The 55,259-nt window shown below is 66.1% G+C and carries 49 protein-coding genes and 3 pseudogenes; 32 read left to right on the top strand and 20 right to left on the bottom strand.

Annotated features, from left to right (window positions below):
- The 6 genes and pseudogenes from ACWEKS_RS39570 to ACWEKS_RS39545 all read left to right on the top strand — a co-directional run.
- Positions 1-318 (top strand): annotated as a pseudogene (locus ACWEKS_RS39570) (ABC transporter ATP-binding protein); the annotation flags it as partial.
- Positions 319-388: 70 nt separating this feature from the next.
- Complete coding sequence (locus ACWEKS_RS39565) at positions 389-664, top strand: hypothetical protein (protein ID WP_452344852.1); 276 nt, start codon at positions 389-391, stop codon at positions 662-664.
- 85 nt (positions 665-749) lie between these two features.
- A complete protein-coding gene (locus ACWEKS_RS39560; RefSeq protein ID WP_452344851.1) occupies positions 750-1,985 on the top strand; it encodes an enoyl-CoA hydratase-related protein in 1,236 nt (411 codons plus the stop codon).
- A 1-nt stretch (position 1,986) separates the two neighbouring features.
- On the top strand, positions 1,987-3,036 hold the full coding sequence (locus ACWEKS_RS39555; protein WP_452344850.1) for a phosphotransferase family protein: 1,050 nt from the start codon (positions 1,987-1,989) through the stop codon (positions 3,034-3,036).
- A complete protein-coding gene (locus tag ACWEKS_RS39550; RefSeq protein WP_452344849.1) occupies positions 3,033-4,004 on the top strand; it encodes a DUF7065 domain-containing protein in 972 nt (323 codons plus the stop codon). The genes ACWEKS_RS39555 and ACWEKS_RS39550 overlap by 4 nt, the downstream gene beginning before the upstream one ends.
- Before the next feature lie 10 nt (positions 4,005-4,014).
- Complete coding sequence (locus ACWEKS_RS39545; protein ID WP_452344848.1) at positions 4,015-4,995, top strand: NADPH:quinone oxidoreductase family protein; 981 nt, start codon at positions 4,015-4,017, stop codon at positions 4,993-4,995.
- Between the two features lie 134 nt (positions 4,996-5,129).
- On the opposite strand, the gene ACWEKS_RS39540 is transcribed toward ACWEKS_RS39545, so the two are convergent.
- The 4 genes from ACWEKS_RS39540 to ACWEKS_RS39525 all read right to left on the bottom strand — a co-directional run bounded on the left by ACWEKS_RS39540 (position 5,130) and on the right by ACWEKS_RS39525 (position 9,320).
- Positions 5,130-5,405: a cytochrome C oxidase subunit IV family protein gene (locus ACWEKS_RS39540; RefSeq protein ID WP_452344847.1), complete on the bottom strand. Its 276-nt coding sequence runs from the start codon at positions 5,403-5,405 to the stop codon at positions 5,130-5,132.
- On the bottom strand, positions 5,402-6,061 hold the full coding sequence (locus ACWEKS_RS39535) for a cytochrome c oxidase subunit 3 (protein WP_452344846.1): 660 nt from the start codon (positions 6,059-6,061) through the stop codon (positions 5,402-5,404). The genes ACWEKS_RS39540 and ACWEKS_RS39535 overlap by 4 nt, the downstream gene beginning before the upstream one ends.
- The gene (locus ACWEKS_RS39530; RefSeq protein ID WP_452344845.1) at positions 6,058-6,768 is read right to left on the bottom strand and encodes a hypothetical protein; all 711 of its coding nucleotides are present in this window, start codon (positions 6,766-6,768) and stop codon (positions 6,058-6,060) included. Before ACWEKS_RS39530 ends, ACWEKS_RS39535 begins: the two co-directional genes overlap by 4 nt.
- Positions 6,769-6,968: 200 nt before the next feature.
- A complete protein-coding gene (locus ACWEKS_RS39525) occupies positions 6,969-9,320 on the bottom strand; it encodes an MMPL family transporter (RefSeq protein WP_452344844.1) in 2,352 nt (783 codons plus the stop codon).
- A 164-nt stretch (positions 9,321-9,484) separates the two neighbouring features.
- Here ACWEKS_RS39525 and ACWEKS_RS39520 point away from each other — a divergent pair, with 164 nt between their 5' ends.
- On the top strand, positions 9,485-10,063 hold the full coding sequence (locus ACWEKS_RS39520; RefSeq protein WP_452344843.1) for a TetR/AcrR family transcriptional regulator: 579 nt from the start codon (positions 9,485-9,487) through the stop codon (positions 10,061-10,063).
- A gap of 55 nt (positions 10,064-10,118) precedes the next feature.
- Here ACWEKS_RS39520 and ACWEKS_RS39515 read toward each other — a convergent pair whose 3' ends face one another.
- The 12 genes from ACWEKS_RS39515 to ACWEKS_RS39460 form a co-directional block, all read right to left on the bottom strand.
- Positions 10,119-10,733, bottom strand: a complete 615-nt coding sequence (locus ACWEKS_RS39515) for a GTP-binding protein (protein WP_452344842.1) — start codon at positions 10,731-10,733, stop codon at positions 10,119-10,121.
- The gene (locus tag ACWEKS_RS39510; protein WP_452344841.1) at positions 10,714-11,094 is read right to left on the bottom strand and encodes a DUF742 domain-containing protein; all 381 of its coding nucleotides are present in this window, start codon (positions 11,092-11,094) and stop codon (positions 10,714-10,716) included. Before ACWEKS_RS39510 ends, ACWEKS_RS39515 begins: the two co-directional genes overlap by 20 nt.
- Positions 11,091-11,543 (bottom strand): roadblock/LC7 domain-containing protein, encoded by a 453-nt coding sequence (locus ACWEKS_RS39505; protein ID WP_452344840.1) that lies wholly within the window; start codon positions 11,541-11,543, stop codon positions 11,091-11,093. Before ACWEKS_RS39505 ends, ACWEKS_RS39510 begins: the two co-directional genes overlap by 4 nt.
- Entirely contained in the window at positions 11,540-13,894 is a 2,355-nt protein-coding gene (locus tag ACWEKS_RS39500; protein ID WP_452344839.1) for a sensor histidine kinase, read from the bottom strand. Before ACWEKS_RS39500 ends, ACWEKS_RS39505 begins: the two co-directional genes overlap by 4 nt.
- Positions 13,891-15,516 carry a PEP-utilizing enzyme gene (locus ACWEKS_RS39495; protein WP_452344838.1) on the bottom strand — a complete coding sequence of 542 codons (1,626 nt, stop codon included), beginning with the start codon at positions 15,514-15,516 and terminating at the stop codon, positions 13,891-13,893. The genes ACWEKS_RS39500 and ACWEKS_RS39495 overlap by 4 nt, the downstream gene beginning before the upstream one ends.
- Positions 15,513-17,018, bottom strand: a complete 1,506-nt coding sequence (locus ACWEKS_RS39490) for a pyruvate, phosphate dikinase (protein WP_452344837.1) — start codon at positions 17,016-17,018, stop codon at positions 15,513-15,515. The genes ACWEKS_RS39495 and ACWEKS_RS39490 overlap by 4 nt, the downstream gene beginning before the upstream one ends.
- Positions 17,015-17,629: a hypothetical protein gene (locus ACWEKS_RS39485; RefSeq protein ID WP_452344836.1), complete on the bottom strand. Its 615-nt coding sequence runs from the start codon at positions 17,627-17,629 to the stop codon at positions 17,015-17,017. Before ACWEKS_RS39485 ends, ACWEKS_RS39490 begins: the two co-directional genes overlap by 4 nt.
- Positions 17,630-17,658: 29 nt before the next feature.
- Entirely contained in the window at positions 17,659-18,555 is an 897-nt protein-coding gene (locus tag ACWEKS_RS39480; protein WP_452344835.1) for a hypothetical protein, read from the bottom strand.
- Complete coding sequence (locus tag ACWEKS_RS39475; RefSeq protein ID WP_452344853.1) at positions 18,552-20,066, bottom strand: PEP-utilizing enzyme; 1,515 nt, start codon at positions 20,064-20,066, stop codon at positions 18,552-18,554. The genes ACWEKS_RS39480 and ACWEKS_RS39475 overlap by 4 nt, the downstream gene beginning before the upstream one ends.
- Before the next feature lie 514 nt (positions 20,067-20,580).
- Positions 20,581-20,844: a cytochrome C oxidase subunit IV family protein gene (locus ACWEKS_RS39470; protein WP_452344834.1), complete on the bottom strand. Its 264-nt coding sequence runs from the start codon at positions 20,842-20,844 to the stop codon at positions 20,581-20,583.
- Entirely contained in the window at positions 20,841-21,446 is a 606-nt protein-coding gene (locus tag ACWEKS_RS39465) for a cytochrome c oxidase subunit 3 (protein WP_452344833.1), read from the bottom strand. Before ACWEKS_RS39465 ends, ACWEKS_RS39470 begins: the two co-directional genes overlap by 4 nt.
- Complete coding sequence (locus ACWEKS_RS39460) at positions 21,443-22,159, bottom strand: hypothetical protein (protein ID WP_452344832.1); 717 nt, start codon at positions 22,157-22,159, stop codon at positions 21,443-21,445. The genes ACWEKS_RS39465 and ACWEKS_RS39460 overlap by 4 nt, the downstream gene beginning before the upstream one ends.
- Positions 22,160-22,406: 247 nt before the next feature.
- Here ACWEKS_RS39460 and ACWEKS_RS39455 point away from each other — a divergent pair, with 247 nt between their 5' ends.
- The 11 genes from ACWEKS_RS39455 to ACWEKS_RS39405 all read left to right on the top strand — a co-directional run bounded on the left by ACWEKS_RS39455 (position 22,407) and on the right by ACWEKS_RS39405 (position 34,033).
- Positions 22,407-24,098 (top strand): phytoene desaturase family protein, encoded by a 1,692-nt coding sequence (locus ACWEKS_RS39455; protein WP_452344831.1) that lies wholly within the window; start codon positions 22,407-22,409, stop codon positions 24,096-24,098.
- Positions 24,099-24,436: 338 nt separating this feature from the next.
- The gene (locus tag ACWEKS_RS39450; protein ID WP_452344830.1) at positions 24,437-25,330 is read left to right on the top strand and encodes an ABC transporter permease; all 894 of its coding nucleotides are present in this window, start codon (positions 24,437-24,439) and stop codon (positions 25,328-25,330) included.
- Positions 25,331-25,334: 4 nt separating this feature from the next.
- Positions 25,335-26,135 (top strand): MlaE family ABC transporter permease, encoded by an 801-nt coding sequence (locus ACWEKS_RS39445; RefSeq protein WP_452344829.1) that lies wholly within the window; start codon positions 25,335-25,337, stop codon positions 26,133-26,135.
- Between the two features lie 3 nt (positions 26,136-26,138).
- On the top strand, positions 26,139-27,245 hold the full coding sequence (locus tag ACWEKS_RS39440; protein ID WP_452344828.1) for an Mce family protein: 1,107 nt from the start codon (positions 26,139-26,141) through the stop codon (positions 27,243-27,245).
- Positions 27,242-28,255: an MlaD family protein gene (locus ACWEKS_RS39435; protein WP_452344827.1), complete on the top strand. Its 1,014-nt coding sequence runs from the start codon at positions 27,242-27,244 to the stop codon at positions 28,253-28,255. Before ACWEKS_RS39440 ends, ACWEKS_RS39435 begins: the two co-directional genes overlap by 4 nt.
- Complete coding sequence (locus ACWEKS_RS39430; protein ID WP_452344826.1) at positions 28,240-29,262, top strand: MlaD family protein; 1,023 nt, start codon at positions 28,240-28,242, stop codon at positions 29,260-29,262. The genes ACWEKS_RS39435 and ACWEKS_RS39430 overlap by 16 nt, the downstream gene beginning before the upstream one ends.
- 7 nt (positions 29,263-29,269) lie before the next feature.
- Positions 29,270-30,289: an MlaD family protein gene (locus ACWEKS_RS39425; protein WP_452344825.1), complete on the top strand. Its 1,020-nt coding sequence runs from the start codon at positions 29,270-29,272 to the stop codon at positions 30,287-30,289.
- Positions 30,290-31,309, top strand: a complete 1,020-nt coding sequence (locus ACWEKS_RS39420) for an MlaD family protein (protein WP_452344824.1) — start codon at positions 30,290-30,292, stop codon at positions 31,307-31,309.
- On the top strand, positions 31,306-32,265 hold the full coding sequence (locus ACWEKS_RS39415; RefSeq protein ID WP_452344823.1) for an MlaD family protein: 960 nt from the start codon (positions 31,306-31,308) through the stop codon (positions 32,263-32,265). Before ACWEKS_RS39420 ends, ACWEKS_RS39415 begins: the two co-directional genes overlap by 4 nt.
- A gap of 62 nt (positions 32,266-32,327) precedes the next feature.
- The gene (locus ACWEKS_RS39410) at positions 32,328-33,020 is read left to right on the top strand and encodes a hypothetical protein (RefSeq protein ID WP_452344822.1); all 693 of its coding nucleotides are present in this window, start codon (positions 32,328-32,330) and stop codon (positions 33,018-33,020) included.
- A 32-nt stretch (positions 33,021-33,052) separates the two neighbouring features.
- Positions 33,053-34,033 carry a spirocyclase AveC family protein gene (locus ACWEKS_RS39405; protein ID WP_452344821.1) on the top strand — a complete coding sequence of 327 codons (981 nt, stop codon included), beginning with the start codon at positions 33,053-33,055 and terminating at the stop codon, positions 34,031-34,033.
- A gap of 28 nt (positions 34,034-34,061) precedes the next feature.
- Here the strand turns inward: ACWEKS_RS39405 and ACWEKS_RS39400 are convergent, their stop codons facing one another.
- Positions 34,062-34,292, bottom strand: coding sequence for a hypothetical protein (locus ACWEKS_RS39400; RefSeq protein WP_452344820.1), 231 nt, complete (start codon positions 34,290-34,292; stop codon positions 34,062-34,064).
- A gap of 218 nt (positions 34,293-34,510) precedes the next feature.
- Between ACWEKS_RS39400 and ACWEKS_RS39395 the strand changes: the two genes are divergently transcribed.
- Positions 34,511-35,155, top strand: coding sequence for a TetR/AcrR family transcriptional regulator (locus ACWEKS_RS39395; RefSeq protein ID WP_452344819.1), 645 nt, complete (start codon positions 34,511-34,513; stop codon positions 35,153-35,155).
- Positions 35,156-35,330: 175 nt separating this feature from the next.
- Here ACWEKS_RS39395 and ACWEKS_RS39390 read toward each other — a convergent pair whose 3' ends face one another.
- On the bottom strand, positions 35,331-36,338 hold the full coding sequence (locus ACWEKS_RS39390; protein WP_452344818.1) for a hypothetical protein: 1,008 nt from the start codon (positions 36,336-36,338) through the stop codon (positions 35,331-35,333).
- A gap of 342 nt (positions 36,339-36,680) precedes the next feature.
- Here ACWEKS_RS39390 and ACWEKS_RS39385 point away from each other — a divergent pair, with 342 nt between their 5' ends.
- From ACWEKS_RS39385 to ACWEKS_RS39355, 7 genes and pseudogenes are all read left to right on the top strand, one after another.
- On the top strand, positions 36,681-38,198 hold the full coding sequence (locus ACWEKS_RS39385; RefSeq protein ID WP_452344817.1) for a flavin-containing monooxygenase: 1,518 nt from the start codon (positions 36,681-36,683) through the stop codon (positions 38,196-38,198).
- A 133-nt stretch (positions 38,199-38,331) separates the two neighbouring features.
- Positions 38,332-38,505, top strand: a complete 174-nt coding sequence (locus ACWEKS_RS39380; RefSeq protein ID WP_452344816.1) for a hypothetical protein — start codon at positions 38,332-38,334, stop codon at positions 38,503-38,505.
- A 174-nt stretch (positions 38,506-38,679) separates the two neighbouring features.
- Entirely contained in the window at positions 38,680-39,543 is an 864-nt protein-coding gene (locus ACWEKS_RS39375; RefSeq protein WP_452344815.1) for an alpha/beta fold hydrolase, read from the top strand.
- Positions 39,544-39,545: 2 nt separating this feature from the next.
- Positions 39,546-40,574, top strand: coding sequence for a VOC family protein (locus tag ACWEKS_RS39370; protein WP_452344814.1), 1,029 nt, complete (start codon positions 39,546-39,548; stop codon positions 40,572-40,574).
- A complete protein-coding gene (gene mhpA, locus ACWEKS_RS39365) occupies positions 40,571-42,325 on the top strand; it encodes a bifunctional 3-(3-hydroxy-phenyl)propionate/3-hydroxycinnamic acid hydroxylase MhpA (protein ID WP_452344813.1) in 1,755 nt (584 codons plus the stop codon). Before ACWEKS_RS39370 ends, mhpA begins: the two co-directional genes overlap by 4 nt.
- Positions 42,326-42,331: 6 nt before the next feature.
- Positions 42,332-42,529, top strand: a pseudogene (locus tag ACWEKS_RS39360) (2-keto-4-pentenoate hydratase); the annotation flags it as partial.
- A gap of 20 nt (positions 42,530-42,549) precedes the next feature.
- Positions 42,550-42,852 (top strand): annotated as a pseudogene (locus ACWEKS_RS39355) (4-hydroxy-2-oxovalerate aldolase); the annotation flags it as partial.
- Here ACWEKS_RS39355 and ACWEKS_RS39350 read toward each other — a convergent pair.
- Positions 42,806-43,453: a TetR/AcrR family transcriptional regulator gene (locus ACWEKS_RS39350; protein WP_452344812.1), complete on the bottom strand. Its 648-nt coding sequence runs from the start codon at positions 43,451-43,453 to the stop codon at positions 42,806-42,808. The pseudogene ACWEKS_RS39355 and the gene ACWEKS_RS39350 overlap by 47 nt on opposite strands.
- Before the next feature lie 99 nt (positions 43,454-43,552).
- Here ACWEKS_RS39350 and ACWEKS_RS39345 point away from each other — a divergent pair, with 99 nt between their 5' ends.
- The 3 genes from ACWEKS_RS39345 (at position 43,553) to ACWEKS_RS39335 (ending at position 48,168) form a co-directional block, all read left to right on the top strand.
- Complete coding sequence (locus ACWEKS_RS39345; RefSeq protein WP_452344811.1) at positions 43,553-44,701, top strand: amidohydrolase family protein; 1,149 nt, start codon at positions 43,553-43,555, stop codon at positions 44,699-44,701.
- A 76-nt stretch (positions 44,702-44,777) separates the two neighbouring features.
- Positions 44,778-45,737 (top strand): amidohydrolase family protein, encoded by a 960-nt coding sequence (locus ACWEKS_RS39340; protein WP_452344810.1) that lies wholly within the window; start codon positions 44,778-44,780, stop codon positions 45,735-45,737.
- Positions 45,738-45,891: 154 nt separating this feature from the next.
- Complete coding sequence (locus tag ACWEKS_RS39335; RefSeq protein ID WP_452344809.1) at positions 45,892-48,168, top strand: serine/threonine-protein kinase; 2,277 nt, start codon at positions 45,892-45,894, stop codon at positions 48,166-48,168.
- A 19-nt stretch (positions 48,169-48,187) separates the two neighbouring features.
- Here ACWEKS_RS39335 and ACWEKS_RS39330 read toward each other — a convergent pair whose 3' ends face one another.
- The gene (locus ACWEKS_RS39330; protein WP_452344808.1) at positions 48,188-53,656 is read right to left on the bottom strand and encodes an ATP-binding protein; all 5,469 of its coding nucleotides are present in this window, start codon (positions 53,654-53,656) and stop codon (positions 48,188-48,190) included.
- A 276-nt stretch (positions 53,657-53,932) separates the two neighbouring features.
- On the opposite strand from ACWEKS_RS39330, the gene ACWEKS_RS39325 reads away from it, so the two are divergent.
- The 3 genes from ACWEKS_RS39325 to ACWEKS_RS39315 are packed head-to-tail and all read left to right on the top strand — an operon-like array spanning position 53,933 to position 55,062.
- A complete protein-coding gene (locus ACWEKS_RS39325; RefSeq protein ID WP_452344807.1) occupies positions 53,933-54,337 on the top strand; it encodes a TcmI family type II polyketide cyclase in 405 nt (134 codons plus the stop codon).
- The gene (locus ACWEKS_RS39320) at positions 54,338-54,595 is read left to right on the top strand and encodes an acyl carrier protein (protein WP_354844502.1); all 258 of its coding nucleotides are present in this window, start codon (positions 54,338-54,340) and stop codon (positions 54,593-54,595) included.
- Positions 54,595-55,062, top strand: a complete 468-nt coding sequence (locus ACWEKS_RS39315; RefSeq protein ID WP_452344806.1) for an SRPBCC family protein — start codon at positions 54,595-54,597, stop codon at positions 55,060-55,062. The genes ACWEKS_RS39320 and ACWEKS_RS39315 overlap by 1 nt, the downstream gene beginning before the upstream one ends.
- Positions 55,063-55,259 lie beyond the last annotated feature (197 nt).

Genomic DNA, 55,259 nt, shown 5'->3' with positions numbered 1-55,259 from the left:
AAGCAGTTCCTCAACGGCCGTATGCAGGGCCCGATCGGTATGTCGGAGGAGAAGGACGAAGCCCAGATGGCCCGCGAGCAGGCCATGTTCGACTCGGGTCACCACGCCGGTGGCGCGGAGGAGATCGAGGGCATCATCCCGCAGATGCGGGCGCAGCCGGGCATGCCGGTGCGTGGCGCGGTGGGCCGTCGTCGCGAGCGGGTCCGCCAGATTCTGCACACACTCCCGCCAAGCGCACAGGAAGCGATCCTGGTGGACATCGGCCAGGTCTCGGATCCGGAGACCGTCGTGCTGGAAGGAGTCGGCTATGCCCGGTGAGCCCTTGGGTCGCCACCTCGCCACCGCTTCGTCGGGTCGCGACTACAAGGGCGAAACGAGGTGACCGGCAATGTCTTTGCATCGTGTTGCCCTCACCGCGCTGAGCATCGTCGGCGTGTTCAAATCGGTGGACCTGCTCTTGCCGCGCATCCTCACCGTCACCATCGTGACCGTCGCACTGTTGTTGACGATCGGCCTCGCTGAGGTCGAGGCGCCGACCCGCCGCGAAGCGTCAACGTTGAAAACGGGCTCCGTGGTGCCCTGGCCTGTGCGCGAATCAGCTGGCGCTTGGGACACTGCGCAGCATCCCCGAGCTGAGTCGGAACGCGGTGTTCCAGCCCGGTAGGAGTCGGCGGCTTGACCCCATGTACCAGCCTCAACTACGGTTTTAAATCTATATTAGAAGAAAATTTCTGAGAGCTGGTTCGACGATGAACGCTGAAAGCGATGGCTCGACGTCTCCGTTGCCGGAGCACGAACGGGATGCGGCCCGGCAGCTTGCGGTCGGCCTGTACGACGCGCTGGCCGCAGGGGATCGGGAACGGCTGGAGGTCCTTCTCCATCCCCGGTTCGAGGGGCGGACCGCCGACGGGATGCCCTTCGAGCTCGGTGGCGTCTACTACGGGCCCGACGCGATGCGGCGTGACTTCTGGGGTCGCATCGCCAAGCACTACACGGCGCGTGCTGTTCCGGCGCAGTTCACTTGGCTCGATGACGGGCGGCTCGCGGTCATCGGCCGGTACACCGGTTACGCCCGGATCGGGAACGGCGAGCTGGACGCGGAATTCATTCACATTCTGACCTTCACGCAGGGCCGGATCAGCGGGCTCGTCCAACTCACCGACACCGAACGATGGAGCCGCGCCCTGACCCCGGACAGCGGCCTTCGTGCAGTCGAGTTCTCGGTGACGGACGGGATCGCCGTGCTGCGGCTCAACCGGCCCCACCAGCGCAATGCGATCGACCAGACGATGGCCGACGATCTGTACGAGGTCGCGCAACGCTGTGCTGCGCGACCGGACCTGCGGGCCCTGGTGATACTGGGCAACGGCCCGGCCTTCACCGTCGGGGGAGACATCACGGTCTTCGCCGACACCGAGCCGCAGGAACTGTCGACAACCCTACGGCGGATGGTGACGCCGTACCACGATGCCCTGCGAGTCTTCGCCGAACTGCCGGTTCCGATTGTCACCGCCGTGCACGGCTCGGTCGGCGGCGGCGGGCTGGGCATGGTCTATTGCGCCGATGTCGCGCTTGCGGCAGACGGCACCAAGTTCGCGACGGGATTCTCGACGCTGGGACTGTCCGGCGATGGGGGCACCTCGTGGTACCTGCCACGGCTGGTCGGACTGCGCCGGGCGCAGGCGCTGTATCAGGGCCGCGTCCTGGATGCTCGCGAAGCCCGCGAGTGGGGCTTGATCTCGGAGGTCGTCGACGCGGAAAAGCTCGAGGAGATCGCGATGAACCGGGCCGAGACACTGGCGGCGGGACCGACGCGTGCCTACGCGGAAGTCCGTGCCCTGCTCCGGAATTCCGAGTCCTCGACGCTGCCCGAACAGCTGGCGGCCGAGATCGACGCGCTGGCTCGCACCGGCGCGACGGTGGACGCTGCCCGGGCGGTGCGTAGCTTCATCACGAAATCCAAGCCCACCTTCGAGGGCCGGTGACATGACCGGGACGGAGGTGACACGGGCCGAACAGCTTCGGTGCTGGTTGTCGGAACGCACCGAGGTGAACGGTTCGCTGCGGATCGAGCGAATCGGCTTCGGGCAATCGAACATCACGAGCCTGATCAGCGATGAGGCGGGTGCCGCCTGGGTGCTGCGCGAGCCGCCGCCGGGCAACCACGACCCCAGTGCGCACAATGTGCTGCGCGAGGCCCGAATCCTGAACGCACTGGCCGACACCGGAATTCCGCTCCCGACCGTGATCGGGACGGATGAGGCGGGTCCGTTCTATGTCATGACCCGGATGGCGGGTGCGCCGCTGGAGAAGGAATCGGATGCGGCGGAGCTGAGTCCGGCACAGCGGTTTCAGCTCGGACGACAGGTGATCGAGGTGTTCGCGCGCCTGCACTCCCTCGAACCGGTGTCCGTGGGGCTGGAGGGCCTCGGGCCAGACACCGAATTTCTGCCGCGGCAGATCCGGCGGGCGGTCAGGAACTGGTCGCAGTGGGGTGAGCGGAGCTCGCACGACCGGATCTGGCAGTACGTGCGGTCATTGCTCGAGTCCGAGGCGCCGCGGCAGCAGCGGTCGGTGATCACCCACGGCGACTACCGATTGTCGAACCTGCTCGTCGAGTCCGGCAGGATCACCGCCGTCCTCGACTGGGAACTGGCGACGCTGGGCGATCCGCTGGCGGACCTGGCCTGGCTGCTCGACGACTGGCGCGGTCCCGGCGAACCGCGGATCATCATGCCCAGCCCGACCCGGGCCGGCGGCTTCCCGAGCCGCGATGAGCTCATCGACATGTATTGCGCGGCAACCGGTCTCAATGCCGACTCGATCGGCTACTACCGTGCCTTCTCACACTGGCGGGCGGCGACGCTGCTGCAGGGCGTGCTGTTGCGCCGTCGATCGGGAGCCATGGGCGACCACGGTGCACTCGACCTCGCCGAACTGGACACCACCATCGGCTACCTGCTCGAGGAGGCGGCCGTGTTCATTCACGGAGCCCATCACGGCAGCCGACGCGCGACCCGAGGAGACCAGCAGTGAAGCCGGAGGACGACTACACGCACCCGGTCGGCGGCGAGTCCAACTTCAACGAATCCATGTACTTCCATTTCCACTCCCCGGGAAATCGGATCAGCGGATTCGTCAGATTGGCCAACCGCCCCAACGAGGGACGTGGCGAGCGGACGGTGTGCATCTATCTTCCGGATGGGAGACTCGCCTTCGGATTCGCGCGGCCCGAGGCGACGACGAACGAGACGATGTCGGGAGCAGGTCTCGAATTCCGAGTGGTCGAACCGTTCGCCATGCTCGGCGTCACCTTCGATGGGGAGGTGAATCTTCTCGACACTCCCGAAATTCTTTCCGACCCACGCAAACTCGCGGGTACGCCGGTGGTCGATTGCGTCGTGGAGCTGACCTTCAGCCGGCTCTGCGATCCCTACGCGGAGAACTTCGACGGCGATGGTCCGGCGTTCGCGCCCAACCATTACGAGCAGATCATGGCCGTTGCGGGCACGATCGCCGTGGACGGCACCCCGTTCGAGATCGCGGGTGCCGGATTGCGCGATCACTCGTGGGGCCCGCGATCGTGGCAAGCGCCGTGGTTCTATCGGTGGCTACACGGCTCGAGCCCCGTGTTCGGGTTCATGGGCGCCTACTTCGGAGCCGAAAACGGGGAGCCGCTGACGGGCGGATTCGTCTGGAATGGCTTCGAAGTGCACCGCTGCATCGATGTCCGGGTCAGCACCGAACGGGATGAGAAGGACACGCCGCGCCGCATTCTTGTGGAACTTGTTGCCGTCGACGGCCGAAGCTGGCGCATGATCGGCGACGTCGGAGCCACCGTGCCGCTGCGACACCGCAAAATCGACGACTCGGGGGCCGAGCAGATCACGCGAATCCTCGAGAACCAGATTCGGTGGATCGCCGACGACGGCTCGGAATTGTTCGGTATGGCCGAGTATCTGGACCAGATCGTGAACGATGCCCCGGTGGGACTCGGTGTCTGAGGTTCCGTTCATGACCACCGTGCAGGCGACGGACCTGACCGGTCCGTCGGCCCTGCGCGTTTCATCGCTGCCGGTGCCCGTCGCTCACGACAAGGTCGTCGTGGCCGTCCGCGCGGTGGGCGTCAACTTCCCCGATCTGCTGATGACATACGGGCAATACCAGCTGCGTGTCTCGCCGCCGTTCGTGCCCGGCGTGGAGGTGTCCGGCATCGTGGTCTCCGCGCCGGTCGGCACCGCGCTGTCCCCGGGCGACGAAGTCGTGGCCTTCTGCCCGGAACTGGGTGGCTACGCGGAGTTCGTTGCTGTCGCGCCCGAGATGGTGGCTGCCAAACCCCGGGAGCTCGATTTCGGTGAGGCCGCCGCGCTGCCGGCGAACTTCCAGACGGTGCACTTCGCGATGACCCGGCGTGCGGTCGTCCGTCCCGGCCAGAGCGTTCTGGTTCTCGGAGCGGCCGGTGGAATCGGAACCGCCGCCATCCAGATCGCGAAGGCACTGGGCGCCACCGTGATCGCGGTGGCGCGCCGGGAAGGCGTCGCACAGCGACTCACAGCGCTGGGCGCGGACCACGTGGTTCGGCTCGTGCCCGGATGGGCCCAGCAGGTTCGCGATCTCACCGATGGGGTGGGTGTGGATCACGTGCTGGATCCGGTCGGGGGAGCGGCATTCGATGACGCGGTTCGCGTGCTGGCCGGCGAAGGGACACTGTTGGTCGTGGGCTTCGCCTCGGGCGAAGGGATTCCGGCGATCAAGGTCAATCGGCTACTGCTGCGCAATATCTCGGTCACGGGCGTGGCGTGGGGGGAGTACCTGCATTCTCGCCCTGCGGCTTTCGTGGAGACCATGGCCGCCCTGAGCGACTTGGCCGGATCCGGATTCCGGCCCTATGTGAGCGCGCGTTACGAGCTGGCCGACGCGGGCGCGGCGCTCACCGCTCTCGAACAGGGATCGATCGTCGGCAAAGCAGTCATCGAATTGCCTACGTCCACATGATGATCCTGATCGCCCTCTATGCCGCGTACTTCCTTGTGATGGCCGGTACGGCAACGGCGGTGGGCGCGTTGTCGCGCCGGCAGGAGCGGCACAACAAGAAACCTTAGCCGCCCCTGCCGCTTCCGCCTTCGCGGTCAGATGGCTGACAGGACTATGGCAGCCACACCGAAGATAGCCACCCAGCCTTGGAACACGCGCCGCAGGACGAGCGGTGCCGATCGCAACTCCATGAATTCCGATCCGATGAAATATGCCTTCACGAAGGCGATGGCCACCGCGGCGGCGGACGCGAACTTGACGCTGATCGAGGCGAGCGGATGGTCCGCGCCGAACCACCAGGTCACGCATGTTGCGGCAACAAGGCCGATCCAGACCCATGTAGCCCTGGGCGGGATATCGACTGCATTCATGAATAACACCCCACGTAGAGAAGCGTGAAGATGACGACCCACAGCAGATCGACCATGTGCCAGTACACGGCGGCGATCTCCGGGAACCGGGTGGCGGTGGTTCCGGCCCTGTCGTCGGTGCATTTCCGGCGCCAGAGCGTCACGAGGATCGCGCCGATCAACACATGCAGGAGATGGATCCCGGTCAGGATGAAGTAGAACGTCCAGAACATATTGCTGGTGACCACGTGCCCGGAGGTGATCGCCGCGCTGTACTCGACGGCTTTCAATGCGGCGAACACCATGGCGCACCCGAGAACTCCGATCAGCACGACACGTGCGTGTGCCATCGCGTCTCGCCGGTACGCGTGCAGTGCGACGACCACCAGGTAGGAACTCAGCAGCAATACCAGCGTATTGACGGCGCCGATCGATCGGTGCAGATGCGCCGCCGATTCGGCGAAGGCGATCCGGTCGCGCCGGTTCTCCCACAGGAAGACAGCGAAGAAGAGACCGAACAGGGTCATGTCGCCGAGGATGAATACCCACAAACCCAGCTCGCCCGGCGCGTCGCCGGGGTCGGGCTTCGCCTGGCCGACGGCCCCCGGACCCGAGTCGATTTCGTCCCAGACGAACCTCGGCAGCTCTACGGCGTCGAAAGATCCCGACGCTGTCATGCCGTTGCCGGTGCCGGCGCGCCGAGAGCTTCGTCGAGCGTGGAATTCGCCTGTCGAACAGCGAAGAACATACCGACGAGGAACGCGCCGTACGCGCCGAGGGCAAGCCAGAACACGAAGACGCCGTTCCAGGCGAAGGGGCCGGACAGGAAGAAGTACGCGAGCACGTCGGGAACGAAGGCGAAGGCGACCCACAGGTTGAGATACCCGCTCCAGCGCGGGAAGATGCCGTGCTTGTCGTTCAGAACAGCGGTGCCGATCACGAGGTTCTGAATGATGAACGGCATGATGGGGGTGAACAGGATCATCCAGGTCACATCGTTCATCAGCTGCAAGGTGTGCGGATCCCGGTCGGTTCGAAATGCCATGAGCGCGAACAGCATCTGCGGAACCAGGTTGATGATGACGGTCACCGCGGCGGCGATCAGTTGAACGAAGGTCAGCAGGGGCGTGCGGCCCTCCATGCGCAGCATGTGCATGGAGATGAGTCCGAACATCGGCAGCATCAGCACCACGCCCACCGAGGCCGTGACAAAGCCGATCATCACCCGGGTCGGGTCCTCGGTGTAGAAGCGCACGACGTCGTCGGTGGAAGCCGACGGGCTCAGCGGAAGCGGAAGCATGCCTGCGATCGTCCAGCCGATGAGCGTGACTATGAGCGCCGCTGGGCCACCCAGTGCGCAGAGATTCCTGACTCGAGCGTTCATCGGGGCATCCTTCGATCCGGGCCGGCTGTGGGCCGACTGGGCAGTGCAGAAGTTAATTTATATTAAAATAATCACCGCTTCCAGTGGTGGGTGGCTGCGACCGCTCCGTACCTTCCGGCGGGGTCGGGGTTCGGCATGCGATCGCCCCGGGTGTCCCCGCCGAATCGCGTTCGTGAGAGACACCCCGGGGCGTCGAGGGGTTATGACCCGGACGCAACCAGATCCTGCTGAGCGGGAAGCTCATCCGCTGGTTCGAGGTCGAGTCCCTGTCCTTCGATGTCGATATTCGGCAGTGCACGCTGAAGTGCGCGCGGCATCCACCAGACGGCATCGCCGAAGATCGACATCACGGCGGGCACCAGCAGCATGCGCACCACGAAGGCGTCGACGACGACGCCGACCGCCAATGCGAAGCCGAACTGCCGGATCATCGGGTCGTCATTGAAGATGAAGCCCGCGAAGACGGCCGACATGATGGCCGCGGCCGCGACCACGACTCGCGCGGCTTGTTCGAAACCGTGGGCGATGGCCTCGTCCCCGTGCTGTCCGTGCGCGTGGGCTTCCTTCATAGCGGAGACCAGGAAGACTTCGTAGTCCATGGCGAGCCCGTACAGCAGGCCGGTCGCGACGATGGGCAGTACCGCCAGGATCGGTGAGGTGGCGTGGAATCCGAGGAGCGTCTGACCCCAGCCCTGCTGGAAAACGGCGGTGGTGGCGCCGAACGCGGCGAGAATGCTCAGCACGAAGCCGAGGGTGGCCTTGATCGGGATGAGGATGGAGCGGAACACCAAGGCCAGCAAGAAGATCGACAACACCGCCACCACTGCCAGGTAGACGGGGAGTGCGTGGGCGAGGCGTGCCGACACATCGATACCCAGTGCGGTGAATCCGGTAACGCCGATGTCCGCATGCCGTTCGATCGCGAAAGTTGGTGCCTCGCCGCGGATCTCGTGAACCAGTTGCTCGGTGGCCGAGTCCGTGGGCCCGGTGCTCGGCACAACCGAGAAGACGACGGTCCGGCCATTGCCACTCACAGCGCCGAGTGTCACCGACGTGACGCCGGGCAGCTGCGTCAGATCGCGGTAGAGGGCAGCGATATCGGTGGTGGCGATCGGACCTTCCCGGTTTCCGGCGTCGGCGACGACGACGAGTGGCCCGTTGTATCCCGGACCGAAGCGGTTCTTCACAACCTCGTAGCTCTCACGCTGTGCGGTTCCCTGGTTGTAGCTCGCACCCGAGGGCAGTCCGAGGCTCATCTGTGTGGCCGGGAACGCGAGCAGCCCGGCAATGATCAGCGCGGCCGCCGCCGCGAGGAACCGGTGCCTGGTCACCATGCCTACCCAGGTGGTCGCGACCTTGCGTGCCCGCCGCGAGGGTGCATCGGTGGCCCGCCTGAAGGCAGCCCGCTGGCGTGCTCTGGTCGAGCAGATTCGCTCGCCGGTCAGGCCGAGCAGCGCGGGCAGTAGCGTCACCGCGGCCAGGACGGCGATCACCACCGTCACTGTCGCGGCGATACCCATGGTCGTGATCAGGTGGATCCGGACGATGGCGAGCGCGGTCAGTGCGATGGCGACCGTGCTGCCCGCGAAAACCACTGCGGTGCCCGAGGTTCCGAGCGCGCGGCCCACGGCTTCCTCGGCGCTCGCGTCATTGTCGAGGATGTAGCGGCGCTGCCTGTTGACGATGAACAGTGCGTAATCGATGCCGACGGCAAGGCCGATCATGAGCCCGAGGACCGCACTGAGCGAATGCAGCGAGACCAGATGCGACACCACCAGAGCGCCACCGACGCCCACGCCGACACCGGTCAACGCGGTCACCAGCGGTAGCCCGGCCGCAACCACCGATCCCAGGGTCACCAGCAGCACGAGTGCGGCGATCGCGACGCCCGCCACCTCACCTGCGCCCACGATGGCGGGCACCTGGACCATCGATGCCGACGGCAGCACGGCGATGTCGTGACCGGCGGTGACGTGTTTCGCTGCCTCCACTGTGTTATCGATGGTGTCGGTGGGGAGTTCGAAAGTCTGCTTGTCGAACTGGAATTGGAGAATGGCGCTGGTCTTGTCCGGGGAGATGATTACGCCCGGTACCGCCTGTCCGTTGATGGTCAACGGGGTAGCGGCGGCGGCGTGACCCGATGACGCTCCGGAGAGCGTGGTAGCTCCAGCGGCGCGAATGGTGGGACTGTTCATCCCCTTCGCGGCTTCCTGCTTCAGTACCGCGCGGGCGTCGATGACGTGGTCGCTGGTGTACACCTTGTCGACTGCCGCGAGCAGCGTGCCGAGGTTGTCTCCGGAGTCGATCCGTGAGCCGTTCTCGGTCTCGAAGGCGATGATGCCCTGTCCACCTGCCATCAGCGGCATTTTCCCGGCCAGGTCGTGGATGAGGTTCTGGGCGGGCGTGCCGTCGATCCGCACCTCGCTGCTCAGCTGGGGTGGGTAGACGGCGAGCAGGCCGATGATCGTCGTCAGAACGACGGCCCAGGGCGCGATGAAGTGCCAAGGTCGCCGATAGGCGGTTCTTCCGATGCGATACAGCAGGGTCGACATTGCGTGATTCCTCTCGGCACACCCCGGCGGCGGCCACAACGGTCCTGCCACGGAGAAAACTGATAGTCAGCTATCAAAACGGTAGTGAACTATCGTTTTGGCTCGCAAGGTACGCTCGGTCACAACCCCGGTATCGGTGAATCGACTGAAGGAGCGATGTCTGCGTGGCGACGAAACCGCTTCGGACGGACGCCTTCGCAAGCATCTCCCGGATCATCGATGCGGCCCGGCGGCTGTTTGCCACCGAGGGCGGCTCGGCGACCCTCGCTCACATCGCGCGCGAAGCGGGCGTCGGCGTCGCGACGTTGTACCGGCACTTCCCCAACCGCGAGGCGCTGGCCCGTGCCGTCTACGAACGGATCCTCACCACCGAAGTCCTACCGATGCTGGCCGAGCTGGACAAGGGTGGCCTGCCTCGATCCGTTCTGCTCGACGTCGCCGAACGGGTGGCCGACATCATTCAGAGCGAACGGGCGCTCGCCACCTCGGTCGGAAACCTGACCGAGGTCACCGCGGATTTCCTTGCGCAGAGTGACGAGATCTTCGGTCCTGCGGTGGAACGCGCTCAAGCCGCAGGAAACCTGCGCCCCGATCTCGAACCGCGCGACGTGCCATACGTTTTCGCCATGGTGATCACCGCGCTCGGCGCCGTCGAACTCGAGAAGGCCGCGCGGCGGCGCTACCTGAGTTTCCTGCTCGACGCGCTGAATCCCGCTCAGGCGACGCTGCTTCCGCCGATGTAGCGACCGGTCTCCAGTAGGGGTCGAGATGCGAAGGCCGGTACCCGAATATCGGGTGTTATCCGACAGCCGGTCGACGGCTCGGCGCGGTGCTGCCTTGGATGTGCTCGAGCAGGCGAATCAGTATGGCCTTTCCTGATTCTCGATGTCGGACATCGCAGAGATGGACGGGGACTTCCAGCGGCAGATCCAGAGCGATCCGGATTTCCTGCTCGTCGTAGATGTCGGCGCCGTCGAAGCAGTTCACTCCGACGACGAACGGGATGCGACGTGATTCGAAGTAGTCCACCGCGGGGAAACAGTCCTCGAGGCGACGGGTGTCGGCCAGCACGATCGCGCCGAGTGCGCCGACCGACAGTTCCTTCCACATGAACCAGAATCGGTCCTGCCCGGGAGTGCCGAAGAGATAGAGGACAAGGTTCGGGCCCAGTGTGATGCGGCCGAAATCCAGCGCCACAGTCGTGGTCGTCTTGTTCTCCACGCCCGTCAAATCATCGAAGGCCGCACCGATTTCGGACAATCGTTCCTCGGTCCGCAGCGGAGTGATCTCGCTGACCGTGCCGACCAGGGTCGTCTTGCCGACTCCGAAACCTCCGGCGATCAGCAGCTTGACGACGTGGGTATTGCCGAAGTGGGAAGGGCCGCCGGCGTTTTCATAGCCTGCGTATGCCATCGATCACCGCCTGCAGGAGTAGAGGGTCGGGTCCGCTCGCCGGGGGCGGTGGAGAGCGGAAGATGAGGTAGCCGGAGTCGATCAGGTCGCCGACAAGAACTTTGACCGCGGCCAGCAGCAGGTGTAGATGGGCTGCCAGCTCGACGATCGACTGTGGTCTGCCCTGGCAGAGCCGCACGATATCGCCGTACTCCCGGTCGAGGGTCGACACTTCGGTTTCCGAACGCACCGCGATGACCAGGGTGAGCATGTCCAGGTTGTGACGGTCTTTGCCGGCCCGGCCTCGGGTCACGGCAAAGGGCCTGACCAGTGGACCCGGGTCGTCCTCGAACGCCCAGGCGTCGTCCTCGTGGCGGTTCACGGCACCCACGGTGTTCGCAGCGCACCCGGCGTGCTGCGGGGCGTCGCCGACAGCTGTTCGCCGACTTGTCCGACGATGACATTGATTTCGTAGGCCACCAGACCGAGGTCGGCCTCGATGTCCGCCAGCAGAGCCAGGCAGGCGCCCTGTCCGGCTTCGGTCACCACCAGATAGCCCGCACTGAGTTCGACGACCGTTTGTTGCAGCGCGCCCTTGCCGAAACGAGTTCCGGCACCGCGCGCCAGGCTGTGCAGCGCCGATCCGATGGCGGCGAGGTGTTCGGCGTCCTCGGAATCGAGGCCGACCGAGCGTGCCAGCGACAGGCCGTCGGCGGACAGGACCAGCGCGTGCTCGGCACCGGGCAGCCGGTTCACCAGACCGTCGAGAAGCCAATCCAGTGCACTGCGGTTATGGACCTGCGCGTCGTTGTTCATGTTGTGACCGTTCATGTTTCGGGGTCCTGGTAGATGTCGGCCCGCGCCTGCCGGGTGCCGCGCTGGAAGGAGGCCATGGCATGGCGCACCTGTGCGGCCGGCCGGGGCCGATCGGCGTTCGCGAGTGGCGGGGTATCGGATGCGTCGTCATCCGCCCGTAGCTGCGGCGCCAGATGCGTCTGCCGCTGTCGCCGCGGCAGTGGGCTCCGGGAACCCGCCCCGTGAGCCGTTGCATGGCGGCTCTCGAACTGGATCGTGGGGTGGTGTTCTCCGGCCGGGGCCGATCCGTTCGCATCGACCACATCCGCGATGATCTCGGCCGGCCATGGGGGGAGCTGCTCGAAATCGCGAGCCGGCAATCGTGGAACCGGGTCGTGTGCGGGCCGTACGGGTGTGCCGATCGCAGTCGGGGGCCCCGCGCTCCACCCGATCGCCGCTAGCGCGGGCTCGGCGTCGAGCACGTGGGAGTCCAGCAGCTTCGCGGGGACCAGGACGATCGCCTTGATCCCGCCGTAGGCGGACTCCTGCAGGCTGACCGTGATCCCGTGGCGGTGCGCCAGCCGGCTCACCACGAACAGTCCGAGATGCCGTTGTCCGGCAAGGGCCATCTCCTGGAAGTCCGGCGGATCACGAAGCAACTCGTTCAGCCGTTCGCGCTCGTCGAATCGGATGCCGAGGCCCTGGTCCTCGACCTCGACGACCGCTCCGCGACCGACGATATTGCCGTGCACGGTGACCGGGGCCTGCGGCGGTGAGAACGCCGTGGCATTGTCGATCAACTCCGCCAGCAGGTGAATGAGGTCCGCCACCGCGCTGCCCAGGACATGGGCTTCCGGCAGTCGAATCGCGCTGACGCGCGACAGATCCTGCGTTTCCGAGGCCGCGCTGCGGACGATCTGCTCGAGCGCGACCGGCTGCCGCCAGCGGCGACCGGGCTGCGCACCGCCGAGGATCAGCAGGTTCTCCGCGTTCCGCCGGGCGCGGGTCGCCAGGTGGTCCAGCTGGAACAGCAGCTCGAGGTGTTCGGGATCGTCCTGCTTGTTCTCGGCGAGGTCGAGGACCTCGAGCTGACGGCGGACGATGACCTGACTGCGGTAGGCGATGTCCAGGAAGACCTTGTTGAATCCTTCCCGGGTACGCGTCTCGGCGGCGGCAGCGGTCATGGCCGTGCGTTGTGCGGTCCCGAATGCCGCTGCGACCTGACCGATTTCGTCGATCCCGGCATCGATCACGGTCATTTCGGCGTCGAGGTCGACGTGCTCGCCTTCGCGTAATCGGCCGACGATCGACGGCAGCGTCTCGTTGGCGAGCTCCAGGGTCCGCGAACGCAACCAGCGCAGCCGTCGGATGAGGCGGTTCGCCAGCACCACGGCGAGCGCGAATGTCGACAGTGCGATGAGCGCGACGCCCGACCCCGCCAGGATCGAACGCACGAGCGACTGATGCGCGGCGTCGGAGGCCAAGCCGTTCGCGTAGTGTGCATGATCTTGGAACAGGGCCATCAGCTCGGCGTCGACCGATTGTTCGGCGGCCCGCCACGCACTGAGAGAGCCGGGAAGATCGCCCTCTTCGGCCAGCTGGTCCTCCGCGGCGACGGCTGTCTGCCATTGGGGAGATTCTTTCAGCTTGCGCAGCCGTGCCTGATCGGCGCCGGTGAGGCGCGAGGTCAGCCCGTCGAGCTGATGCCGGTACGCGCCCGTCAGTTCGGTTACCCGGCGCCGATCGTCGACCAGCAGCGGGCCGTGCACCACCGCAGCGGCGGCCAAACCGATTGCCCGCGAATGCAGATCGGTCATCCGCATCAGGTCCGAGGCGCTCATCTCCTCGGCGGCGGTCAGCGAGTCGGGGGTGTAGCGCGCCAGCCCCTCGAGACCCATTGCGATGACATCCGCCAGCCGGGTGTAGAACTCGTCCACCTCGGTCGAGCTCGCCTGGCGGGCATCGACATTCTTCCGGACGGTGGGCGCCTGAGCAGCGAGCGCGGCGAACGCCGGTGTCGACTGTGCCACAGCCTTCTCGTTGAGGGCCTGCATCTGCGGTGCCAGCCGGGCGATCTCGGCCAGCGCGGCGTCGGTCTTCGCCCGCTGCCGCTGCAGGTCGGCGCTCGTCTGCGGATTGCCGTCCAGCGCTGCGAGACTGGCTGTTCGTTCGTTCTGTACGGCGGTGATGAAGGTGACGAGCGGATCGAGCTGCTCGGTCAGGTACTCGGACCAGCGGTGGGCCGAGCGGGCGTCATCCACCAGCTCGGCCACCGCTACCGAACCCGTCACCACGAGGGTCGCGCAGGGAATGAGCGCGATGGCCAGCACGCGAATACGAATACTCCGGCGACGCAGGCCGGACGTCCGGAGTGCACGGCCGGTCACGGGGCGCCCTGCGGGCCCAGGATTTCCACGGTGCCGAGATCGCCGTTCAGCCGGAGGAGCTGGCCGTCCTCGATGCGGTAGCTGCCGTTCTCGGTTCCGCAGACACACGGAATGCCGAGTTCGCGGGCCACGATGGGGCCGTGGCTGAGTAGCCCGCCGTGGTCGGTGACCACGCCGCCGGCGACCAGGAACAGCGAGACCCAGCTGGGGTCCGTGGTCTCGCACACCAGGATGTCGCCTTCCTCGAGCTCGACGGTGTCGGGATCGCGGACGACCCGGGCCCTGCCCTCCACCACGCCGCCGCTGGCGGCGACACCGGTGATGATCCTCGGGTCGGAAGGCGTTGCGGCGGTGGCTTCTCCGGCCTTGCGCACCTCCGGTTGTCCCGTCCACGACTGCGGCAACCGGTAGTCCAGTCGCTCCTGGTACCCGGCTGAACGGCCCGCGACGAGTTCGCGATGATCGCCGTCGACGCCGCGGACGAGCTCTTCGTAGGACAGGTGGAAGACGTCCTCGACGCGATCGATCACGCCGCGTGCCACCAGATGGCCGCCCAGTCGCCGGGTCGCAGCGCGGGTGACGTCGAAGGTCAGCAGATAGCCGGCCTTCCCCTGTTCGCGCAGCGCCAGGAAGCGCGCGGTGATCCCGGTGAGTACAGAGACGGTCCGGCGGCTGAATCCCGAAGTGGCACTGCTCAGTTCGGCCATCGCGCGTTCGCGGACGGCGGCCTGTTCGCGGCTGCGCTGCCGGGGTGCGCGCGGGCTGTCGGCCGCAATGGCGCGGTAGTCGGCGAGGCGGTTCAGGATGGGAGCCGGATCCTCGCGCCACGATACGCCGGACAGCTGGCCTTCATTGGAGCCGTGGTAGCCGTGTCGGTCACAGAAGGTGTCGAGGGTGATCTCGTCGTGGGCGAGCGCCCACAGATCGTGCGCGACCTCGTTCTCGTCGGAACCCACGCCGGACATCAGCTGCGCTTCCAGACCCGGATGGCCCAGCTCGGCCACGGTGTCGCGCAGTCGATCCGCCAGACCCGAGCTGACGAAGGCCACGACCAGGTGTTCGATCATGATCTGCTCGAAGCGCTTTCGCGCGTCGGCGAGGAGGTCCAGGCATTCGGACTCGGTACGGGCGGCCATATCGGCGAGCCGATCGAGGCGCCAGCGACGCAACTCGGCGAACATGGCGTCGTGGCGGCGCGGTAGCGTCGCTACGGTCCAGGGCGCCTTGGCCAGGATGGCGGGGTATCTGCGGTACGAGGGGGCGTCGACGGTGGTCGGGCGGACATAGCCGAACAGCTGTTGTTCCATCGCTGTCGGCGAGGTGCCGGGGATGAGGTTGGCCAGGTCACGGAACATGTCGATGTTCGCTGCCGCGCGTCCGGCGAACAGCGTCCAGAACATGTCCTCGATCCGGTCGGGCAGCACGATCTGCGAGGGTGTGAACACTCCGAGCCGGACGAACATCTTCCGGAAGGCGAGCTCCATCGGCTCGTGGATGAAGGTGAATCCGAAGGTGGTGAAGACACCCGGAAACGCCTCTGCCACATTGCCTGTCGTCCACGTCTTCCGCGGATCGCAACCCGGGGAGTCGAGCAGCGAGTAGACGGTCCGGCGGTCGGTCATGGGGTCCCCTCGGTGTTCAGGCGGTGGGCGCGCAGCCGGAGCAGTTCCGGCAGGCTGCCGGTGGCCGCCGCGCCGAGTTCGGTTCGGAGCCAATCGGAAAGGAGCGCCAGGTCCGGGTCCCCGGATTCCGAACCGGTGATGATGGGCAGCCCGCCGTGATAGACGGTCCCGGTGGTCGCGGACACGGTGACGTACTGTCCGGCCAGGGCGGTGACGGTGTCCGCGCCGCAGCCGACGATGCAGGGCACACCCATCTCGCGGCACACGACCGCGGCGTGCGAGGTCGATCCGCCGAACTCGGTGAGCACGGCCGAGACCGCCGACATGGCGGCGACGTCATCCGGGTCGGTGGTGGGCCGGGCCAGGATCACGGATTCGCCGCGGGCCGCACGGTCTTCGGCCTCGTCGGCGTCGGTGACGACGACCCCCGACGCGATGCCCGGGCACGCCGGCTTTCCGCTCGCCACCCGCGTGGCCGTGGCGACCGCCGCGGGGTCCAGATGCGGGGTGAGCAGTGCCTGGATGTCCTGGGCGCCGATCCGGTCGAGCGCCTCGCCGGTGTCGATGAGTCCCTGCCGCTGATGCAGAACGGCATGCCGGACAACGGCTTCCGGAGTCCGCTTGGCGTTGCGGGTCTGCAGCAGCCACAGCGTGCCGCCTTCGACGGTGAACTCGATGTCCTGGACGTCGCGCCGGTCCTCTTCCAGACGCGTGGCGGCGGCCATCAATTCGGCGTGGACGTGCGGCATCGTCGCGCCCAGGTCGTCCAGGTGCAGGGCATTGGCGCGGCCGGACACGACGTCCTCACCCTGCCCGCGCGGCAGCCATTCGCCGTAAGGTTCGGCCGAGCCGGTCAGCGGGTTCCGGGTGAACAGCACTCCGGTGCCGGACTTGTCGTCGAAATTGCCGAAGACCATGGCCTGCACGGTGACCGCGGTGCCGCCATCGTCCGGGATGCCCCGGTCGCGGCGGTAATGGATGGCACGATCGGAATTCCAGGATTGCAGTACCGCGGTGGCCGCGAGCCGCAACTGTTCCCACGGGTCCAGCGGTGCCGGTACCCCGACCACCCGCTCGAATTGCTCGAGGAATCGCCGCCGGGTGTCGGCCGCGTAGCCGGGATCCCCGCTCTCCAGGGCGAGGGCCCGCTCGACCTCGTCGGTCATGCCGAGATTGAGCACCGTGTCCATCATGCCCGGCATGCTGGTCGCGGCGCCGGAGCGGACGGACACCAGCAACGGCCGGGCCGGGGCGCCGAAGTGGCGGCCGGTGATCAGTTCGAGCTCTGTCATGGCCGCCGGGATCGCATCCCAGACGGAGTCGTCGACTCGCCGGCCGTTCGCGTAGTAGTCGCGGCACACGTCGGTGGTCAGGACGAACGCCGGGGGTACCGGAATGCCGAGCGCGAGCATGCGGTCGATGCTCCAGGCCTTGCCTCCCACCACATTTCGGTCGAGACCGGCGAGACCCTCGAGCTGTACGACAGAAGGATGCGTACTCATTCGGCCCTCCCGGCGGCGGCTTCGGCGACCCGGGACAGGCCCGCGAGCCCGATGAGGTTCTCGTGCAGCTCGAACCACACGGTGTGGTAGCTGTCGATCAGCGGTGCGGCCAGCCAGCGGTGCTCGCCCGCGGTGATCCGGCCGAGCGCGTCGGTGAATCGGCGCGGATAGTCCGACAGCAGGGGAGCGATACCCGCCATCCGGGCGACCAGCTCGAGGAAGTTCGCGTGCAGGTCGGAGAGCCGGCGGATGATCGTGTTGTCGTAGTCGGCGTCGGTGTGGTCGTTGGGCCGTTCACCGTCGATCAGCTGCCAATCGGTCACCAGCTGCTTGAATCGCGAATTGTAGGAATCGAATTCGTGGTATGCGGCGGACAGGGTCGTCTGATCGGTGCCGGCGCGCATGGCCGCGAACAGTGTTTCGAGCCGCTGCCTGCCTTCGGGGGTCAGCTTGACGCGCCCTTTGACCTCTTCGAGCAGACCGGCTTCCAGCAGGGGATGCAGAGCCGACTCGAGGGCGTCGCGCGTCAGACCGAGACTCTCGCTCAGGTCCTCGATCCGGGGGCGTCCCTTGAGCCTGGTCGTTTGCAGAATCTGAATTTCGTCGTTCATTCCTCGTACTCCTGGTCGGTGCCGGTCGATCACCAAACGCGGTGCAGGATGCCCTGTTCGAACAGTCCCGCACCCGGTCGGCCATCGAGGACCAGCCGCATGAAATCGTCGTAGGTGCCGAAGGCGGGGCCTTCGCTCGCCGCGCCCATCGGTACCCAGAACCCGGCCGCGCGATCGGCGAGGTGCGCGACGTGTTCGGAGCCGTCGGCCAGCGTCAGCGTCGCCCGCACGAACTGTGCGGCCGCGTCGCGAGCGAAGGCGATACCGGTGATGGGAGTGGACGATTCGCCCGTGATGTAGAAGCCGTCGCCGCGTACCGTGCCGTCCGCCCCGAGGAATTTCATCGCCGTGAGGAAACTGTCCTCGGACACGGCGATCAGGCCGGCGTACTCGATCCACTGGGCCGACTCGTCGCGGAATCCCCACGTGCGGTCGCGCATTCCGTAGCCCTGGAAGGTGTGGGTCGTGCCGTCGGCGAAGGTCGCGGTCCCGGCGATCGCACAGCCCTGTTGATAGTGCTGCAGCGGCTTGCCGGGGACGAGTTCGGGGATGAGTCCGCCGACCGCGTAGTCCGCGGGCACGAACAGCGGCGTATTGGTCAATTCCAAGGTCAGATCGGGGTGCTCGACCCGCACCACCCCGTCGAGCCCGAAGTCGATGGAGGAACTCGTGAAGCTGCCGGGTTCCAGGCGTTCGATGATCTCGGCGGTGCGACCGCCCGCCGACATGCTGCAGCGCGTGCGGCGCCCGCGTTCGTCGTTGGGGGAGGTCGACACGTGCAGGGTGCCGAAGACCTCGGCGTCGGTATCCCAGAACGACAGGTACGCATTGTCTTTCCAGACCGGATCGCCCGGCGCCGCGGCGTCGGTGTGGATGGGTTCGGCGAGCGGGCCCCAGGCCGCGGTCGTGGTGAGGCTGGCGTTCACAGAGAATCTCCTTCGGTGGTGCGAATGATCTCCACACAGCCGCTGGCGCCGTCCACGCGGACGACGTCACCGGTGCGGATGACCTGTGTTCCGTTCTTGGTGTTCATGACGCAGGGGATGCCGAGTTCCCGCGCTACCACGGCGGCGTGGCTGAGCATGCCGCCGATATCGACGACCAGGGCCTCGGACAGGAACATCAGCGAGACCCACGACGGGTCGGTGGTGTGTGCGATGAGAATGTCGCCGGCGTCGATCTCGGCGTCGGACGGGTCGAGCACCACCACGGCGCGTCCTTCGACTACACCGGGTGAGGCGCCGACACCGGACAAGGTGCTGGTTCGTTCCCGCGCCGGAACCTCGATCGGTGTCGCGACGGGCGTACCGGTCCAGGAGGTCTCGACCTCGAGTGACTGGTACAGCCTCCGATCGGTACGGCGCCGGTCCACGATCGCGCGGAGGTCCCCGCCGAGCGAGCCGGTGATCTCCGCGCGCGTGAGATAGAAAGCGTCGTCGGGGGTTTCGAGCCGGCCCGTCGCGACCAGCAGCGCGCCGATGTGCCGGGCGCACGCCCGGATGACGTCGAGGGCTTGCAGGTAGGAGACCTTGCCGACGCCGCGCAGCGGCACGAACCGGCGTGCCAGTCGCAGGAGCAGCAGCGCGGGCAGCCGCTTCGACCACGGGAGATTGGCGAACAGTCGGCGTTCGGCCGCCTCGCGGCGACTGACGGAATCGGCCTCGGTCTGCTCGGGTGCCGCGGTGTCGTCCAGGGTTCGGTACTGATCGATGATGCGCAGGATCGGCGACGGGTCCTCGCGCCACACCGTGGTGGACAGTTCGCCCTCGCCGGGGCCGTGATATCCGTGCCTGCACAGGAATTCGGGCAGCTCCAGACGCCCACGCGAGACTGCCCAGAGGTCGGACAGGACCGCGCTCTCCTCGTGTGATCCGTGCCCGCGCATCAGGTCGGCCGGTACGGTGCCGGCGGCGGTGGCCATCGTGGTGAGCTGTTCGTAGACCGGTTGAATCGCGCACGCGCTGACCACCGCCTGCATGGCGAGGTTGTCGGCGAATCGATCCATCGCTTGGTCCAGGAGTCGTTGCGCGTCCTTCAGGTCGAACACGGCGCTGTCGGTGATGGCGGTCCGCCACCAGGCGTCGGTATCGCGCCGTCGTCGCTCGATCTCGTCGGCGATGCCGAGAAGCGTTCGGGGATAACGCATCAGAATCATCGGGAGCCGTCGGTTCGACGGCTTGCTGACGAAATCGGGTGGGACGAAGCCGAAGAAATCCCGCGAGAGCGCCTCGCCGGATTGTCCCGGGATCAGATCGCCCATCTCACAGAGGAAATCGACCCGGACCGCCATGCGGCCGTAGAAGACATTGGTGATCCGTTCCAGCGGATTCGCCGGAATCGGCCGCCGGTCGACGTCGAGCGCGCCCATGGCGAAGAAGGGCGCGCGCAGCCCGAGCTCGCTGGCGGGAACCCAGGCGCTGGCGCACAAGGGGGTCATCACACCCGGGACCGCCTCGGCCAGGTTGATGGAACTCCACGAGGCGTTCGGGGGTGAATCGCTGTGGAGCGCATTGGGAATGGCGACCACGGTCGGTTTCGATACGGTCATGAGTCCTGATCTTTCGTATGACACACCGCGCACGGTGGCCTCAGCGTAATCTAATTAACACTCATGTCAATATATGCTCCCGGTCACACTGTCAGGTGTCGCGCCGGGCCGTCTCTTGCTCGCGTGGGACGTGGTGTGGTCGCTAAAAATGCACCCTGAAGTGTGCTGATGGCCGCCGGGTGAGCCCGCTCCGCGTCGGTCGTGTGTTATGCATAACGTCGATGTCGACCGCCGGGACGAGGCACGAAATTTAACATAAATTAGAACTGTGCCGGAGGCTGACCGTCTTCGGCGGCGCGCTGGAGGCGAGGACTTCCCATCAAATAGGTTGGCCCGCAGCAGAATTGGCGGATGGTCGGCGAGAACGTTGTCTCGCCGGCCATCCGCCTCGGCGGCACCCACGCTATGCCAGGACGGACAGGGCGATCAGTATCCCGAGCACGCCGGCGATATAGGCCTCGAACCAGACTCGCAAGCCGCGCGGGGCGGTGCGGATCTCCATGAAGTGCAGGCCGATGAGGCGGATCTTGAAGAAGGACACCGTCAGCAGCAGGATGGTGACCGCGGATTCGGAACGATTGCCGAATTCGGTTCCGGTGAGCCAGGAAACGCCGGTGGCCGCGATCAGGACGGCCCACACCAGGCCAATGCGACGCGTGGTGGTCATGACACTCCGTTGTGCATCAGATAGAAGAGCGCGAACAGGACGATCCACAGCAGATCGACCATGTGCCAGAAGATCCCGCCGCTCTCGGCGAGCACGTGATCACGGGCCTCGAGCGTCTCCTTGCGGACGACGAACGCGACCCGCAGCAGAACGATGATGCCGATGAGCACGTGGAGCAGGTGGATGCCGGTGAAAACGAAGTAGTACGAATAGAAGTCGTTCGTCCCCACCGTGTGGCCCGCGGCGAACTGATGCGACCATTCGACGGCCTTGATGACGACGAACCCCGCCGCACACGCGGCCGCCGACAGGAACAGCGCCATCCGGGTGCGCGCCGGGGCGGTTCGGCAGGCCCTCACACCCAGGACCGCCAGTAGCGAACCGGTGAGCAGCAGCATCGTATTGATCGCGCCCAGCGTCCGGTCCAGGCCGGGCTGCCCGGGTGTGAAGGCGGCCGGATCGTGTCCACGCGTGTACATGAACACGCCGAAGAACAGCGCGAAGACGGTCATGTCTCCGATGACGAAGACCCAGATGCCCTCCTCGCCGGGAATCCGCCGCGCGGGTACCGCGACCTCGAGGTCGACGGCGGTTTGTGTCATCGGGCCGCCTCGACGACTTCATCGTCCGAGGTCGCGGGCGCTCCGGTGGTCGTCCACAGCAGATAGGCCAGTACGAAGAACCAGACGCCGAACACGACCGCGGCCATCCAGTAGGCCAGCAGTCCGTTCCACGCGAAGACGCCGTGCTTGAAGAAGATCGCGAAACCGCCTGCGGCGAAAAGGAATCCGGTCCACAGGTTGTAGTAGGCCGCCCAGCGCGGCCACAGCGGCGTCCGGCTGCGATCGCCGAGAATGGCGAACGCGATGGCCAGCGCCATGCCGGTGACAGCCGGCCAGTTCATCACGAACGGCAGCCAGCCCGCGTCGTTGAAGGCCTGGGTGAGCTCGGGTGATCGCTGGTCGGGCCGGTAGGCGGCCACCGCGAACATGAAGACCGGCAGCAGAATCGCGACCGAGCTGATGCCGGCGCTGATCAGCATCACGTAGGTGAACGGCGAGGAGGCGCCCTCGATCTTCTTGAGCCGCACCGCCAGGATGGCGCCGAACGGGATCAGCAGGCCGGAGCCGATCATGATGATCATCAGCCCGGCCCGTTTGAGGTCGGCGTCGGTGCTCCAGAACTCCGCGACCTGCTGTGCGGACCAGCCGGGCGGCTTGGGCGGGAAGAGGCCGGCCATGATCATGCCGACGAAGAGCGAGGCCGCGAAGAGCGGCCCGCTGAGGGCACAAACTCTCTGAACACCGGTGGTCATCGTGCACCTTTCGGGTCGTGCGTTGTCGCCACGTTGCGTACGTAGCGATTCGAACCTAGATTAGAAGACGCCGATATTGACGTCAACGTTAATTAGTGGCTAGCATCACTACCTGGAGACCTTAGGTGGCTCCGATCACGGACGTCGGCGGGCGGTGGGCACTGCGCCTCCGCGTAAGACCAGCGGATTTTCTATTCCGTCTTGCATGGACGGATCCGCACCAACGGAAGAATGAGAGGTTCGATCAATGCCACCCAGTTCCAACGTGGCCGACGTCGTCGTCGTCGGCTCTGGGCACAACGGCCTGGTGGCCGCCGCTTATCTGGCCCAGGCCGGTCTCGATGTACTCGTCGTCGAGGCGCACTCGACCGCGGGTGGCATGACCGCGACCAATCCCTTCCTGCCCGAGGCCCCGGGCTACACGATCAACGAGGCCTCTATGCAGGCATCGCTGTTCCGGACCACGAACATCGACAAGGAACTCGGTCTCAGCGCCAAGTTCGGTCTGAAGCAGACCATCATCGACCCCGCGCACTATCAGCTGGCGGCCGACGGTTCGTCACTCGGACTGTGGCGCGATCCGCGCAAAACCGCGGAGGAACTGAAACGCTTCTCCCGCAAGGACGCCGAAGCCCTGCTCGATCTGTACCGCGTCATCGACGCCGCGGTCGAGATCGGCATTCCGTTGATGCAGACCAGCCCGACCCGCCCCGAGATCCGCGCGATCATGCAGGCCGCCAAGGGCATGGTGAAGAACCGTCGCGAGCTGGTCGCGATCGGCCGCTGGATGGCGTCGTCGCAGACCGAGGCGATCGAGGAGAGCTTCGAGCACGACATGATCCGCGCGCCCCTGTTGATCGCGCTGCCGTTCATGCAGTTCGACCAGGACCTGAGCGGTTGGTCGCTGATCTACCTCGGCGTGCTGAGCCGCTACGGCGTCGCGATGTTCCACGGTGGCACCGGGGCACTGCCCAAGGCGCTGATCGCCAGCATCGAGTCCAACGGCGGCCGGATCCGCACCAGCTCGCCGGTCGACGAGTTGATCGTGCGCGGCGGCCGGGTCACCGGTGTGCATCTGGCCAACGGTGAAGAGATCTACGCTCGCCGCGGTGTGCTGACCGCGTGCAGCCCGCGAAACACGTTGACCCGCTTGCTGCCTCAGGGCGTGCTGCCGCCGAAGCTGCAGGTGGCCGTCGACAATATCCCGACCTTGAAGCGCGGGATCACGGACTACAAGCTGAATGTCGCGCTGAAGGGCAAGATCCGGATGACGCGCCACGAGAAGTGGCGTGGCGATGGTCTCGACCTGCGTGTCGCGTGCAACTCGTACCACACCTACGAACAGACGCTGGCCGCAATGCGTGACTGCGTGCGCGGCGATGTGCCGCAACATGTTCCGGGTCTGGGCATGGTGTCGACGGCATTCGACGAGTCGATGGCGCCTCCCGGCAGCGACCTGTACTGGTTCTGGAGCGGGTTGACGCCCAGCATTCCGCGTCTGCCGTGGGACGAGGCCAAGAAGCAGATCACCGAGAGCGTGATCAAGGATGCGAACCTCTTCTACGAGGGCGTCGAGGATCTCGAGGTGGCCCGCCGGGATCTGGCGCTGCCCGATATTCAGGATCGGTTCTGGGCGATCGATGGCAATGTGTACCACGTCGACCCGATCATCACCCGGTTCGGACCGCGCAAGCCGGCCGCGGGTTTCGCGGGCTACCGGACGCCGGTGCCCGGCTTGTTCCTCACCGGTTCGGGCACCCACCCGGTCGCCGGTATCAGCGGTATGCCCGGTCAGAACGCGGCGAAGGCGATGCTGAAGCACTTCCGCTCCGAGGACAAGGGCCTGCGGTTGTTCGGCCGTGCGGTCGAGCGGCAGCGGGAGCAGGCCATCTCCGAGCGACTGGCGGCAGTGGAGTCCATGGCCGCGGGATCGAACTAGAAGCCCGCGGGCCGGAAAACCCGCACACAATTCGAAATACTGCCCTCCGGTTCACTTTCGTGAATCGGAGGGCAGTTGTGTTTATGGTCGGTTATTAAATCCTACGGTATTCCGTTTTTGTTGAAACATTCCGGTTGAATTTTTCAGTTCGCATCGAACGGTCTTGCACGTAAGCCGACTTATGCTATGCTGACCGTGTAGTGACGCCGACCACATATCGTGGATGCCGGGATCGTATGTCACATATTCCGAATGAGATGGAAGGCAAGGAGCCCCTGCTCATCCTCAGTTTTTAATCTGAAGTAAACAGTCTTCAAGTTAGGAATGCGTGATAAACGATGACGGCTACATTGCAGCCGGTAGTTGCTCCGGAACCGGCCCAGAAACCAATGGAACCACCGGCGATACGGCAGCGTCCGCGATTCGGGGCTCGGGTCGTTGATTATGTGAAAGAGTCGCCGAAGCGCTCTCTCGCCACTATCGGAAGATCTGCGGAATTGACCGCCGCGGTGGTGCGGTATGCCGTTGTGGATTCGATCAAGCTGCGTATGCCGATTCATGAGGTCATCGAGCAGATGTGGTCATTGTTGAAGGTGACCGCGCTGCCGGCGTTGTTGATGGCGGTCCCGATCGGCGCCGAGGTGTCGGTCCAGGTCGGCGGCATCATGAACCAGGTCGGAGCCAACTCGCTGGCCGGCGCCGCGAGTGGGCTCGGCGTGGTCGGGCAGGGTGCGCCGATGGCGGCCGGCCTGCTCATGAGTGGCGCGGCGGCCTCCGCCATCGCCTCGGACCTGGGCGCCCGATCGATCCGGGAAGAGATCGACGCCATGCGCGTGATGGGTGTCGACCCGGTCGAACGCCTGGTGATGCCGCGGTTCCTCGCCATGATCGCCATCGCGCCGATGCTGTGCATCATCATCATCTCGGCCGGCGTGGGCGCGGGTCTGATCATCTCCGCCAATGTCAATCACGTTGTCCCCGGCAGCTTCTGGCAGTCCTTCGGTGCCTTCGCGACACCCACCGACTTGGTGTTCTCCGTCCTGAAAGCCCTGATATTCGCGACGATCGTGGTGTTGATCGCGAGCCTGCGCGGATTGGAGGCGAAGGGCGGGCCCAAGGGCGTGGCCAATGCCGTGAACGCCTCCGTGGTCCTCAGCGTCTTCTGCATCTTCATTACGAATCTGCTGGTGAGCCAGCTGCAGATGATGTTCTTCCCGGCACGGTTGGCGTGAACGAATGATTACTCGTGCCTTCGGTGAAATCGGTCAGGTGACGGTCTTCGTCACCAAGACGATCTACCTGCTGCCCAAGACGATTCGTCACTATCGCCAGGCGACGTGGAAAACCATGAACAATATGGCGTGGGGCAGCGGCTCGCTCATCGTCGACGGTGGCGTGGTGAGCCTGATGTTCTTCCTCGGTGTGGCGGTCGGCGCTGTGGTGGCGATCGAGGCGTTCATGGCGCTGGACCTGCTCGGCTTCGGTCCGCTCACCGGCATCATCGGGTCATTCGGCAATATCCGGGTGATCGCACCGATCGTCACCGGTATCGGATTCGCGGCCCAGGCCGGTTGCCGGATGACGGCGGAGATCGGCGCCATGCGGATCTCGGAGGAGATCGACGCCACGGAATCGATGGGCCTGCAAGCGATTCCATTCGTGGTCGGGACGCGATTGATCGGCGGCATGCTCGTCGTGCTGCCGGGCTATCTGATGGCCCTGGTGATCAGCTTCATCACCGGCGGCATCATCGTGAAGACCTTCCACGCGCAGCCGGCGGGGACCTATGACCATTACTTCGCTCAGTTTCTGAGCCTTCCGGACCTGGGCGCTTCGGTGATCAAGGCGGTCGCCTTCTGCGCCGTGGTGACCATCATCCACTGCTACTACGGGTATTTCGCCAGCGGCGGTCCGGCCGGTGTCGGCGCCGCGTCGGGACGGGCGATCCGAGCCAGCCTGGTCGCGATCGTGGTGCTGAATTTCTGCATGACGGTTGCCATCTGGGGGCTGAGCCCGCTTCTGATCTTCAAGGGATAGGCAATGGGGAAGACGAGAAATCAGGACTTCTTACGGGGGACGGACAGTCAGCAGGCGCGCGTGGTGAACGTCGCGGCCGCGGCGGTGATCGTGGTGGTGACGATCGCGATCGTCGCGGCCGTCTGGGTCCGCCCCCGCTACGAGAAACCCGACGGACTACCGGTGAGTGTCGACGTGCCCTACGTCGGCCCGGGTGTCGGCAAGGGCACCAAGGTGATTCTGCACGGCGCCGAGGTGGGCGAGGTCTCCGGACTCGACCGGACCGGCAGCGGCTCGCTGCGGATGAGCCTGCTGCTGCGACCGGATCAGATCCACGGACTGACCGACTCGTTCGAGGTCGACTTCCGGCCCGAGAACTACTTCGGTATCACCGCGGTGAACCTGGTCAGCAAGGCCGGCGGTGGCAACCTGGTCGCGGATCGGGTGCTCGACCGCATGCCGGCCGGTGACTTCACCATGTCCACGATGCTGGAAAAGGGTTCGCTGGCCATCGACGGCACGCTGACCGAGTCCATGATCACGACCCTGGACAAGGTCATCCGCTACACCGACGGACTGACCCCGCTGATCCAGACCGGCATCGTGGTCGCCGACCGCGCTGCCAAGACCCAGCAGGCGATGCCGAGCGAGCTGCTCGGGCACGCGAACGACATCCTCGCGGTGCTCCCGGCCTTCAGCGGCCAGACGGTCGACGCGCTCTGGGCGCTGTTCGACATCAGCTTCAACAAGGCGCCCGACGGCGGCTTCCACGTCGACGACGAAGCCATGGACCAGGCCGACCAGGGTCTGTACCTGGCCTCCAACAACCTCTTCGGCTCCGCGGGCCGCCTGCTCGCCTCGCACCAGACCGAACTGACCCCGGTGACGCAGCTGGTCCAGGCGCTGACCGACACGGTCCCGCAGCTGCTGGACGGCGGCGCGGCGCTCGGGAAGCTCTCGACGCTGGTCGACCGGTACAACGGCGCGTTCAGCGGTCCGGACGGGGCCAAGACCCTGAATCTCCGTCTGGTACTGGACAATCTGCCGATGCTGGCGGCGCCGCTCGCCCTGACGGGCCTGCCGCAGGCACCGCAGGCACCGCAGGCACCGCAGTCGGAGGTGCCGCGATGAGCCCGAAGGTCGGGACTCTCGTCACCCTGGCGAAGCTCGGTGTCGCGGCGGTGGTCTCGGTACTGCTGTTCGTCATCGTGATCAATGCCATCAAGAACCCGGTGGACGGCAGAACAACCAGCTACACAGCGGAATTCACCGACGCGTCGGGTCTGCACGTGCACGGCGACGTCCGTACCAAGGGCGTGCGCATCGGCAAGGTGCAGTCGGTCGAGCTGGTCCGGCGCAATGGCAGCAGCATCGCCGAGGTCGGCTTCTCGCTCGAGCAGCCGTACCGCCTCACGGACAACACGGTGCTGGCCGTCAAGTACCAGAACCTCACCGGTGTCCGCTATGTCGACCTGGAGACGCCCGAGCAAGCGGGCAAGCCGGTCGATCACCTGGGCACCGCGATGACGCGGCCCTCGTTCGATATCACGCAGCTGTTCAACGGATTACAGCCCGTGCTCAGCACCATGAGCACCGATCAGATCAACACCTTCACCCAGAACGCGATCTCACTGCTGCAGGGCGACGGCGGCGGTCTGGCCCCGATGCTGGACAGCGTCCAGAAGCTCGCGGATCTGGCGCACGACCGCGAAGCGGTCATCTCGACCCTGGCCGCGAACCTCTCCCGGATCTCGGATTCGATGGGCGGCAGGTCGCCCCAGGTGATGGATTTCGTTCAGTCGCTGAGCATTCCGATCGGCAAGGCCATGACGGTACTGGACGAGTTCCGCAAGACCGCCACGTTCGGGCCGCAGTTCATGGCGCCGGTGCACCAGCTGATCATCGAACTCGGCTTGAACAAGGACTTGGACGTCGACACGATGCTGACGCAGGCGTTCCAGTCGATGCCCGCCGCTGCCGACGCCCTGCGGCTGCTGCCGATGGCCTTCGCCGGACTGCAGCTGCCCCAGCTGTCGGCGCAGCCGGGTGCGATGGCGTGCAGCAACGGCGTCGCCACCCTTCCGGCCGAGGTGCGGGTCCTCTTGAACAACAGCGAGGTCGTGGTATGCAACGCGCACTGAGGAATTCGGCCGGCGTCACCGGCCCGCTGGCGATCGTCCGCCGCATCGGTCACAACGAGATGTCGCTCGGCGCGGTGGTGGTCCTCGTCGCCGTCGTCGCGCTCGCGGCCACGAGCGTGCTGTACCTGCACCCGCTGAACCGCAAGACGATCGCGTTCGAGACGACCGACGCCTCGTCGTTGTCCACCGGTGAAGAGGTCCGCGTCGCGGGCATCACCGTCGGCAAGGTCACCAAGGTGTCCATTCAGCCGAGCACGGTGCGGGTGGAGGCCGAGATCGCCGCCGACACCTTCATCGGGTCCGACTCGCGGGTCCAGGTCCGGATGCTGACCCCGGTCGGCGGCTACGCGGTGACCGTGATCCCGCTCGGCACCGCGGCGCTGGGCGATACGGTGATACCGGTCGACCGGGTCGTGGTGCCGTACTCGATCGGCGATGTCCTGCAAGCCGCTCCCCAGGTCACCGACAAGGTCGACGGCGGCACCATCGATGCCGATATCGATCAGGTCGCCCAGGCGCTGCAACACAATCCGGAATCGATCGGCTCGATGATCTCCGGCATGAACAGCATCGCGACCGTGCTGGATCAGCAGCGCGAACAGGTCCGCGCCATCACCGACCTCGCCGCGGAGTACCTGCAAACCTTCAATGGCAGCAGGGATTTCGTGTACGAGCTGATCCGGCAGATCGAAATCGTGCTCAGCACGTACAACACCTGGCACGCCGGCTTCAACGAGGCGTACCACCTGCTCGGCGACACGCTGGACCGGATCCAGCCGCTGCTGAAGTTCTATCTCAACCATAAGGAAGAGGTGCTGTCCGCGGTCACCAACATCCGCGGCGCCATCGAGGGCTTCCAGCAGAACATGGGCCCGGCGATCGACCAGTTGCAGGGCCTGCGGGACCGGCTCGTCGCCTGGCTGGGGCCCGACGGCCTCGCCACGGTCAGCGGGGGAGCGATCTCGGCCGCGGCGCTCTGCGTCCCTGTTCCAGGACGGACCTGCTGATATGACCATGAAACGCAAACGACTGATCATCACGGTCGCGGCCGTGAGCGTCACCGCCGCCATCGCGGGCGGGGGCTACGCGGTGGCCGCGCGAGTCACACCGGAGAGCCGGTCCGGCTTCTGCGCGGCGATGCCCGACGCGGTCGGGCTCTACGCCGGAAACCCGGTGACCCAAATGGGATACCGGATCGGGCGGATCGACCGCATCGAGCCGAAAGGCGACCACGTGGAGGTCACCTTCTCGCTGACCTCCGACCGTCGGCTCCCCGTCGATGCGAAGGCGGTGACCAGGTCGAAATCCTTGCTGGCCGATCGCAGTCTCGAACTCGTCGGAAACTATGGATCCGGGGCGCAACTCGCCTCCGGCTCCTGTATTCCGCTGTCGCACAGCTTCACTCCGAAGAGAATTTCCGAAATCGCTGGATCCGCTGCTGATTTCATCGATGCGATGGCGCCGGCCGACGGCAAGCAGAGCTTCCAATCGGCGGTCGCGGGTTTCGACGACGCCATGCGCGGCAACGATCAGAACGCCCGCGCCCTGCTGCAGCACGCCGCCTCCGCCGCACAGAGTCCGGACCGGCTGATCTCCGATATCGGTTCCAGCATCATGAATATGGCGCCGCTGACCGACGAGGCGCTGCAGCGCTGGGCGACCCTGCGGTCGATCCTGGACCAGATGCCGGGGGTGCTGGCGGCGGGCATCGACCTGTGGTCCGGGCCCACCTCGGTCGCCTACAACGTCGGCTGGCTGGTCGCCACGCTCAATGACATCCAGCACAACTACGGCGACGCGATCTGGCCGTTCATGAAGGGCCCGGTCGCGGATGTCATCCATCTCGCCGCGACACGGTCGAAAGACATTGCGAGCCTGCTGTCGTCGATCCCGCCGGTGGCCGCGATGCTGCGGCAGCAGTCGGGTGCGGACGGTCTGACCATGAGCTATCAGCCGCCGACGGTCGACATCGGCTCGGGCGCACCGGTCCCGGTGACGGGACTGCTGGACCTGGTTCTCGCGAAAGGCAAGTAGATGAATCATTCGACGAGGCTCAGGGCCGGGCTCGGCGCGATCTTCTTGTGCGGCACGGTCCTCGTGACGACATCGTGCTCACTGGGGCCCAACGATCTGCCGTCGGTGCGCGGCGGCGTCGACAACGGATACGACATCACCCTGCAATTCGGCAGTGTGATGAATCTGCCCGCCGGCGCCGACGTCATGATGAACGGCTTGCAGGTCGGCGAGGTCAAGGCGGTGGATGTCGCCGGACAGGCGGTAACGGTGACCGCCGAGCTGAAATCCGGTACCCGGGTGCCCGCGGACATCCGGGCGGTGATCCGGCAGAACACCCTGCTGGGTGACACCTACATCGCACTGGATCAGGACCCGAACCACCCCGCGACCGCATTCCTCGATCCGGGCGGCACCGTTCCCGCGAGCCGGACGACCTCGCCGCCGCAACTGGAGGACACCATGGCGGTGCTCGCCTACTTCGTCAATGGCGGCAGCATCCAGAAGGTCGAAGACGCGATGGGCCGCATCAACTCGGTGATGCCCGCGATGCAGGATGTGCGGCAGCTGGCCTCGGTCGTGTCGACCGATCTGCGCGACCTGTCCCAGCACACCGGCGAGATCGACCGGATGCTCAATGGATTCGACGCCACGGCCGTCGCGATCGATGGCAAATCGTCGCTGCTGTCCACCATGTTCACCGACGACAGCACCCATTCCGGAACGTACTTCTGGCGGCGGTGGGCCGTCAGCATCGTCTCCTATGTCAGCCTGGTACTGCCGTCCATCGGCAGCATCTTCGAAGGCGGCCTGTGGATGGTGCCCATGCTCGATTCCCTGGCGAGCGCGGGCGGAACGCTGCGCGCACTGTGGGACGACGGACCGGCGACCACGGACAAGCTCTCCACCTTCCTGCGAGCGACGCTACTGCCGTTCGTCCAGCATCCATCGGTGAACATCCGCTCGGTCGAAGCGCCGCAAGGCGATCAGCTCATCGGCGACGTCGAGAACGTCCTGCGCATGCTTGGGGCCGTGAAATGATCAACCGGACGGCAGTGTCCGTGCTGGGCATGGCGGTCATCGCCGCCTCCTCGTTCGTGTACATGAACCATCTCGGATTGCGAACGGGCGCATTCGAACACACGAAAACCGCGATGATGGCCGTATCGGACACCAACGGCCTGGTGGCCGGGTCCCGGGTCCTGCTGCGCGGGGTGGCGATCGGCACCGTCACCGATGTCGACGCGTCGGCCGACCATATCGAGGTCGCGTTGAAATACGACGACGGGTATCACATTCCCGCCGGCAGCCGCTTCCGGATCGACAACCTCTCGGCGCTCGGCGAGACCTACCTCGCCGTGCTGCCCGACAGCGAGGCCGGGCCCTACCTGGGCGATCACGCCACCATCGACACGAAGCAGATCGTCGTGCCCACGACCTTCAAGGAGCTCTCGGCACGGCTCACGCGGCTGCTGGAACAGGTTGATCCGCAACGGGTTCAGGACATCTTCCATATGCTGGACGTCGCTCTCCCCGGCGACAGCCGGGTCCTCGGCGATCTGAGCCAGGCCGGTGAACTCCTCGCGTCCACCATTACTCAGCAGTCCGGGAATCTCACCACACTGCTGAAGGCCATGCAGCCGCTGCTGCTGCAGAGCGATTCGGTACCGGGCGATCTGGCGGGCGCCACGCCCGACATGGTCGGTTTCGCGCACGGTCTGACCGACGTGATCGAAGGCATGCACTTCGCGGTCGACTTCGGGCCGCTGCGCGACGGCATCAAATACGGTGCCAGTCCGTTCCTCGACGATCTGCAGGGCTTCCTCGACAAGTCCGCCGGGGATCTGCAGGTACTCGGTGTCGATCTGCTGCCCGGAGTCCGGGCCGGGGCCGCCGCGATGCGGACGGTGAATCTGGGGCAGGTCCTCGACAACGCCCTCGCCGCGACCGCCTCGGGTGACGCGGTGGCCATCCACGTCCAGATCCCGGGGAGGTGATACCGCGCCGCATGTCGACCGAAATTCCACGCCGACAAGACATTTCAGGAAAGAACACGGACATGAGCAAGAAATCAGCAGTGCTGGACGACACCCTTCGCGACGAGGACTCCACCGCATCCGGGATCGACGCGACCACCGCGAAAGGCGATGCCGGACGCTCGCACCTCGGCGCGGCGGTCCGCCGCGGCCGGCTGGCGGGCGAATCCACCGTCACTCTCAAGACGCTCGTGACAGGCGGAGTGCTCGCGGCACTGGTTGTCACGACCGGCGTCCTCGGCTGGCAGGTGCACGCGAAATCGAGTGACGTCGACAGCATGCGTGCCGCCGACTCGCATCGCGCCCATGCCGAGCAGGTCGCGCTCGACTATGCGACGGCGGCCGCCGATATGGACTTCCATGATCTGGCGGCCTGGCGCTCGCGGCTGACCAAGGGCACCAGCCCCGAACTGTCGAACCGGCTGACCCAGGCCGCGTCCTCGATGGAGCAGATCATCTCACCGCTGCAATGGGTTTCGACTGCCAAGCCGGTCGCCGCCAAGGCACTGTCGGAGTCGAACGGTGTGTACTCGATCGATTGTTTCGTCAGCGTGCTGACGAAGAACAATCAAGCGCCCGACGGAATCCAGTCGACGGCCACCTACCAGCTGACCATCGACAGCCGGAACAACTGGGTGATCACCGACATCGGCGGCATCGATTCCGCTCTCGCGCCCAAGGGTTCGTCCCCGCAGACGCCGCAGCAACCGAAATGACCCACCGGGCACCCTCTCGTTCGGAGAGCTACATGACAAACCCTGACGTCGTCGTCGCCACGACGGCACCGACCGACGACCGCCGTAAAGGCGCTGTCACCGTATGGGCCCTGGCCGGTGCGGTCTGGCTGATCATCAGCGCGCAAGCGTATGTGCGCTGGATGCTTTCGGACGGCCAGTTCGCGCCGGCCCCGGTGCTCGGCCCGGATGAACTGGAGCCGTGGCGGCTGGTGGGCATCCGCGTGCTGGAGGTCGCCAGCACCGCGGTGCTCGCCGGCTTCCTGTGGTTCTGCGTCGTCAAACCCCGGCGCGCCACCGGAAAGCTCAGCCTGGACGGCAAATTCGTCCTGGGCGGGCTGGTGGCGTTCGCGGCCGACGTGGTGCTCAACCTGCGCGCCTACGTCTTCGCCTGGAACGCCCACAGCGTCAACCTCGGTAGCTGGTCGCCGTTCATGCCCCTGCACGACCCGGCGGTGTCCGGGCGGTACGCCGAGGCGCTGCTGTGGGGGCCGCCGATGTACGTCTACTTCTGCGCCGGGGTCGCGATCGTCGCCTGCGTCTACGCGAACAAGCTGCGCACCCGGTTCCCGGGCATGAGCAACGTGACGCTGTTCGGCCTGGTCTGGCTCGGCGAATTCCTCTTCGATCTCGTCGTCGAGGTCGTGATCATGCGGGCCACACACGCGTACGCGTACGTGCGGACCTTCCGCGTGCTCACCCTCTGGCCCGGGCAGATCCACCAATTCCCGCTCACCGAAGCCATTTTCGTGGCGACCCTGGGCTGTCTGTACACGTGGATGCGCATGGCGGCCCAGGAGCATCCCGAGGGGATGTCACCGGTCGAGCGCGGCTTCGAGCGCTGGCCGGCGCGGTGGCAGGGACCGATCCGAACCCTGGCCGTCATCGGATTCTGTTCGGTCGCAACGATTCTGATCTACCACCTGCCGACCAACTGGGTAGGGCTGGCCGGTGACTCCGTGGTCGACCTGCCGTCGTACATGCGCGCGGGCTGAGCGGCCGGTGCGATACCGGCCGCCCCGGCTACCCCGCCTGCGCGGGGGAGTCCGCTCGTCGCTCGACGACGTCCCCCAGCAGGTAGATGTCCCACCGCGCATGGTTGAGCGCCTCTTCCTCGTCGTCGAACACCGCCCGGACCGCCTCGAGCACCACCCGGGTGCGCAGCGCGTCGGCGGTGTCCTGGACGGCGCGAACCTTGGAGTCGGCCCGGCTCCAGTAGTCACCCCTTCGCCTCGCTCGAGCAATCCGAGGCATGACCCGGCTCCCAGGCACATAATCCGCGGATCGACGAATTGAATACTCGGTTCAGCCCCTTGTGGACGGGCACGCCGTCGGCGGGTGTCGCCGTGACACTCGCGGAGCGTTTCGCGGCTGGAGCGCCGCCCCATCGTTCCTGATCGGGCGGTCGCGCGGGTCCCGTTCGCATGACCCCCAGTAGACTCACCAGCATCGATGCGCTCAAAGGATGCGAGGTGGCAGAAACCGTGGTCGAGGCGGCGCGTGCACAGCGCAGGGGGCGGGGCCGTCCGTCGGGGTCGAACGGTTCCGAAACACGGGACCGGATCCTGCACGCGGCGCGTGAGGTGTTCAGCGAGGTCGGCTTCGAGAGCGCGACATTCAAGGACATCGCGGAGCGGGCCGGTGTCACGCGCACCAACGTGAACCATTACTTCCACAGCAAGGATGAGCTGTATCAGACCTTGTTCGAATCGACGCGGGACAGCGTGGTGGCGGTCGGGCTCGGTGAGGCTGCGCTGGAAGGTAGCTTGGTCGAACGCCTTTCGGCCTTTCTGCGTACCGCCGTCCAGGTCGACTCCTACGACAGGTCGCTGGCTCGGTTCATCGCCGCGTCGCTGTTCGACTCCTTCCGCAACCCGGAATTTCGCGACCGGGCGCTGGGGCAGCTCGACGATGTGCGGGCATTCATCATGTCCTCACTCGAGGACGCGGTAGCGGAGGGCGCGGTGCCCCGCGACGCGGATCTCGCCGCTATCACGGAGATGCTGATCGCGGTGATGTGGGGGATGAGCATGTACGCGGGTTTCGTCGGAGATCACGAGCAACTCGAAGCGGTGGTCGACCAATTCGTCAACCTGCTCGCGGGCGCACTCTGGTAGGTGCTACCCGCCGCCGAAGCGCGGCGCTCGACCTGCGCCGGTCAGTACTGCGTCGCCATCGCCGCGTCGTTCGCTGTTGCCATCACTGCCTCGCAATTCCTCTGGATGATCGAAAAGCGTGGTGTCGCAACCACTTCGGTTGTGACACCACGCTGTTTCGGGTCGAACGGCGAACTCAGATTCGAACTGGCGCTGTTTGATCCGCCGAAGCGAGCCCGTTGGATGACCCGGCTGCCGACGCTTCCTGGGACGCCCGCCACTTGTTCGGCGGCCACGTCGGCAGTTCCGGCCGGAATCCGTCGTCCCAACCGATGCGGTCCATGTATGCCTCGCGTTGCTTCGGCGTCATGAATCGCGACTTGAACAGGCCCCAGAAGGTCCACGGCACCGACTTCTCCGTGCAGACCAGGTCGGCCAGCATGCGGGTCCACAGCAGCGACAGCGGTACGGTGAGGCAGCCGATCGCCCATTGCAGCCAGGTCGGGATGTTCGCGTTGATGGCCAGGAACACCGGGAAACCGGAGCCGAATTCGCCTGCGGTGGTAGCGATGAGGCCGATCGGAATGATGTAGATCTGCTTCCAGCCCTTTTCGCGGACCAGCGGCCAAACGAAATGCACGACAACGGCGATGGTGGTGATCGCGACCGCGTTCGTGAACGACCAGTAGAACGGGAACTTGTAGAACTTCAGCGGTTGCGGGCCGTAGTACTCGTAGGTGTTCAGCATCAGCCCGGGGTGTTCCATGATCGCGTCGCTCAGGCCGATGGCGGCGAACATCATGAAGAAGCGCTTCACGTCGACACCGCGCTGGATGACCAGCCACACCCAGTACGACTCGAGGCCCATGAACAGCATGTAGCAGGGCGGAATGAGCACCGGAATCGGGAGATCGAAGTTCACGAACGCGGGGCCGAGCAGGTTGTGGGCCCAGCGGAGGTGACCGACGTGGTCGAGCATCGGCTCGCCTATCGAGGTGAGCGCACCCGAGATCAACATGAGGATCGGCAGGTTGTCACGGTCCCGGATCATCCGCTTGAAGGCCCAGGGCAGGGCGATCAGCACCACGGCCGCGCCCGCCCAGAACAGGAAGAACCACGCGCCGAAGGTGCTGGCGTGGAATGGCGGGGGGTCGGGGAGTAGCTTGCCGTAGCCCGGCGCGGGCGTGTAGCCAGGGTCGTTCATCACCGTCTTCCTTTCTGAACAGCACCTTCCGCCGGATGTCGAGCCGGTTGAGGGAGGTCGCTGTGTGCTGCATGGACTCGGCGGGCGGTGCTGGCAGATCGACAGACCAGGCCGATGTGGTGATGCTAGCCACATATTGACGTGTGTGTCAATATTATTCCGGCGGTCGCAAGGGCCTATTATTGAAGATATATTCAAATATTTGCTCTGTGGAAGAGAAGCAGCTTCGGTGGGTGTGCCTGGCTACCAGGCGGTAGCCCGTAGGCGTGGCGGGTGCGTGGCCGGCTGTCGTTTAGGCTGCCGTAATTCGAAGGGGGTGGGCCGGATCGAAGGGTTCCTACCGTGGCAGACGCTGTCGAGCATGTCGATGTGCTGATCGTGGGGGCCGGGCTCTCCGGTATCGGGGCAGCGAGTCGCCTGCGGCGGGCCTTCCCGCAGCGCCGCTGCCTGATCCTCGAGGCGCGGGCCGACATCGGGGGGACCTGGGACCTGTTCCGGTACCCCGGCGTCCGGTCGGACTCGGACATGTTCACGCTCGGGTACCGGTTCCGGCCGTGGGCGGGGGACCGGTCGATCGCCGACGGGGCATCGATCCTGACGTATCTGCGCGATACCGTGAGCGAGGAGGGAATCGGCGAGCAGATCCGATTCGGGCACCGGGTGGTCGCGGCCGAATGGTCGTCGACGACCCAGCGCTGGACGGTGAGCGCGCAGCGAACCGATACCGGCGAAACCGTGGTCCTGACCGCGTCCTTCCTGTTCTGCTGCTCCGGGTACTATCGCTATGATCGTGGCTTTACGCCGAAATTTGCTGGACGGCAATGCTTCTCGGGCCCAGTCGTACACCCGCAACACTGGCCGCACGAAATGGATGTGGCCGGCAAGCGAGTCGTGATCGTGGGTTCCGGCGCGACCGCCATGACCCTCGGTCCCGCGCTGGCGCGGCTGGGGGCGCGAGTGAGCATGGTGCAGCGCTCGCCGAGCTACCTGCTGTCCGTGCCCGCTCGCGACCGCTGGGTTGCCTGGCTACCGAGGATTCTTCCCCGCGGAATCGCACACCGGGTGCTGCGGGCGAAGAGCCTCGCCGTCGACACCGCGATCTATCAACTCTCCCGCCGGTATCCCGAGCGGGCGCGGGCATGGCTGCGCGCCCGCCAAACATCGGCCTTGCCGCACGGATACGACATCGACACCCACTTCACTCCCCGCTATGACCCGTGGGACCAGCGGATGTGCCTGGTGCCCGACGGCGACCTGTTCGAGGCGATCCGTACCGGTGCGGTGGAGATGGTCACCGACCGGATCGACACCCTCACCGAATCGGGAGTCCGGTTGACGTCGGGTACCGAGGTCCCCGCCGACATCATCGTGACGGCAACGGGTTTGGAGTTGCAGGTATTCGGCGGCATCGCGCTGAGCGTGGACGGAGAACCGGTCGATCTCCCGAAGCGGCTGGCCTACAAGGCGATGATGCTGTCCGGCGTCCCGAACTTCGCCTTCACCATCGGCTACGTCAACGCTTCCTGGACGCTCAAGGCGGATCTGGTGTGCGATTACGTCGTCCGGCTCCTACGCCACCTCGACCGGCGCGCTTACGCCAGCGTGACGCCTGTCCACGACCCTGACGCAGTCCGCGCACCGTTTGTCCCCGACTTCACTCCGGGCTACTTCCGCCGGGGCGGCGCCCACTTCCCGAGCAGCGGCGACCGCGCCCCCTGGCGGCTGCGAATGAACTACCTCCGTGACCTGCCGACCTTCCGGCACCACAGACTCGAGGACGGCATCCTGCAATTCGCTCATGCGGAGCACCGCTTCGCGGCAGCTATCGAACCCGAAGCGTCACAGGCGATTACGGGTTGATCGTTCATCCTTCGCGGTGGCAGTGCTGCGGGTGAATTGCAGCATGGTTTCGCGTTGTGCGCGAATATCGTTGCTGGAGTAGTCGATTCGGGAACCGCTGAACCTCGCGATGTATCCGTTGCAGTAGCGGCAGATGAACTTCGGCTTCATCGCCTGCCGTGAATTCCTGCTCCACGTCCAGTGCCTCGCCTCCTACCTCGACGACGTGTGCGGCGAACTGGAGACCTGCCGCCACCCGGGCTTCCGACGATCTCCTGCCGCGGTGAAATTCGCTCCTGCCTGGCCGGTCATGCCACCGGCCGGGTGAGGATCCGCGCACATCGCTCTTGTAACGGCCACCGGCCTTCTCCCGGATCCGGTCACCGCCGGATGCGGACGTATCTGTCAAAATCCAGCACTTCTGATGTTCTCATCAGAATTGCCTTGACAACGGATGCCATCGCAACTGATGATCTGATCAACATCGGTTCTGGAGGCGGAGATGACAAGCATCGACAAGGGCGTCGACACCGGGCGGACGGTCCGGGTCGGGGGACGGCAGATCTACTTCGACGAGGCCGGTTCCGGGGCCGCGGTGGTGCTGCTGCACGGTGGCGGGCCCGGGGCGTCCGGGTTGTCGAACTACTCGCGCAATATCGAGGCGTTGGCGCAGCGGTTTCATGTCATCGTGCCGGACATGCCCGGGTACGGGCAGTCGTCGAAGTGGATCGACCCGGCGGATCCGTTCGGTGATCTCGCACAGGCGGTGGGCGGGCTGCTCGACGAGCTCGGCATCGCCTCCGCGCATCTGATCGGTAACTCGTACGGCGGCGCCGCGGCACTGCGGCTGGCCATGGACCGGCCGGAGAAGGTCAATCGGCTGATCCTCATGGGACCCGGTGGTGTGGGCACCACGCGTGCACTGCCTACCGCCGGACTTCAGCAGCTGCTGAACTACTACACCGGCAGTGGCCCGAGCCGGGAGAAGCTCACCCGGTTCATTCGCGAATACCTGGTGTTCGACGGTGATTCGGTGCCCGAGGAGCTCATCGAGGCGCGTTATCAGGCCAGCCTCGATCCGGCCGTGGTGGCGAATCCGCCGCTGCGGCGGCCGTCGGGGCCGCTGGCGCTGCGCACCCTGTTGCGCATGGATTTCACGCGCGACTCGCGTCTGCGCAAGGTCGAACAGCCGACGCTGGTGGCCTGGGGGACCGGCGACAAGGTGAACCGGCCCGAGGGCGGTCGCATGCTGGTCGACGCCATGCCCAACTGCGACCTGTACCTGGCGGCCAACACCGGCCACTGGGTGCAGTGGGAGCGCGCGGATCTGTTCAACACACTGGCCACCGCCTTTCTGGGGGCGTAGCAGTGAACGTGTTCCTGCGTCCCAACACGGACGGCTCGGTCTTCGGCGCGGTGCATCTGGGATACATTGTCGTGCAATCCAATCGGCAGGCCGATTGGCGGCGCTTCGGCGCGGACGCGATCGGGATGCACGTCGACGCCCTCGGGGGCGCCGGGCTGCGCTTCCGCCTCGACGACCACACCTGTCGCTTCCTCGTCCAGCGTGGTCCCGCCGAGGACGTGACCGCACTCGGCTGGCAGATCGATGACCACGAGACCTTCGATCGCATCATCGCCCGGGTCACCGATCGCGGCGTGCCGATTGCCGAGGGCACCGCCGACGAGGCGGCGCTGCGCGGAGTGGAGCGGTTGTGGCGCTTCGCCGGGCCGAAAGGCATGGTGCAGGAGATCTTCACGGTGCCGGTGACCACCGCCGAGCCCTTGCGGATGCTCAGCTCCGGCTGGGTGACCGGTGAGGCCGGCATGGGGCACGTCGCGATCGTCTCGCGGGAGCCCGAGGCATTGCGCGGCTATTACGAGACCGTCTTCGACTCCCGCTTGTCCGATTACATCGACGAGAACGTCTCCGGGTTGAAGATGAAGATCCGTTTCCTGCGGGTCAACGAGCGCCATCACTCCATTGCCATCGCCAATCTGCGTGGCGTGAAGATCGATCCGATCCGAACCCGGGTGCAGCACATCAATATTCAGTCCGTGACGTTGGATGACATGCTCGCCTCCTTCCAGCGGGTGAAGGACCTGGGCTTCCGGATGGCGTGGTCGGTTGGCCAGCACACCAACGATCGCCAGCTGTCGTACTACAGCGTGACCCCGTCGGGCTTCGAACTCGAGGTCGGCTGGAACCCGATCATCATCGGCCCGGAACTCGAATCCACCTGGGAGCCCACGACTTACCAGGGCATCAGCAAGTGGGGACACACCCCGGTGGGGGAGACGGTGCTGGACCGGTTCGGCCAGCTCCGCCAGGTGCTGCGCACCGTGCGCACGCCGGAGATCACCGTGCCGGAACTGGCAGGAGGGCGCATCCGATGAACACCGACTACGACGTGGTGGTCGTGGGCCTCGGCCCGAGCGGCCTGACCCTGGCCAATCTGCTCGGCCGGCGTGGCGTCAGCGTGCTGGTCCTGGAACGCGAGCCCGAGTACTACGGCCTCGCGCGCGCGGTATACACCGACGACGAATGCATGCGGATCTTCCAAACCGCCGGTGCCGCAGCAGAACTCGCGGCCGATATGAACGTCGACTCCGCCGTGCAATGGGTACGCAGCGACGGCCACGTGCTCGTGCAGTTCAAGCAGGTCGAGCGGCCACTGAGCTGGCCGGTGGTGAACTTCCTGTACCAGCCGTACCTGGAGAACACCCTCGAGGGCGCGCTGGGTGAATATCCGCACGTGACCGTGCGCCGCGGCCGGGTAGTCGTCGACTTCGACCAAGATGCTGACGGCGTCACCGTCGAGCACGCCGAGTGCCGGGGTACCGGGTACGGCAAGCAGGAAGCCGACATCGACGCGGGCACCACCGAGCGGGTGCAGGCCAAGTTCCTGGTCGGCTGCGACGGTGGCCGCAGCGTGGTACGCACCAAACTGGGAATCGACATGACCGGCACCAGCTTCCCGGAACGCTGGCTGGTCGTGGACTTGAAGGCCAAGGACGGCGTGGACGCGTTCCGGCATCTGCCCTATTTCAATTTCGTCTGTGATCCCGAGCTGCCGATCGTGTCCTGTCCGCAGCCGGGCGGGCATCACCGCTTCGAGTTCATGCTGACCGATTCGCAGACGAAGGAGGAGATGGAGGATCCGGAGACCGTCCGCCGCCACATCGCTCGCTACGTCGATCCGGACGAGGTGGAGGTGCTGCGCAAGCTGGTCTACACCTTCAACGCCGTCGTCGCCGACCGGTGGCGAGTCGGCCGGATCCTCATCGCCGGCGACGCCGCGCACATGACCCCACAGTTCGTCGGCCAGGGCATGGGCTCCGGGGTCCGGGACGCGGACAACCTGTCGTGGAAGCTCACCGCGGTCATCAAACACGGTGCGAGCCAGACGATTCTGAACAGTTATGAATCGGAACGCGCGCCGCATGCGAAAGCGATGATCGACTTTTCGGTGTTCAACAAGAGCTTCGTCTCCATCGACAACAAGCTGCTGGCCGCAGGCCGAGACCTCGCGCTCGCCACCGCGCTGCGGGTCCCCGGGCTGGGCGGCTGGATTCGCGCGGCGAAGATGAAGCCGCGACCGCGATTCCGCAACGACGCCTACCTCGGACTGCCCCGCCATCGACTCGGGCTGCGCGGGGTCGAAGGCACCCTTTCCCCGCAGCCGGAGGTGCGCACTTACGACGGCCGCCATCAGCGTCTCGATGATGTGCTCGGGCTCGGTTTCGCGGTGCTCGGTTACGGAGTGGACCCCCGCACGGCGTTCGACGCGGACGACCTCGCCGCGCTGCGGGCGCTGGGTACGCGGTTCATCACCGTCTACCCCTTCGGAGGCCGTCCACAGGGCGTGGTGGGCGACGGCCGCTCGGCGGGACACGACCACACGGACGTCGAGGACCACACCGGCGCGTTGACCCGGTGGTTCGGCAAAGCCGGCGTCGGCGCCCGCGGGCTCGTGCTGCTACGCCCGGACAGATTCGTCTTCGGCGCCGCCGCGGCCGGACGAGGCGGCCCGCTGGCCGCCGAGCTGCGTCGGCAGGTCCTCGGATCGACCCGTCAAATCGGAGTGGCGCCAACACACTTCGGTCCCCTCACGGCACAGGATCGGCATCTCGAGGAGGCTCGATGACATCACAACGCGTCCAGCGGATGGTTCGCGCTCGGCCCCGATCGGCTTTCCCTGGACGAGTTCGATCCGCGGGAAGTCGAGATGGCGATCGACGGCGAGATCGTCTCGACCGGAACGGGTTCCGCCTGCCTCGGGGATCCGCTCGAGGCCCTGGCCTGGCTGGCCCGCACCGCCCGCGACTTCGGCGACCCGCTGCGGGCCGGAAACGGCGGGCGGCGCTGAACCAGCTGACCGACGTGGCGGACGATCTGATCCGCCTGCTGCTGGACCGGCCGGTGCAGGCCGACCGCGAGACGCTCGCCCTGGGCTGTGCGGGCGTGTACTCGAGCTTCCTGCGGCATGCCGAAAAGGCCTCCGCCACTTATGGAGTCGATGTCCGCGACGTGCTCACCGAGGCCGGGCGGCGCGGCCTGGTGGGCGGGCAGGAGGACATGATCGTCGATATCGCCCCCGACCTGATCGGCGGCCGGGCGGGTGACCTCAGGATTCCGGCAGCTGCGGCAGCTGCGGCAGCGGACTGCTGGTGAGCTTCTGCGCGGCGCGCTTGTTCATGCCGAACATGCGCAGCAGGTGGAAGGTCATCTCGTCGGTGCGGGCGTCGGCGTCGGCGTCGGGCTGGGCGTCCAGCAGTTGCAGCAGGCCCAGCAGGGCGCCGCCGGCGGCCATGATCGCCATGTCCGCATCCATGGGCTCGAAGCGGCCCGCCTCCTGCGCGGCGAGAATGTCGCGGCGGGCGCGCGGGGCCAGGCCCTCCTCGCGCAGCAGGATCGACATGCCGGAATGCAGGATCACCTTCACCATTTCCGGCATCTGCCGCTGCAGCCGCCCGGTCATCCGGAAGCTGACCGCGAACACCTCGGCCGGGTCGTCGTAGAGCTCCACGATGCCGTCACGCAGCTCGGCGTAGACCTGCAGGGCCGAGCGCACCGCCTCGTCGAAGAGTTGTTCCTTGGAGTCGAAGTGGTTGTAGAAGGATCCGAAACCGACATCGGCCGCGTCGGTGATCTCTTGAATGCTGACCGCGGATCGCCCCTCCGACAGGAACTTTCGTGCTGCGCCGAGCAGCGCGTTGCGAGTGCGCTCGCGCCGCCGGTCGACGCGATTTCGAGTGACGGGCTCGGCTGCCATGGTCTCACTTCCGGTCGAAAACGGTATGCGAATCATATCTGAGAAATCCATCAGACACGATTTCGCCCTCCCTTCCCGCAATTCCCCATTCAGAAAGCGATGAACGAAGTGCGCGAATCCCTCCCGCAGCCGCCGGCGACGATGAGCCGCCGCCGGGTTCTGGGCGGCGTTGTCGCCGGTACGCTCGGCGCCGCGGCAACCGCTGCGGCCGTGCCGATCGACCTGGCGGTTCCTGCCCGCGCCCAGCAGCCCGCGCCCACCGGCACCTACCGCATCGATCTGCATGCGCATTTCCTGCCGCCGGACTACCGAGCCGCACTGCTCGAGCACGGGCACCTCACCATCGGTGGCTACCCGACGCCGGACTGGTCGCCGGAAGCCGCGATCGCGTTCATGGACTACTACGGCATTCAGGCGCAAGCGCTTTCGGTGTCCGACCCGGGCGTATCGTTCCTGTCCGGCAAGGAAGCCGCCGACATGGCCCGCTATTGCAACACCTATGCGGCAGGGCTTTTCAAATCCGACCCGACCCGCTTCGGCGCCTTCGCGGTGCTGCCGATGCCCGATATCCCGGCCGCCATCGAGGAAGCGATCTACGCCTTGGACGACCTGCGTCTGGACGGGGTCATCCTGCTGTCGGCCTACGACGGCGTCTATCTCGGCGATCCGCGTTTCGAACCGCTGATGATCGCGCTAGAACAACGCCGCGCGTATGTCTTCGTCCATCCCGCGGCCATCCCCGGAACCGCGAAACCTGCGCTGCCGCTGCCGGACTTCCTCGAGGAATTCACCTTCGACACCACCCGTGCCGCCACCATGATGATGCTCACCGGGGTGACCCAGCGGTACCCGAATATTCGCTTCCAACTCGCCCACGCCGGGGGCACCCTGCCCTTTCTGTCCTGGCGGGTCGGCGTGGCCTCGGAAACCGTGGTGGGGCAGATGTGGCCGCAGGGGTGGCCGAAGCCCTCGCTGCTGGATACCGCAGCGCAGATCTCGAACTTCTATTACGACACGGCGCTGAGCGGCTCGGCCGCGGCCATGTCGAGCGTGCTCGCGGTCACCGCTCGCGACCACATCGTCTTCGGCTCGGATTGGCCGTTCAGTGCCATGACACTCCCGCAATCGGGGACACATGATCCTGCCCCGGGGCTGAGCGATATCTTCGATACCGATCAGCGTATGGAGGTCGAACGGCTCAACCCGCTACGACAGCTTCCCCGGCTCGCACAGGCCGTGGGCGGGTGACCCGTAGCTTCGGCTCGCACCGCGCGGCGCGCCGAATATTTCGCCGACCGTGAATCGTCCCTGAAGGAGGAGAACCGTGGGACACGGGAACCGCATCGACACTCATCAACACCTCGTGCCGCCGAAATACGCGGACTTGCTGCACGCCAGGGGAATTCGTCCCGGCGGCATCGATCTACCACAGTGGTCGGAATCCGAGGCCGTGGATTTCATGGATCGCCGCGGCATCCGGACCGGCATCCTGTCCTTGTCCACACCGGGAGTCTGCCTGGGAGGCACGGCCGAAGCCCGGACCTGGGCCCGTGAGGTGAACGAATACGGCGCGGAGATCGTGCGGCGACGACCCGACCGGTTCGGGCTGTTCGCCACGCTGACCCTGCCGGACGTGGACGGCGCGCTGGCCGAGGCCGAATACGCGCTCGACGCCCTGCACGCCGACGGAATCGTGCTGCTGGCGAACAACGATGGCCGCTACCTCGGGGATCCGGAGTTCGCGCCACTGCTGGAACTGCTGCACCAGCGCGAGAGCGTGGTCTTCATTCACCCGGGCGAATTGCCGGCCGAGCCGGTGCCGGGCATCCCGAGCTTCGCGGCCGACTTCCTGCTCGACACCACCCGCACGGCGCTCAGTCTCATCCTGTCCGGCGCCATGTACCGATATCCCGGCATCAAATTCATTCTCGCCCACGCCGGCGGATTCGTCCCCTACATCGCCTCTCGGATCCTCTTGGCGATGTTCGTCGCGAAAACATCTGCGCAGCAGCCAATTCCGGCCGACGATACCGCCGTCGACCCGACCGTGCTGAAGCGGTTCTACTACGACGTCGCCCTGTCCGCCTCTCCCGCGGCACTACCGAGCCTGCTGGCGGTCGCCGAACCCGACCACATCACCTACGGCAGCGACTTCCCCTTCGCCCCGCCTGCCGCGGTCGACTTCATCAATCACGAATACGAGAACTACCCGCTGGACGACTCCCTGCGCGCGGCCATCGACCGTGGCAACGCGGAGGCGTTGTTCCCCCGGTTGAAGGCTTGAGGGCCTCGCGTATCGGTGTGTGCTCGATGGTTGCGCGATACGCTTTGGGGGTGCCGGTAAGGGGATGGCGCCGAAGCTGTGTCGTTTATTCAGGTGTGGTTGTCGATCGTCGCGTGCGGCCACACCTCGGGGATTCACGTCTCGGGGTACCGATGTGGTGCATGAGCCCTTCGAGGATCTGATCATCGATCCAGCCGAACGGAGCCGCACGGCGCTCGCCGCGGCCGCGGCCCGATTCGAGCAGGCGTGGGCCGCGTCCGGGTGCCCTCCTGACCTGTCGGCGTACCTGCCCGACGCCGATGCCGAGCGGCGTGCGGTGCTGGTGGAACTGATCAAGGTCGACCTCGAGAACCGCTGGGTTCGGCATCACTTTCCCAAGCGTCTCGCCGAATACTGCGAGCAGTACGCCGAACTGCGCAGCGGCCCACCGCCTGCGGACCTGGTCTACGAGGAATACCACGCCCTCCGCCGTGGCTCCGGCTCGCAGCCGGTCGCGGGGGAGGAGCCGACGCAAGCCGGGGCTGCCGAGCCCGAAGCCACCGAGATCGGCCGGCCTCCTGTCGAGCTGGACACGACCGAATATCGCAGCACGATGGTCGCTCGTCCGAGCGCGCAGGTCGCGCTCGGGGCGATCAATCCGGGTGACAGGGTGGGGGATTTCGATTTGCTGACGATGATCGGGGAGGGTGCGTTCGCTCGTGTGTATCTGGCGCGGCAGCGGTCGATGCAGCGGCTGGTCGCGGTGAAGATCTCGCACAATCACGGCACCGAGCCGGAGACTCTTGCCCAGTTGGATCACGAGTACATCGTGCGGATCTTCGACCAGCGATTGATCGCCGACGGCGAGCTCAAGCTGCTCTACATGCAGTACCTGCCGGGCGGCACGCTGCTCGATGTGCTGAATCGACTGCGGTCGACCCCGGTTGATGCCCGTAGTGGACGGGTGTTGCTCGATGCCGTCGACGGGGTGCTCGAGGACAAGGGTGAGGTTCGTGCCACCGATTCGGCGGTGCGGGCCCGGATCGCGGCGATGACGTGGCCGGAAACGGTTGCCTGGCTGGGGTGCCGGCTCGCCGACGCGCTCGGGCACGCCGCCGGGCGCGGGGTGCTGCATCGCGACATCAAACCGGCGAACGTGCTGCTGAGCGCCGACGGGATACCCAAGCTCGCCGACTTCAATGTCAGCTTCAGTCAACACATCCGGGGAACCAGCCCGCTGGCGTACTTCGGTGGGTCGCTGGCCTACATGTCACCCGAACAGCTCGAAGCGTGCCATCCGGAGCTTCCGGGTACGGCCGGTGACCTCGACACGCGCAGCGACATCTACGCGCTGGCGGTGATGTTGTGGGCGCTGCTCACCGGACGGATCCCGTTCGCCGACGAGGAATGCGCGGGCATGTCGGAGACGTCGCTGGGCCGGATGCTGGAGCTGCGTCGCCGTCCCATCGATCCGCGGTTCCTGTCCGAGGTTCCCGCCGATTGCCCTGCGGCGTTGCGGCAGGTGTTGCTGACCTGCCTGTCACCGGATCGCGAGTCCCGCTACGGCAGCGGATCGGAATTGGCTGTGCAGTTCGATCTGTGCCTCGACGAGCGGGCCCGTGACCTCGTCTATCCACCGGAGAACAGTTGGCGGGCACGGCTTTCGCGCCATCCCGTCCCGATTCTGTGGCTGATCGCATTGGTCGCCGACGGCCTGGCGGCGGGCTACCTGTACGGGCAAACCATGCAGTTCGGCAGCGGGCTCTTGCCCGGTGGTGCCACCCGCTCGGAGCTCTTACGGTTGACGAACATCTTCCACCTGATCGCCTGGCCGCTGGCCCTCGCGAGCTGGTTCTACATTTGCCGGCATCTGATCGCGGTGCCCCGCGGCCTGCGCAAGGGCAGACGCTACGACGAGGCGCTGCTGGCCCGGGTCCGGTCGTTCACCCTGTTCTGGGCCGACTTCGACGTGATGTTCACCCTGGTGTTCTGGACGATCGGCGCGGGGGTGTTCGTGGCCCTGCTCGCCGCGGTGGTCCGCCTTCCGCCGCGGCTGCTGGTGCATTCGGTGGAGTTCGTGCTGGTGTGTGCCGCGTTCGCGGTTTCCTACACGTTCTTCGTGCAGACGTTCTACATCGTCCGTTGCGTGTACCCGATCTATTTGCGCCATGGCCGCACGACGGCTCGCGATGCCGCCCACCTGCGCGCACTGCGCCGCAGATGCACGGTCTACCTCGGCATTGCGGCATCGGTGCCCCTGGTGGCCGTGGTTACCGGATTGAGCTTCCTCGGGCAGGACGAGCGTGCGCGCATCATGGATTCGGTGCTGTGGCTGTGCGTGATCACCGGGCTCGCGTTCGTGGCCACCTACTGGCTGTTCCGAAAGCTGGAGGCCGACCTGCGGGCCCTCGAGCGGGTCGTCGAGAAGCGATCGGGCATCGAGGACGCATGACAACTCCCGGCGCGGGACGCTAGGAGGCCGATGCGCCGGCCATGCCGCGCTCGATGGCCGCGACGATCTGCGGGCGGAGCGCGGCCGCGGGGATGATCGAATGCACCGAACCGACCTCGCGGGCGCGCGCGATGGTGTGGATCGCCTCGAACTCGGCGGCGACCTCGCCCAGCTTGTCCGAGCGCACCGCGGCCTGCCGGGCGGCCAGTTCGACTCGCAGCCGGGCCCTTTCGGCGCCGTCGGCGGCGATCCGCGCCTCGAGCTCGCGTACTTCCGGGTCCGCTGCGGTGCGGTTGTTCACCTCGCGGGAGAACACCACCGCCGCCGCGGGTGCGCCGCCGATCACGGAGGCGAACGAGCCTTCGACCGCGAGCACCTCCATATTGTCGTTGAGCGCGCCGGAGAAGACCACGAAGGCTCCGCCGTGGTAGCGCGAGATCACGCAGAACACGATCGGGCCGTCGAAATTCACTATCGCGCGGCCGATTTCGGCGCCGTATTCCAGTTGGATGTTGCGCAGTGATTCGGGCGAGCCGTCGAAACCGGAGAGATTCGCCAGAATCACCACGGGCCGGTTGCCGCTGGCGGCGTTGATCGCGCGGGCCGTCTTCTTCGACGACTGCGGGAACAGGGTTCCCGAGGTCCAGGTGTCCGGGCCGTCGGCCGGGACCCAGCCCTTGCGCTGGATCGTGCGGGATTCGAAGCCCACCACGGTCACCGGATAGCCGGCCAGATGGGCGTCGAACACCACCGAGGTGTCGGCGCCGGCCATGTCCGCCCACCGCTCCAGCACCGTGTGGTCCTGGTCGACCACCGACCGCATCACCGTGCGGATATCGAACGGCTTCTTGCGCTCCGGGTTCTGCTCGGCGGAGAAGATGTCGCCGACGACGCTGAAGTCGCTGGAGCGGTGCACGTGTGGGTAGCTGCGCACGTCGCGGTCGACCGGATCGGTGGTGACCGCCCGACGCGGGAAACGTTCGCCCGGAGCGACATACGCGTGCTCGTAGTGCGCGAACAGGATGTCGCAGGCGGCGGTCAGATTCGGCGCCCAGTACTGCGCCTCGCCGTTCGGGCCCATCACCCGGTCGTAGCCGCCGATGCCGAAGTTGTCCTCGGCCGAGACGCCACCGGAGTAGTCCAGCGACTGCTTGCCGGTGAGCACCATCGCGCTGTCCGGAGTCATCACCAGAATGCCCTTGGTGTGCGCCAGCATGGTCGCCTCGGCGTTCCAATACGGCTGGGCGCCGACATTGATGCCCGCGACGATGATGTTGATCTCGCCGCCGCCCTGGGTGAAGGTGATGATCCGGCGCAATGCGCGCGACACCCAGTCCATGTTCTCGGTGCCGCTGTCCATCGAGATGGTGGCACCGGAGGACAGCGTGAACCATTCCACCGGCACGCCGAGGCTTTCCGCGAGATCGATGGCGGCGACCACGCGTGCGCATTCGTTCCCGGCGACGGTTCCCAGCGCCTTGGTCGGGTCGCCGAACAGGGCGATACGGGTCATGCCCTCGGGATAACGGTCGGTGATCGTGGTCACCTGCCCCACGATCACGCCGGCCGTATTGCGGCCGTACGGGCGGTCCACCGGCCCCAGCTTTCCGGACGAATCGAGGTCGAGCTCGGTGAAGCTGCCGCGACCGCGGGTCAGCTGCGGAATCAGTTCGTACGGATAGACGGTGCCGCGAGCCCTGGCGCGTTGCACCCGCTGGGCGTACTCGTCGAGGGGGCGCAGCGGATCGGTGGGCGGCTCGGTGATCGCGAAACTGATCTCGTCGCTCGAATGATATGAGAAGCGCAGCGCCACATCGCGAATCGTGTCGTCGGGGCCCGTCGAGAGGCGGCCGATGACGGTGATCTCCTCCAGGCCGGCGCCCAGGGTCAGTGGCGCGATGGTGCGCGCGATCACCTCGATGCGGTCGGACGGGATCTCCATCACCGGCCAGACGAACAGCGCAATCCGGTTGTGGTCCAACCGCTTCGGCTCACGCTGCGTCTGCGCGCGGCGGATGCCGTCGAGGCACGCCGCGATCTTGCGCTCGATCGCCGGTACGGTCACGATCTCGCCGTTCTCGTCCCGCTGGGCGGAGAAGTCGCGTACCTCGGCGAGGGCGATGAACCGCTCGTCGGCCGGATTGTGCTTGGCGACAGAGTGATACAGATAGATGCCGGACGGCGCGGGCAGGCGGGTGCCGTTGAAGTTCTTCAACCGCCACAGGTCCAAGCGCTGCCCGGTGAGCGGATGCATGTCACGGATGATGAGGTCTTCGGAGAGCCCGGATTCCGTGCGGCGGAAGGTGACATGCCGGACGTCGGCGGTGTCGCCGTCCAGGACCGCCACCGAGATACGCCGCCAGGTGCCGGACTGCGGATGCGCTTCCAGTTCGGTGCGCAGCGCCGCCGACAGCTCGTCCCCGTCGGCCGGCGCATCGTGCCACGAAATGTAGATGTCGACAACGAGATTCGGCACGTTCGGCCCCGCCACGTCGGCCACGACGTCGAGCGTGGCCGCCAGGTCGGCATGTTCGGCCACCGTGGAGACCAGGTGCAGCCGCTCCCCGGCGAGCTCGAACGTGCCGGTCACCAGGTGCCGGCCCGAGCGGTCGAAGGCCATCACGTCGTCGAGGTCGTGGATCCGGTAGTACTGCCGGGTGATCACCTCGAGCAGCGGGTTCGGATCCGAGATGTATTGCCCCAGTAGGCCGGTCAACGGTTCCGGGGCGTCGACCATGGCCGCGACGCGCCGCGCGTAGAAGGAGGCGCTGGGCCGCCGGGCCAGGTAGGCGAGGCTACCGCGCACCTTGTCGTACACATCCTCGCGGGCCGCGCGGATCAGCGGCTCGTCGAATACCCGGAAGCGCAGGGTCCGTGCCACGTCGCCGATCAGCGGATAACGCAACTGCGTGGCCAGGATGAGGCGGTCGAGCACCTCCCTGAGCTCGGGCACCTCCGCGGTGCGCTCGTCGGCATTGGCCAGCCAGCGCTCGAGTTCGCCGGCGATCACCGGTACCTGGTTGTCCATCCGTTGCAGGGCGAGGAACAGGCGATAGACCGCCTCCTCCAGTTCGGGCGTGCGGTCGAGCGAGGTCACATCGTAGTGTCCCAATGCGCGAGAAAGCCTGGCGCGGAAGGACTCCGGCAATCCCTGCACATCCACGTCGAGTGACTGCAGGAACGAGTGGAAGTGTTCGCGCGGGCTGTGCACGGGGTCGGCCACCTCGCTCTCGCCGATGGTCGGGCGGTTGCGGGCGAGCTCGCAGACGTCGGCGAAGGTGGTCAGGATCGCCAGTTCGGCCTGGGTCAGCTCGGGGTCGTCCCCCGACAGCTCGTTGCGCAGCTCGTTGTACTCCTCGAGCAGCGTGCGGGCCCGGGCGGCGCTGACGTCGTAACCCGTGAGCAGGGTGCTCAGGGCGTCCAGCCGGGCGAAGGCCTCGGAACGGGCGTCGCCGCGGATCTGCTCCGGCGGCGCGAACTCCACGCGGCGGCTCTCGCCGACGCCCCCGAGGGCGTCACAGGTATCGATGGCGTCCACGCGCAGCAGCGGCGCACCGGCATCCACCTGCGAGTTCACCACGGCGTTGAGCTCCCGGACCCGGCCCGGACCGGGGGCACGGACCGCGGTCTCCATCTTCATGGATTCCAGCACCACCAGGGTGGCGCCGGCCTCGACCTCGTCGCCGACGGCGACCGGAACCGCGACCACGACCGCGGGCGCGGGCGCCCGCACGATGCCGGCCTCGTCCTGACTGATCTGGTGGCCGACGCCATCCACCTCGACCAGGTAGCCGGTCGGCCCGGCCACCGAGACGACGTGATGGCGGCGGTGAGCGATCGCGTAGCGGCTTTCGAAGGCGCTCAGCCGATCGACGACGACCTCCAGGTCACCGGAATCGCCGCTCACCTGGTAGCGCCGCGGGCCCACCTGGCCGACCACCAGCGTGTAGGGCTGGTTGCGATAGGACAGCTCCACCGTCCGCCCGATGGCGTGCCTGGCCCGTGGGCGGCCGCCGCGTGCGGAGGAGAGGAAGGCGGCACGCTCGTGCGCTTCCTCGGTGTCGTAGGTGTCGATGGCAGCGGCCACCAGCGCGACATCGGCGACCGCGGTCGGGCCGTCCGCGGTGCCGGCGCCGGTGCGATCCAGCCAGCCGGTATCGGCCTCGCCGGAGATCAACTCGGGGCGGCTCAGCAGGTCCAGCAGGAACGACTTGGTGGTGGTGCCACCCTCGACGACGACCGTGGTCTCGCGCAGCCCGGTGCGCAGCCGGGCGAGCGCCTCGTCGCGGTCGCGGCCCCACGCGATCACCTTGGCCACCATCGAGTCGTAGTCCGGCGGGATCACATCGCCCTCGGCGATGCCGGTGTCCACCCGCAGGCCCGAGCCCAGCGGGAACCTGAGCAGTTGCAGCCTTCCGGGTGCCGGGGCAAAACCGTTGTCGGCGTCCTCGGCATTGAGCCGGGCCTCGATCGCGTGGCCGAACTCTGACGGGCCCTCGCCGTCGAGCGTGCCGCCGGACGCCACGTGGATCTGCAGCTTGACCAAGTCCAGGCCGGTGGTGGCCTCGGTGATCGGATGCTCGACCTGGAGGCGGGTGTTCACCTCGAGGAAGGTGAACCGCCGCTCGTCGGGCTGGTAGAGGTATTCGACGGTGGCGGCGCCGCAGTATCCGGCCGCCTTCACCAGGTCGGCGGACACCTTGCGCAGGTGATCGGCCTCGTCCTTGGTCACCACCGGAGACGAGGATTCCTCGATCACCTTCTGGTTCTTGCGCTGGATGGAACAGTCCCGCACGCCGGGCGCCCACACCGTGCCGTGGTTGTCCGCGATCACCTGGACCTCGATGTGGCGGGCGCCGGTGACCAGGCGTTCCAGGAACACGACGGGGTCGCCGAAGGAACGTTCGGCCTCGCGCTGGGTGCGCTCGAGCGCGAGATCCAGTTCGTCCTCGGCGTACACCTTGCGGATGCCGCGGCCGCCGCCGCCCGAGCGGGCCTTGATGATCAGCGGATAGCCGATGGCGTGTGCGTGCCTGCGGGCGTCGGCGCCGGTCTCGACCGGGCCGCCGGACCAGGGCGCGACGGGGACGCCGACCTTTTCGGCCAGCAGTTTCGCCTCGATCTTGTCGCCGAGCAGGCGCATGGCGTGCGAGGACGGACCGATGAAGATGATGCCGAGCTTGCTGACGAGATCGGCGAACACCGGGTCCTCGGCCACGAAACCCCAGCCCACCCAGACCGCGTCGGCCGCGGCCTCGATCAACGCGCGCTCGAGCTCGGCGTGGTCCAGGTAGGGGTTGGTGGCGCCGTTGCGCCGCAGGGTGACGGTCTCGTCGGCCTGGCGAACGAACAGCGCACGCCGCTCGGCATGGGTGTGCAGGGCGATGGTGCGGATCCCGTGGTCGTACTCGGCATTGAGCTCGCGGACAGCCCGGATCAGACGCACTGCTGGTTCGCCTCTATTGACTATGGCAATCCGCTGGATCATTTCTCCGTCCATTCTCGTGTCGGCGAATCGCGTCGTCGGCATTCATTGTTAACACCGCTTCGACGGTGTGGCGCGCAACGGCACCGAGAGAGTCATCAAAAAGTGTCCCACCGCCGGACATCACCTCAGGTGTTGATTGTCATCACCCTGGGGACGAGTCGGAGGGCCTCGAGGGTGATGGATACCGACCGGTCTCAACTCGTAGGTTCGTTGTACCCCGAAAAGACAGATACCGGGTTCCATGTTCCCCACCAAAGCTCAAGTAGGAGAAGGCCGATGGTATTTCAACCTCATCGTTCGCTGATCGTGGCTCACGTACGTCCGGATGCTATTTCCAACGTTGGCGAGATCTTCGCGGAATCTGATTCTTTGACGGATCTACCGGGGATTGCGGGTGTGACCCGGCGTGAGCTGTGGGCTTTGGATGATCTGTATGTGCACTTGGTGGAGACCGAGGAGCCCGGTGGCGCCGCGATTGGCAGGGCTGCGCGGCATCCGGAGTTCGCCCGGGTGAGTGCGCGGTTGCGCGAGTTCGTTTCGCCCTACCTCGCGAACTGGCAATCGCCGGAGGATGCGCGGGCTCGCATGTTCTACAGCTGGACACCGGAATCCGGTCCGAGGCTGGAGATCCCGAACCGATCGGCTTCGGGTTTCACTACACGAGGGAAGGAAGAGAAGTAAATGTCGGATGTATTCACCATCGAGACGTTGCGCGCGATCTTGGACGAGCATGTCGGGGTCGACATCGGGCCGGAGGAGTTGGAGAGGGCGGACGCGCTGACTCTGGAGGAGATCGGTGTGGATTCGTTGGCGGTCTTCGAGATTCAGAGTGTCGTGGAACGTGACTTCGATGTCAGGTTGCCTGCTCAACTGCTCGGGATGACCGGTGGTGACGTGGTTCGGTTCGTCGAGTTCGCTTTTATCAAGGAGGTTGCGTGATGTCGGGACACACAGAGAATTCGATACTGATCGATGCGCCACTCGAGGTGGTGTGGGATTCGACCAATGATGTTCGGTCCTGGCCGAATTTGTTCTCCGAGTATGCCGCTGTCGATGTTCTCGCGGAGGAGGGTGACACGGTTCGTTTCCGGCTGACGATGCATCCCGACGAGGCGGGGCAGGTGTGGAGCTGGGTCAGTGAGCGGACCGTTGATCGGGTGAATCGGACCGTGGACGCACATCGGGTGGAGACCGGGCCGTTCGAGTACATGCAGATCCATTGGAGTTATGCCGAGTCCGGATCGGGCACCCGGATGACCTGGGTGCAGGACTTTCACATGCGTCCGGGCGCGCCGATCGACGACGCCGGCATGACCGATCGCATCAATACCAACAGCGTGATCCAGATGCAGCTCATCAAGGAAAAGGTCGAAGGACATCTCGTCGGCGCGCCGCCGCGTGCTTGACCGCCACACCAACAAGCCCCCGAATCCACCATGTCGCATCACTCATCGAGAGGAATTTTGACTATGACGAAGTTGCCGCCGGCTCGCATCGATGTTTCCGATCTGCCCGCAGACCGTCGCCGGGGCGGTGAAATCAGGACTGTGCTGAGTCCGAAAACCGTTGGCAGTACGTCTGGTTTCACCGGAGTTGCCACGTT

The sequence above is a fragment of the Nocardia sp. NPDC004711 genome, assembly GCF_053601595.1.
The sequence above is the reverse complement of the archived record's forward strand: the minus strand, read 5'-3'. Positions and strand labels throughout refer to the sequence as shown.

Bases quoted from the DNA above. Each gene is read 5' to 3' on its own strand.
- ACWEKS_RS39565 (WP_452344852.1), top strand. From the start codon at position 389: ATGTCTTTGCATCGTGTTGCCCTCACCGCGCTGAGCATCGTCGGCGTG.
- ACWEKS_RS39560 (WP_452344851.1), top strand. From the start codon at position 750: ATGAACGCTGAAAGCGATGGCTCGACGTCTCCGTTGCCGGAGCACGAA.
- ACWEKS_RS39555 (WP_452344850.1), top strand. From the start codon at position 1,987: ATGACCGGGACGGAGGTGACACGGGCCGAACAGCTTCGGTGCTGGTTG.
- ACWEKS_RS39545 (WP_452344848.1), top strand. From the start codon at position 4,015: ATGACCACCGTGCAGGCGACGGACCTGACCGGTCCGTCGGCCCTGCGC.
- ACWEKS_RS39540 (WP_452344847.1), bottom strand. From the start codon at position 5,405: ATGAATGCAGTCGATATCCCGCCCAGGGCTACATGGGTCTGGATCGGC.
- ACWEKS_RS39535 (WP_452344846.1), bottom strand. From the start codon at position 6,061: ATGACAGCGTCGGGATCTTTCGACGCCGTAGAGCTGCCGAGGTTCGTC.
- ACWEKS_RS39530 (WP_452344845.1), bottom strand. From the start codon at position 6,768: ATGAACGCTCGAGTCAGGAATCTCTGCGCACTGGGTGGCCCAGCGGCG.
- ACWEKS_RS39525 (WP_452344844.1), bottom strand. From the start codon at position 9,320: ATGTCGACCCTGCTGTATCGCATCGGAAGAACCGCCTATCGGCGACCT.
- ACWEKS_RS39515 (WP_452344842.1), bottom strand. From the start codon at position 10,733: ATGGCATACGCAGGCTATGAAAACGCCGGCGGCCCTTCCCACTTCGGC.
- ACWEKS_RS39505 (WP_452344840.1), bottom strand. From the start codon at position 11,543: ATGAACGGTCACAACATGAACAACGACGCGCAGGTCCATAACCGCAGT.
- ACWEKS_RS39495 (WP_452344838.1), bottom strand. From the start codon at position 15,516: ATGACCGACCGCCGGACCGTCTACTCGCTGCTCGACTCCCCGGGTTGC.
- ACWEKS_RS39490 (WP_452344837.1), bottom strand. From the start codon at position 17,018: ATGAGTACGCATCCTTCTGTCGTACAGCTCGAGGGTCTCGCCGGTCTC.
- ACWEKS_RS39485 (WP_452344836.1), bottom strand. From the start codon at position 17,629: ATGAACGACGAAATTCAGATTCTGCAAACGACCAGGCTCAAGGGACGC.
- ACWEKS_RS39475 (WP_452344853.1), bottom strand. From the start codon at position 20,066: ATGACCCCCTTGTGCGCCAGCGCCTGGGTTCCCGCCAGCGAGCTCGGG.
- ACWEKS_RS39470 (WP_452344834.1), bottom strand. From the start codon at position 20,844: ATGACCACCACGCGTCGCATTGGCCTGGTGTGGGCCGTCCTGATCGCG.
- ACWEKS_RS39465 (WP_452344833.1), bottom strand. From the start codon at position 21,446: ATGACACAAACCGCCGTCGACCTCGAGGTCGCGGTACCCGCGCGGCGG.
- ACWEKS_RS39460 (WP_452344832.1), bottom strand. From the start codon at position 22,159: ATGACCACCGGTGTTCAGAGAGTTTGTGCCCTCAGCGGGCCGCTCTTC.
- ACWEKS_RS39455 (WP_452344831.1), top strand. From the start codon at position 22,407: ATGCCACCCAGTTCCAACGTGGCCGACGTCGTCGTCGTCGGCTCTGGG.
- ACWEKS_RS39450 (WP_452344830.1), top strand. From the start codon at position 24,437: ATGACGGCTACATTGCAGCCGGTAGTTGCTCCGGAACCGGCCCAGAAA.
- ACWEKS_RS39445 (WP_452344829.1), top strand. From the start codon at position 25,335: ATGATTACTCGTGCCTTCGGTGAAATCGGTCAGGTGACGGTCTTCGTC.
- ACWEKS_RS39440 (WP_452344828.1), top strand. From the start codon at position 26,139: ATGGGGAAGACGAGAAATCAGGACTTCTTACGGGGGACGGACAGTCAG.
- ACWEKS_RS39435 (WP_452344827.1), top strand. From the start codon at position 27,242: ATGAGCCCGAAGGTCGGGACTCTCGTCACCCTGGCGAAGCTCGGTGTC.
- ACWEKS_RS39430 (WP_452344826.1), top strand. From the start codon at position 28,240: ATGCAACGCGCACTGAGGAATTCGGCCGGCGTCACCGGCCCGCTGGCG.
- ACWEKS_RS39425 (WP_452344825.1), top strand. From the start codon at position 29,270: ATGAAACGCAAACGACTGATCATCACGGTCGCGGCCGTGAGCGTCACC.
- ACWEKS_RS39420 (WP_452344824.1), top strand. From the start codon at position 30,290: ATGAATCATTCGACGAGGCTCAGGGCCGGGCTCGGCGCGATCTTCTTG.
- ACWEKS_RS39415 (WP_452344823.1), top strand. From the start codon at position 31,306: ATGATCAACCGGACGGCAGTGTCCGTGCTGGGCATGGCGGTCATCGCC.
- ACWEKS_RS39410 (WP_452344822.1), top strand. From the start codon at position 32,328: ATGAGCAAGAAATCAGCAGTGCTGGACGACACCCTTCGCGACGAGGAC.
- ACWEKS_RS39405 (WP_452344821.1), top strand. From the start codon at position 33,053: ATGACAAACCCTGACGTCGTCGTCGCCACGACGGCACCGACCGACGAC.
- ACWEKS_RS39400 (WP_452344820.1), bottom strand. From the start codon at position 34,292: ATGCCTCGGATTGCTCGAGCGAGGCGAAGGGGTGACTACTGGAGCCGG.
- ACWEKS_RS39390 (WP_452344818.1), bottom strand. From the start codon at position 36,338: ATGAACGACCCTGGCTACACGCCCGCGCCGGGCTACGGCAAGCTACTC.
- ACWEKS_RS39380 (WP_452344816.1), top strand. From the start codon at position 38,332: ATGAACTTCGGCTTCATCGCCTGCCGTGAATTCCTGCTCCACGTCCAG.
- ACWEKS_RS39375 (WP_452344815.1), top strand. From the start codon at position 38,680: ATGACAAGCATCGACAAGGGCGTCGACACCGGGCGGACGGTCCGGGTC.
- mhpA (WP_452344813.1), top strand. From the start codon at position 40,571: ATGAACACCGACTACGACGTGGTGGTCGTGGGCCTCGGCCCGAGCGGC.
- ACWEKS_RS39350 (WP_452344812.1), bottom strand. From the start codon at position 43,453: ATGGCAGCCGAGCCCGTCACTCGAAATCGCGTCGACCGGCGGCGCGAG.
- ACWEKS_RS39345 (WP_452344811.1), top strand. From the start codon at position 43,553: ATGAACGAAGTGCGCGAATCCCTCCCGCAGCCGCCGGCGACGATGAGC.
- ACWEKS_RS39330 (WP_452344808.1), bottom strand. From the start codon at position 53,656: ATGATCCAGCGGATTGCCATAGTCAATAGAGGCGAACCAGCAGTGCGT.
- ACWEKS_RS39325 (WP_452344807.1), top strand. From the start codon at position 53,933: ATGGTATTTCAACCTCATCGTTCGCTGATCGTGGCTCACGTACGTCCG.
- ACWEKS_RS39320 (WP_354844502.1), top strand. From the start codon at position 54,338: ATGTCGGATGTATTCACCATCGAGACGTTGCGCGCGATCTTGGACGAG.
- ACWEKS_RS39315 (WP_452344806.1), top strand. From the start codon at position 54,595: ATGTCGGGACACACAGAGAATTCGATACTGATCGATGCGCCACTCGAG.